The 56035-nt window shown below is 64.1% G+C and carries 52 protein-coding genes, 3 tRNA genes and 1 pseudogene (1 of these 56 cut by a window edge); 33 read left to right on the forward strand and 23 right to left on the reverse strand.

What is annotated here, in order from left to right:
• Positions 1-353 precede the first annotated feature (353 nt).
• The 6 genes from ACP7DD_RS04905 (at position 354) to ACP7DD_RS04930 (ending at position 3858) form a co-directional block, all read left to right on the forward strand.
• A complete protein-coding gene (locus ACP7DD_RS04905) occupies positions 354-512 on the forward strand; it encodes a hypothetical protein (RefSeq protein WP_426173590.1) in 159 nt (52 codons plus the stop codon).
• 111 nt (positions 513-623) lie between these two features.
• Complete coding sequence (locus tag ACP7DD_RS04910; RefSeq protein WP_426173591.1) at positions 624-755, forward strand: hypothetical protein; 132 nt, start codon at positions 624-626, stop codon at positions 753-755.
• A gap of 78 nt (positions 756-833) precedes the next feature.
• Positions 834-1370 (forward strand): LiaI-LiaF-like domain-containing protein, encoded by a 537-nt coding sequence (locus tag ACP7DD_RS04915; protein ID WP_426173592.1) that lies wholly within the window; start codon positions 834-836, stop codon positions 1368-1370.
• Entirely contained in the window at positions 1360-2067 is a 708-nt protein-coding gene (locus tag ACP7DD_RS04920) for a LiaI-LiaF-like domain-containing protein (RefSeq protein ID WP_426173593.1), read from the forward strand. The genes ACP7DD_RS04915 and ACP7DD_RS04920 overlap by 11 nt, the downstream gene beginning before the upstream one ends.
• Positions 2067-3134 (forward strand): sensor histidine kinase, encoded by a 1068-nt coding sequence (locus ACP7DD_RS04925; protein ID WP_426173594.1) that lies wholly within the window; start codon positions 2067-2069, stop codon positions 3132-3134. Before ACP7DD_RS04920 ends, ACP7DD_RS04925 begins: the two co-directional genes overlap by 1 nt.
• A gap of 1 nt (position 3135) precedes the next feature.
• A complete protein-coding gene (locus tag ACP7DD_RS04930; protein WP_426173595.1) occupies positions 3136-3858 on the forward strand; it encodes a LytR/AlgR family response regulator transcription factor in 723 nt (240 codons plus the stop codon).
• Positions 3859-3936: 78 nt separating this feature from the next.
• Here ACP7DD_RS04930 and ACP7DD_RS04935 read toward each other — a convergent pair whose 3' ends face one another.
• The 3 genes from ACP7DD_RS04935 to ACP7DD_RS04945 form a co-directional block, all read right to left on the reverse strand.
• Complete coding sequence (locus ACP7DD_RS04935) at positions 3937-6189, reverse strand: ATP-dependent DNA helicase (RefSeq protein WP_426173596.1); 2253 nt, start codon at positions 6187-6189, stop codon at positions 3937-3939.
• Entirely contained in the window at positions 6186-7832 is a 1647-nt protein-coding gene (locus ACP7DD_RS04940; protein ID WP_426173597.1) for a VRR-NUC domain-containing protein, read from the reverse strand. Before ACP7DD_RS04940 ends, ACP7DD_RS04935 begins: the two co-directional genes overlap by 4 nt.
• 93 nt (positions 7833-7925) lie before the next feature.
• A complete protein-coding gene (locus tag ACP7DD_RS04945) occupies positions 7926-8678 on the reverse strand; it encodes a hypothetical protein (protein WP_426173598.1) in 753 nt (250 codons plus the stop codon).
• A gap of 107 nt (positions 8679-8785) precedes the next feature.
• On the opposite strand from ACP7DD_RS04945, the gene ACP7DD_RS04950 reads away from it, so the two are divergent.
• From ACP7DD_RS04950 to ACP7DD_RS04965, 4 genes are all read left to right on the forward strand, one after another.
• Positions 8786-9625 carry a M15 family metallopeptidase gene (locus ACP7DD_RS04950; RefSeq protein WP_426173599.1) on the forward strand — a complete coding sequence of 280 codons (840 nt, stop codon included), beginning with the start codon at positions 8786-8788 and terminating at the stop codon, positions 9623-9625.
• 105 nt (positions 9626-9730) lie between these two features.
• Complete coding sequence (gene tssM, locus ACP7DD_RS04955) at positions 9731-13465, forward strand: type VI secretion system membrane subunit TssM (protein WP_426173600.1); 3735 nt, start codon at positions 9731-9733, stop codon at positions 13463-13465.
• Positions 13466-13473: 8 nt separating this feature from the next.
• A complete protein-coding gene (gene tagF / locus ACP7DD_RS04960; RefSeq protein ID WP_426173601.1) occupies positions 13474-14430 on the forward strand; it encodes a type VI secretion system-associated protein TagF in 957 nt (318 codons plus the stop codon).
• A gap of 5 nt (positions 14431-14435) precedes the next feature.
• Positions 14436-15212 carry an OmpA family protein gene (locus tag ACP7DD_RS04965; RefSeq protein WP_426173814.1) on the forward strand — a complete coding sequence of 259 codons (777 nt, stop codon included), beginning with the start codon at positions 14436-14438 and terminating at the stop codon, positions 15210-15212.
• A gap of 145 nt (positions 15213-15357) precedes the next feature.
• On the opposite strand, the gene icmH is transcribed toward ACP7DD_RS04965, so the two are convergent.
• A complete protein-coding gene (icmH, locus tag ACP7DD_RS04970) occupies positions 15358-16128 on the reverse strand; it encodes a type IVB secretion system protein IcmH/DotU (protein ID WP_426173602.1) in 771 nt (256 codons plus the stop codon).
• A gap of 222 nt (positions 16129-16350) precedes the next feature.
• Between icmH and ACP7DD_RS04975 the strand changes: the two genes are divergently transcribed.
• Genes ACP7DD_RS04975 through tssA form a run of 8 tightly spaced genes read left to right on the forward strand, consistent with a single transcriptional unit; the run spans position 16351 to position 24052 of the window.
• Positions 16351-16914 (forward strand): tetratricopeptide repeat protein, encoded by a 564-nt coding sequence (locus tag ACP7DD_RS04975; protein WP_426173603.1) that lies wholly within the window; start codon positions 16351-16353, stop codon positions 16912-16914.
• 51 nt (positions 16915-16965) lie between these two features.
• The gene (tssB, locus tag ACP7DD_RS04980) at positions 16966-17475 is read left to right on the forward strand and encodes a type VI secretion system contractile sheath small subunit (RefSeq protein WP_426173604.1); all 510 of its coding nucleotides are present in this window, start codon (positions 16966-16968) and stop codon (positions 17473-17475) included.
• Between the two features lies 1 nt (position 17476).
• Positions 17477-18955: a type VI secretion system contractile sheath large subunit gene (gene tssC, locus ACP7DD_RS04985; protein ID WP_426173605.1), complete on the forward strand. Its 1479-nt coding sequence runs from the start codon at positions 17477-17479 to the stop codon at positions 18953-18955.
• A 31-nt stretch (positions 18956-18986) separates the two neighbouring features.
• Positions 18987-19478 (forward strand): Hcp family type VI secretion system effector, encoded by a 492-nt coding sequence (locus tag ACP7DD_RS04990; protein ID WP_099791350.1) that lies wholly within the window; start codon positions 18987-18989, stop codon positions 19476-19478.
• On the forward strand, positions 19475-19984 hold the full coding sequence (gene tssE, locus ACP7DD_RS04995) for a type VI secretion system baseplate subunit TssE (protein ID WP_426173606.1): 510 nt from the start codon (positions 19475-19477) through the stop codon (positions 19982-19984). The genes ACP7DD_RS04990 and tssE overlap by 4 nt, the downstream gene beginning before the upstream one ends.
• Before the next feature lie 20 nt (positions 19985-20004).
• A complete protein-coding gene (locus ACP7DD_RS05000; RefSeq protein WP_426173607.1) occupies positions 20005-20397 on the forward strand; it encodes an STY0301 family protein in 393 nt (130 codons plus the stop codon).
• Positions 20398-20402: 5 nt separating this feature from the next.
• Positions 20403-23042: a type VI secretion system ATPase TssH gene (tssH, locus tag ACP7DD_RS05005; RefSeq protein ID WP_426173608.1), complete on the forward strand. Its 2640-nt coding sequence runs from the start codon at positions 20403-20405 to the stop codon at positions 23040-23042.
• A complete protein-coding gene (gene tssA, locus ACP7DD_RS05010; protein WP_426173609.1) occupies positions 23036-24052 on the forward strand; it encodes a type VI secretion system protein TssA in 1017 nt (338 codons plus the stop codon). Before tssH ends, tssA begins: the two co-directional genes overlap by 7 nt.
• A gap of 87 nt (positions 24053-24139) precedes the next feature.
• Here the strand turns inward: tssA and ACP7DD_RS05015 are convergent, their stop codons facing one another.
• From ACP7DD_RS05015 to ACP7DD_RS05040, 6 genes are all read right to left on the reverse strand, one after another.
• Positions 24140-24712, reverse strand: a complete 573-nt coding sequence (locus tag ACP7DD_RS05015; protein WP_426173610.1) for a phasin family protein — start codon at positions 24710-24712, stop codon at positions 24140-24142.
• Positions 24713-24780: 68 nt separating this feature from the next.
• Complete coding sequence (locus ACP7DD_RS05020) at positions 24781-24987, reverse strand: hypothetical protein (protein ID WP_426173611.1); 207 nt, start codon at positions 24985-24987, stop codon at positions 24781-24783.
• A gap of 30 nt (positions 24988-25017) precedes the next feature.
• On the reverse strand, positions 25018-26778 hold the full coding sequence (locus tag ACP7DD_RS05025) for an ATP-binding protein (protein WP_426173612.1): 1761 nt from the start codon (positions 26776-26778) through the stop codon (positions 25018-25020).
• A 57-nt stretch (positions 26779-26835) separates the two neighbouring features.
• Complete coding sequence (locus ACP7DD_RS05030; protein WP_426173613.1) at positions 26836-27027, reverse strand: heavy-metal-associated domain-containing protein; 192 nt, start codon at positions 27025-27027, stop codon at positions 26836-26838.
• A gap of 150 nt (positions 27028-27177) precedes the next feature.
• Positions 27178-27262 (reverse strand) — tRNA-Leu (locus ACP7DD_RS05035).
• Positions 27263-27377: 115 nt separating this feature from the next.
• Positions 27378-27462: transfer RNA gene (locus ACP7DD_RS05040), tRNA-Leu, on the reverse strand.
• Between the two features lie 335 nt (positions 27463-27797).
• On the opposite strand from ACP7DD_RS05040, the gene rnr reads away from it, so the two are divergent.
• The 4 genes from rnr to ACP7DD_RS05060 all read left to right on the forward strand — a co-directional run bounded on the left by rnr (position 27798) and on the right by ACP7DD_RS05060 (position 32617).
• Positions 27798-30251, forward strand: coding sequence for a ribonuclease R (gene rnr / locus ACP7DD_RS05045; RefSeq protein WP_426173615.1), 2454 nt, complete (start codon positions 27798-27800; stop codon positions 30249-30251).
• Between the two features lie 2 nt (positions 30252-30253).
• Complete coding sequence (rlmB, locus tag ACP7DD_RS05050) at positions 30254-30997, forward strand: 23S rRNA (guanosine(2251)-2'-O)-methyltransferase RlmB (protein ID WP_426173616.1); 744 nt, start codon at positions 30254-30256, stop codon at positions 30995-30997.
• A 203-nt stretch (positions 30998-31200) separates the two neighbouring features.
• Positions 31201-31938, forward strand: a complete 738-nt coding sequence (gene cysE / locus ACP7DD_RS05055; RefSeq protein WP_426173617.1) for a serine O-acetyltransferase — start codon at positions 31201-31203, stop codon at positions 31936-31938.
• A 10-nt stretch (positions 31939-31948) separates the two neighbouring features.
• Entirely contained in the window at positions 31949-32617 is a 669-nt protein-coding gene (locus tag ACP7DD_RS05060) for a YceH family protein (RefSeq protein WP_426173618.1), read from the forward strand.
• Positions 32618-33222: 605 nt separating this feature from the next.
• On the opposite strand, the gene ACP7DD_RS05065 is transcribed toward ACP7DD_RS05060, so the two are convergent.
• The 8 genes from ACP7DD_RS05065 to ACP7DD_RS05100 form a co-directional block, all read right to left on the reverse strand.
• Complete coding sequence (locus ACP7DD_RS05065) at positions 33223-34095, reverse strand: CPBP family intramembrane glutamic endopeptidase (RefSeq protein WP_426173619.1); 873 nt, start codon at positions 34093-34095, stop codon at positions 33223-33225.
• A gap of 83 nt (positions 34096-34178) precedes the next feature.
• On the reverse strand, positions 34179-34316 hold the full coding sequence (locus ACP7DD_RS05070) for a hypothetical protein (protein WP_426173620.1): 138 nt from the start codon (positions 34314-34316) through the stop codon (positions 34179-34181).
• Between the two features lie 97 nt (positions 34317-34413).
• Positions 34414-34728: a hypothetical protein gene (locus ACP7DD_RS05075; protein WP_426173621.1), complete on the reverse strand. Its 315-nt coding sequence runs from the start codon at positions 34726-34728 to the stop codon at positions 34414-34416.
• A 721-nt stretch (positions 34729-35449) separates the two neighbouring features.
• A complete protein-coding gene (locus ACP7DD_RS05080) occupies positions 35450-36439 on the reverse strand; it encodes a hypothetical protein (protein ID WP_426173622.1) in 990 nt (329 codons plus the stop codon).
• A 23-nt stretch (positions 36440-36462) separates the two neighbouring features.
• Positions 36463-37446: a hypothetical protein gene (locus ACP7DD_RS05085; RefSeq protein WP_426173623.1), complete on the reverse strand. Its 984-nt coding sequence runs from the start codon at positions 37444-37446 to the stop codon at positions 36463-36465.
• Complete coding sequence (locus ACP7DD_RS05090) at positions 37443-38300, reverse strand: ABC transporter ATP-binding protein (RefSeq protein WP_426173624.1); 858 nt, start codon at positions 38298-38300, stop codon at positions 37443-37445. Before ACP7DD_RS05090 ends, ACP7DD_RS05085 begins: the two co-directional genes overlap by 4 nt.
• Complete coding sequence (locus tag ACP7DD_RS05095) at positions 38297-38662, reverse strand: GntR family transcriptional regulator (protein WP_426173625.1); 366 nt, start codon at positions 38660-38662, stop codon at positions 38297-38299. The genes ACP7DD_RS05090 and ACP7DD_RS05095 overlap by 4 nt, the downstream gene beginning before the upstream one ends.
• Positions 38663-38798: 136 nt before the next feature.
• Complete coding sequence (locus tag ACP7DD_RS05100; RefSeq protein ID WP_426173815.1) at positions 38799-39848, reverse strand: ABC transporter ATP-binding protein; 1050 nt, start codon at positions 39846-39848, stop codon at positions 38799-38801.
• Between the two features lie 85 nt (positions 39849-39933).
• Here ACP7DD_RS05100 and ACP7DD_RS05105 point away from each other — a divergent pair, with 85 nt between their 5' ends.
• A complete protein-coding gene (locus tag ACP7DD_RS05105; protein ID WP_426173626.1) occupies positions 39934-41580 on the forward strand; it encodes an ABC transporter permease in 1647 nt (548 codons plus the stop codon).
• A gap of 17 nt (positions 41581-41597) precedes the next feature.
• Here the strand turns inward: ACP7DD_RS05105 and ACP7DD_RS05110 are convergent, their stop codons facing one another.
• The 4 genes from ACP7DD_RS05110 to ACP7DD_RS05125 all read right to left on the reverse strand — a co-directional run bounded on the left by ACP7DD_RS05110 (position 41598) and on the right by ACP7DD_RS05125 (position 44633).
• Positions 41598-42614 (reverse strand): Fe(3+) ABC transporter substrate-binding protein, encoded by a 1017-nt coding sequence (locus tag ACP7DD_RS05110; protein WP_426173627.1) that lies wholly within the window; start codon positions 42612-42614, stop codon positions 41598-41600.
• Positions 42615-42695: 81 nt separating this feature from the next.
• Positions 42696-43490, reverse strand: a complete 795-nt coding sequence (locus tag ACP7DD_RS05115) for a UDP-2,3-diacylglucosamine diphosphatase (protein ID WP_426173628.1) — start codon at positions 43488-43490, stop codon at positions 42696-42698.
• Positions 43487-43981: a peptidylprolyl isomerase gene (locus ACP7DD_RS05120; RefSeq protein WP_426173629.1), complete on the reverse strand. Its 495-nt coding sequence runs from the start codon at positions 43979-43981 to the stop codon at positions 43487-43489. The genes ACP7DD_RS05115 and ACP7DD_RS05120 overlap by 4 nt, the downstream gene beginning before the upstream one ends.
• 58 nt (positions 43982-44039) lie before the next feature.
• Positions 44040-44633, reverse strand: coding sequence for a peptidylprolyl isomerase (locus ACP7DD_RS05125; RefSeq protein WP_426173630.1), 594 nt, complete (start codon positions 44631-44633; stop codon positions 44040-44042).
• A gap of 263 nt (positions 44634-44896) precedes the next feature.
• On the opposite strand from ACP7DD_RS05125, the gene cysS reads away from it, so the two are divergent.
• The 10 genes and pseudogenes from cysS to ACP7DD_RS05175 all read left to right on the forward strand — a co-directional run bounded on the left by cysS (position 44897) and on the right by ACP7DD_RS05175 (position 55465).
• Positions 44897-46282 carry a cysteine--tRNA ligase gene (gene cysS / locus ACP7DD_RS05130; protein ID WP_426173631.1) on the forward strand — a complete coding sequence of 462 codons (1386 nt, stop codon included), beginning with the start codon at positions 44897-44899 and terminating at the stop codon, positions 46280-46282.
• Positions 46282-46941, forward strand: coding sequence for a DNA-3-methyladenine glycosylase family protein (locus ACP7DD_RS05135; RefSeq protein ID WP_426173816.1), 660 nt, complete (start codon positions 46282-46284; stop codon positions 46939-46941). The genes cysS and ACP7DD_RS05135 overlap by 1 nt, the downstream gene beginning before the upstream one ends.
• A gap of 59 nt (positions 46942-47000) precedes the next feature.
• A complete protein-coding gene (locus tag ACP7DD_RS05140) occupies positions 47001-47978 on the forward strand; it encodes an acetyl-CoA carboxylase carboxyltransferase subunit alpha (RefSeq protein ID WP_133113145.1) in 978 nt (325 codons plus the stop codon).
• Positions 47975-49390, forward strand: a complete 1416-nt coding sequence (gene tilS, locus ACP7DD_RS05145; RefSeq protein WP_426173632.1) for a tRNA lysidine(34) synthetase TilS — start codon at positions 47975-47977, stop codon at positions 49388-49390. Before ACP7DD_RS05140 ends, tilS begins: the two co-directional genes overlap by 4 nt.
• Positions 49391-49520: 130 nt before the next feature.
• On the forward strand, positions 49521-50771 hold the full coding sequence (locus tag ACP7DD_RS05150; RefSeq protein WP_426173633.1) for an aspartate kinase: 1251 nt from the start codon (positions 49521-49523) through the stop codon (positions 50769-50771).
• A 97-nt stretch (positions 50772-50868) separates the two neighbouring features.
• A tRNA-Ser gene (locus tag ACP7DD_RS05155) sits at positions 50869-50961 on the forward strand.
• Positions 50962-51163: 202 nt separating this feature from the next.
• Positions 51164-51431, forward strand: a pseudogene (locus ACP7DD_RS05160) (transposase).
• 466 nt (positions 51432-51897) lie between these two features.
• The gene (locus ACP7DD_RS05165) at positions 51898-52596 is read left to right on the forward strand and encodes an ABC transporter substrate-binding protein (RefSeq protein WP_426173634.1); all 699 of its coding nucleotides are present in this window, start codon (positions 51898-51900) and stop codon (positions 52594-52596) included.
• On the forward strand, positions 52557-53015 hold the full coding sequence (locus tag ACP7DD_RS05170) for a hypothetical protein (protein WP_426173635.1): 459 nt from the start codon (positions 52557-52559) through the stop codon (positions 53013-53015). The genes ACP7DD_RS05165 and ACP7DD_RS05170 overlap by 40 nt, the downstream gene beginning before the upstream one ends.
• A gap of 2 nt (positions 53016-53017) precedes the next feature.
• Positions 53018-55465 (forward strand): PAS domain-containing sensor histidine kinase, encoded by a 2448-nt coding sequence (locus ACP7DD_RS05175; protein ID WP_426173636.1) that lies wholly within the window; start codon positions 53018-53020, stop codon positions 55463-55465.
• 42 nt (positions 55466-55507) lie between these two features.
• Here ACP7DD_RS05175 and ACP7DD_RS05180 read toward each other — a convergent pair whose 3' ends face one another.
• A protein-coding gene (locus ACP7DD_RS05180; protein ID WP_426173637.1) for a histidine kinase dimerization/phospho-acceptor domain-containing protein crosses the window boundary here: on the reverse strand, positions 55508-56035 show its 3' portion. The gene runs 375 nt beyond the window's last position; only the last 528 of its 903 coding nucleotides appear in the window; its start codon lies off the right edge, out of view; the stop codon is at positions 55508-55510.

Consider the following 56035-nt stretch of genomic DNA (forward strand, 5'->3'; position numbering starts at 1 on the left):
CGCATGGCGACGATTTTCGGTTGGCGTTTGTCGACCGTATAGGGCGGAGTCCGCCCACTGAGCGCCGAAAGGCATGAAAACGCGCGGAAATCGCCCTGAAAAGCGGCTAGAACTTGGTTCTCAGGAGGCATGCGGGTTTGGATCGATAAATTTCGACTGATCATCGATAAAACCCGAAGGTATTCATGCCTTTTTCAACGCCCTGTTAAGATGCAGTTGTGTGAGTGACGCACCTTCCGGCAGCATCCGAAGAAGACGAACACCTCAGCAGGTTAGCCGGTCGCCTCAAGGATCGGCACCAGAATTTTTCGACCCGCTCAAGCGTTTGCGGCGGACCTAACGCAGGAGATTTCATGCCCACCACTACCCATCCCCCGAAACATGTCGTGCGCGAATACCTGGCGCGCCGTGCGCGCGATTCGAAACCGCCACCGACCCCGGAAGAAATCCGCCGACAGCTTGGATGGGGCATGTTGATGGAAGATTTCAAGGTCGTCGCCACGCGCAGCTGACTTCCTCGATTCCTACACCGTGCGTCGTCCCGTCCTATGTGCGGAACGGCAAGCAAACAGCATGAAGTCAAAATCATTACACAACAAGTCATCAACTCAGGAGAGCTACCCATGACCAAGCGAATCGGAAACAAAGACGAAGCCCAACAACGCGGCAAGCACGAAAAGAAGGACATCAAGCGCACCAACAAGGCACGCGAGCTGATCAAGCAAGCCATCGCCAGGGCCAAGTATCACAACTAGGTGCGCAACCAGCCGATGGAAATGTCGCTGCCACCAGCCTGATAGTTTTTCGCTGTCGATCCGCCCACCCCGGCAACGGTGTGGGTTTTTTTGCGTCTGGACGCATACATAGGGGGCGCCACTGGCCGACGCGCGCGCCATTCGCCGGTGGCCAGCCGCCATTCACCGAAAACCGCTGTCGCCGGCGATGCGGGCGCGCTATCGTGGCGCTGTTCTTATCAGGAGGCGACCGTGAACGACAATAATTCTTACTACTGGCGCAAGCAGCTGATGTGGGGGCTGCTGTTGATTGGCCTCGGCGGCGCGCTGCTGCTGGACCGGCTCGATATCTTGGACATCCATGACTTATGGCATTATTGGCCGCTGATGTTGATCGTGATCGGCATTAACAAGATGATCGGCTATCCCACCGCACAGGACTTCACCAGCGGCTTGTGGATCTGTTTCATCGGCATCTGGCTGTTCGCCAATTTCGAGCACATGTTCGGGATGACGTTTCGCAACAGCTGGCCCTACCTGATCATCGCGTGGGGCATCACGCTGGTGTTGAAGCCATTCATCCGCGAGCGTTTTGCCGTCAATGCACCGAACAAGGAGTCCAGCCATGAAAAGTGAAGTCCATAACAAGAGCATGTCGCGCCAGGTGATTCTCGGCATCCTGGTCATCGGGATGGGGCTGCTGTTCCTCGCCGACAACCTGAACATCTGGGACTTCCGCCGTTCGCTGCAGTTCTGGCCGATGGTGCTGATCATGGTCGGCGTGTTCAAGCTGTTCGATACCAGCAGCTCGGACGGCTACATCCTCGGCTGCGGCCTGATTCTGGTCGGCGTGCTGATGGTGCTGCAACGGCTCGGGATCATCTATTTCTCGTGGCGCGCCATGTGGCCCCTCATTCTAATCGCGCTGGGCGCCTCGGTGCTGTACCGCGCGGTCAGCGGGCGGCGCCTGGTCGCCTCGTCGCTGAAAGGCGAGGCGCTGCAGCTGGACGACTCCATCAACGCCACCGCCATACTCGGCGGCTTCGAGCGGCGCATCCACAGCCAGGATTTCAAGGGCGGCGAAGTGACCGCGATCATGGGCGGCTGCGCGCTCGACATGCGCGGCGCCCACATCCAGACCGAGGCGGTGATCAACGTGTTCGTGATGTGGGGCGGGATCACCATCAAGTGTCCGCCTGACTGGACCGTGATTTTGCACGGCACGCCCATCATGGGCGGCTTTACCGAGAAGACCACGCCGCCGCCGGACAGCAGCAAGCGCCTGATCATCCGGGGCTACGCCATCATGGGTGGCGTCGAAGTGCGCAACTGATGCAGGGACCGTTCTTCGGTGGGCGTGGCGCGCTACTGTACGTATCGGGCTGGCTGCTGCTGGCGCTGATGCTGTCGGCGCTGGTGGCCAGCATGGCCGGCGCCGGCTGGATCAACAGCCTGCTGTTCGCGGTCCCGCTGCTGCTGCTGTATGCGGTCGGCTGCAGTTTCTCGGCGTATTACATGTGCCGCGCCTGGCCGCTTGAAAAGCAAAGCGGGCTGTCGATCCTGGCGGTGTTTTGCGTCAGCGCGCTGATGGCGTCGGCCGGCTGGACCGGCGTTGGCAACGGGTGGAACGCGCTGCTGCAGTCGAGCGGGCAGGAATGGGCCGGGGTCGAGATGAGCACGTCGATGAAGGCGCTGATGTTCGCGCTCGGCGTGGTGCTGTATGGCCTGGCGGCGCTGGGGAACTACCTGGCGATCGAACAGGCCAGGGCGCGAAAGTCGGAGCGGCGTGAACTCGAAGCGCAGGTGGCGGCGCAAGATGCCGAGCTGCGCATGCTGCGCACGCAGATCGATCCGCATTTCCTGTTCAATAGTCTCAATTCGATCAGCGCGCTCACGTCGAGCAATCCGGCCGGCGCCCGTGCGATGACCTTGCAACTGGCCGATTTTTTTCGCCACAGCCTGGGACAGGAAGCGCACCGCAAGGTCACGCTCGCGGCGGAGCTGACGATGGCGCTCGATTTCCTGGCCATCGAACAGGTGCGCTTCGGCGAGCGCCTGGCCGTGCAGCAGCAGGTGTCGGGCGAGGCGCTGGCCTGCCTGCTGCCGCCGATGATCCTGCAGCCGCTGGTGGAGAATGCGGTCAAGCACGGCATCGGCAATCTGACCGAAGGCGGCGTGGTACGGATCATCGCCACGCGTGCCGGCACGATGTTGCGACTGGCACTGGAGAACGACGTCGATGCCGACCTGCCGGCGGCGACGCGGCACGGCATCGGCCTTGCCAACGTGCGCCAGCGCCTGGCGGCCGCATATGGCGAAGAAGCCGCGGTGCACTGGTCGCGGCGCGAGAATGTGTTCCGGGTGGAGCTGACGCTGCCAGCCGAAAGCCAGGGAGTTTGAGATGCGGGTAATTATCGTCGACGACGAACAGCTGGCGCGCGGCGTGCTGCGCGAATACCTGGGCGCGCACGCCGACGTTGAAATTGTAGGCGAGTGCGCCAACGGCTTCGAGGCGGTCAAGGCGATCGCCGAACTGGCGCCGGACCTGGTGTTCCTCGATATCCAGATGCCGAAGCTGAACGGGTTCGAAGTGCTGGAGCTGGCCGGCGCGGCGACGCGCTTTATCTTCGTCACCGCTTACGAGCAGTACGCGATCAAGGCGTTCGAGGTGCACGCGGTCGATTACCTGCTCAAGCCATTCAGCCAGCAGCGCTTCGACGTGGCGCTGGCGCATGCGCGCGGTGCGCCGGCGCCGGCTTTGGACGGTGTGCTGCAGGAGGCGGCCAGGCGCAACGCGCCGCTCGAGCGGGTACTGATCCGCGACGGCGCCAAGGTGCACGTGATCGCGGCGGCGGACATCGACTGCATCGAGGCGCAGGACGACTATGTGCAGATCAGCGCCGGCGGCAAGGCGTGGCTGAAGAACCAGCGGCTGGCGGAACTGGAGGCGCAGCTCGATGGCGCTCGCTTCGTGCGGATCCATCGCTCATACATCGTCAACCTGGAGCGCATGAGCAGGATCGAGCCGGCGGGGAAGGACAGCCACGCGGCGGTGCTGCAGGATGGGCGGCGCATACCGATCAGCCGCAGCGGGTATCAGAAGCTGCGGGCGTTGCTGGGGTAGTGGCTGCGCTTGAAAATGGGGTCCCGGGTTCGCGAGGACGACGTGCCTGAGCCGCGATCTCAAAAAACAATTGCGCGGCTACGCAACCAGCCCCCACCAGCGTGGCAGCAGCGCCTGCACGTCGGCCTGCGCGAAGCGGTCGTCGATCAGGTAGACGACGCCTTTGTCATCGGTGGCGCGAATCACGCGGCCGGCCGCCTGCACCACTTTCTGGATGCCGGGGTACAGGTAGGTGTAGTCGTAGCCGGCGCCGAACGTGGCTTCCATGCGCTGGCGCACCTGCTCGTTGACCGGGTTCATTTGCGGCAGTCCGAGCGTGGCGATGAACGCGCCGATCAGCCGCGCGCCCGGCAGGTCGATGCCTTCGCCGAACGAGCCGCCCAGCACCGCAAAGCCGATGCCGCGGCCGTCGACGGCGAAGCGCGCCAGGAATGCCGCGCGCTCGGCTTCGTCCATCTTGCGCGACTGCTGCCACATCGGGATCGCCGGGTGCTGCTCGCTGAAGGCGCGCGCGACCTGATCGAGATAATCGAAGCTGCTGAAAAACGCCAGGTAGTTACCCGGCGTCTCGGCGTACTGGCGCGCCACCAGCTCGGCGATCGGCGCGACCGAGCGGGCGCGGTGCTGGAAGCGCGTCGAGATGCGATTGATGACGTGGACCTGCAGCTGGTCTTTGGAAAACGGCGACTCGACGTCGATCCACGCGGTGTCCTCCGGCATGCCCAGGGCGTCGCTGTAGTAGTGCCAGGGGCTGAGCGTGGCCGAAAACAGCGCGCTCGAATAGGCGGCCGCAAAGCGCGGCTTGAGAAACGGCGCCGGCACGATATTGCGGATGCACAGCGTGGAGCCGTGGGCGGCGTCGCGCGAGACGTCGAACAGCGAATGGGCGCCGAAGGTTTCGGACAGCCGCGCGAAGTGCATGGCATCGAAGTAGAAGCGCTGCAGCGCCGGATCGAGCGGCGCCGGATTCTCGGCCAAAAATTCGGTGATCTCACTGACGGCGCCCTGCAGGTTGGCGAGCAGCTTGTCGGGCAGCGCCGGCATTACCTGGTAAGGCGCGGCAGACTCCTTATCGAGTTCAGTCCAGTTGCGCGATACGCGGTCGAGCGATTTTTTCAGCAGCGGCGGCGCCACCGCACGGGCGCCGCGCAAGGCGCCGCGCGACAGCCCGGCCGAATACATCGAGCGGCTGCGCGCGACCAGGTTGTGCGCTTCGTCGACCAGAACGCTGACGCGCCACTGATTAGCCAGCGTCAGCGCGTACAGCATCGCGCCGCCGTCGAAGTAGTAGTTGTAGTCGCCGACGATGACGTCGGCCCACTTGGCCATTTCGCTGCCGAGATAATAGGGACAGACGCCGTGCGCCAGCGCCGTGGTGCGCAGCGTGCCGCGGTCGAGCACCGGCAGGTCGGCGGCGGCGCTGCGCGCGGCGGGCAGGCGGTCGTAAAAACCTTTGGCCAGCGGGCAGGAGTCGCCGTGGCAGGCCTTGTCGGGATGTTCGCAGGCCTTGTCGCGGGCGGCCAGTTCGAGCACCCGCAGCGGAATCACGCCGCAACGTATCGTCGCCAGCGCATCGAGCGCAAGCTGCCGGCCGGGCGTTTTGGCGGCGAGGAAGAAGACCTTGTCGAGCTTCTGGCCAGGCGCCGCTTTCAGCACCGGGAACAAGGTGCCGACGGTCTTGCCGATGCCGGTAGGCGCCTGCGCCAGCACGCATCGTGCGCTGCTGTTGGCGCGGAAGATGGTCTCGGCCAGGTGGCGCTGGCCGGGGCGAAATTGCGGATGCGGGAACTGCAGGCCGGCCAGCGCGCTGTTTCTCGCTTCGCGGTGCGCCAGTTCGCGGCCGGCCCAGGCGACGAACCGGTCGCAGTGGGCGGCGAACTGCGCGGCCAGATCGGCAGCGCTGGCCGTTTCGCGCAGCAGCGTTTCGGTCTGGCGTCCGATATCGAAGTAGACCAGCGCCAGGTTGACAGAATCGAGACCGAGTTTCTGGCACAGCAGGTGGCCGTACACGCGCAGCTGGGCCCAGTGCAGGTGGCGGTGGCGCTCCGGCATGCGGTCGAGGCGACCGCGGTAGGTCTTGATTTCTTCGAGCAGGTTCTGGTCCGGATCGTAACCGTCGGCGCGCCCGCGCACCAGCAGCGGCCCGTGTTCGCCGGACAGGCTCACTTCGGCCTGGTACGTCGGGCCGCGCCGGCCGGTGACGATCGCGTGGCCGGCGATGCCTTCCTGGGCGGTGGGCGAGGGCGTGAAGCGCAGGTCGAGGTCACCGGCCTTGGCGGTGAATTCGCACAGCGCGCGCACGGCGACGACGTAGTTCGCGTCTAGCGTCACGCGGCCGGCTCCAGCCACTGCAGGTAGCACACGGAAATTGGCATCTGGTGCGTGGCGCAGTAAGCGATCCAGCGCACCTGGTTGTCCTGCAGCCGGTCGCCTGGGCCCTTCACTTCGATCATGTTGTAGCGCCGCTCGGCGGGCCAGAACTGGATCAGGTCGGGAAAGCCGGTGCGGTTGGCCTGGACGTCGAGCAGGATGCGTTCGAACATTTTCTTCAGGTGGACGGCGGGGATGCAGGCCAGCGCCAGTTCGAGCAGGTCGGCGTCGATGGCGTCCCAGGCAACGAACGGCGACTGGATGCCGCGCTTGGCGGCGAAGTTGGCGCGGATGGTGTCGCGCCAGCGGTCGGCATCGAGTTCGGCCAGGCAAGCGGAAAATTCCGCGGCGCGGCGCTGGTGGAAGTCGGGGCTGTACAGGTCCGCCGGACCGCGGTGGAACGGGTGGAAGAAGGCGCCGGGAATGGCGCTGAAGACGGCGCGCCAGCACAACAGGCCGAACAGGGCGTTGATCAGCGCGTTCTCGACGTAGAACACGGGCGCGTCCGCGCGCGCCAGGTGGTCGCGTACGACGCCCTCGACCCACCATTGGGCGTTTGGCATCGGCAGGCGCAGCTCGAGCGTCGACACGGCCGGGCTGCGCGGCGCGCGCGTGGTGGGACGGCCCAGCTGGCGCGTCAGGCGCGGCGAGATGCGCAGCAGCAGCTGGCGTTCGGCTTCGCTTTCGGGCGCGCGCTGGGCGGCGATGAGCATCTGGTAGGCGAGCGCGTACTGCTTATTTTTTTCGAGCACGCGGATGGCGCGGCCGCGGGCGCCGGGGAAACTGCAGCGCGCATACAGGCTGTAGGCGTGGCTCCAGTCCTTCATTTTTTCGTAGTGCTGGGCGACCTGGAACAGCAGCCGTTCGCGCCGGCTGTTGAGCCAGTCGTTCTCGAACTCGCCGGACGGCAGCGAGCGCAACACGTCTTCGGCGGTGGCGCTGGCCTGGAAGCGTTCCTTGCAGTGGTGCAGTTCTAGGTAGTGGTCGATGTCGCGGCGGCTGCGAAAGCCGCGCGAGGCGGGCGAAAACTCGACCTGCTCGTAGCGGTAGACGCCAAGGTCGGACAGCACGAATTCGGTCCAGTCCTGGCGGAAGTTGCCGAAGAAGATAAGGCGCAGGCGGTCGCACAGCGGCTTGACCAGGATGTGGAACACCTGGTCTGTGCAGTCGCGGTGCCAGGCGGAGAACTTGCGTGCAGCGCCGAAGCCGGCGCGCAAGGCGGCCAGCTGCTCGGATTTGCGCGCGCCTTTTTGATGCAGCGATAACTGGAAGATCGTGCCGATCTCGGGCTTGGACAGCAGCTCGAACAATGAATCGAGCGAGAGCACGGGGTCCGGCTCGATCCAGCCGGCCGGCAGGTGGCGCGCGGCCTCGATAGCGCAGCCGATCTCGGCATAGTTGAGCTTACTGGCGCGAAACAGCGTGCCCTTGCGCATGACCATGCGCACGAACAGCGCGCGCGACGGTTGCGGCAACGATGGGAACAGGCCGAGGAATGCTTTCTCATCGTCGGCCAGCAGGTCGCTGTAACGCTCGCCGATCCAGTCCAGTACGCGCTGGAAATTGTCCAGGTAGTAGAACTGGTTTTCTAGGACTTTGATCATTGTGGCCGGCCGGACTTCCTGGTGCTGTACTGTGCTTATATACAGTATAACCGAGGAAGCTGGCCGACCCCAGCGAAATCCGGTGCGCAGCGCCTAGTCTGTGGCTTTCAGGGATGGAAAGGCATCGGTCGGAGGACACTTCTTGCCGGCGCCGCAGCGCGCCGCTTCGATCTTTTCCCGCTCGGCGGAGTGGCGGCTTGCGTGCATGATAATCGCTGACAATAGTGCAACGTCGCTGTCGACGGCGGTCGGTTCCACCGCCGGCGCCGCCGGCGCCGTTACTTTCCTTGGACGCGCCGGGGCCGCGGCGATGCGCGGCGGTGACGGCGGCGACTGCCGCACTGCAGGCGGGGCCGCGCGCACCGGCGTCGGCTTGGCGGCGACGACGAGCCTCTCGGTTGCGGCTTTGGCGGGCCTGGCGACCGCGGCGCGCAGCGGGGGCGGCGTTGGGTGGGCCCCCTTGGCAGGCATTTTCGCGGCGGCGGGCAAGGACTTGAGCATCACCATCGGTGGCAGCAGCGACGCCTCCGTGGGGAGGTCGTAGGCGTTGGCGCCGAGCCTGCGGCTTGACGAGGGGGCAGGCAGCGGGGCGAAGCCGCCGCGCACGCTGCTGGCCAGGTGATCGGACCTGGCATCCTTGCCTGGCTTGGGCACGGTGATGTTTTCGCGCGCCAGCGAGGCCAGGGTGCCGATCAGCGCAAGTACCAGCACGCCGGCAAAAATGCACCACGCCAGCGTCGCATGCTTCCATGAGCCCGATTTGCCGGACTTTCCACGCTTGGCATCGCGCTCGAGGCGGGCGAGGATGTTGTCGTCGCCGGCATACGCGCGGCGTGTAGCCGACATGAAGTTCGGTCGCGTGGAGCCGTTTTGATTTTCGTCGGGAGGGCGCACGATATTACTCCTAAGATAAAGACTTCTGACTTCCGATTAGAAACAATCCAGGGAATGCCATGCTGATCTTTATCGCACTTGTGTACTTTTGTTTGGCGTGCAGCGGTATCTGGCTTGTGCTATTTCCTTCGGGACGGGAGTTTCTCGGCCAGGTGAAGAGCGAAATGAGCCGGCGCTGGGACCAGCGGGCGGCGCGCTGGTCCCAGCCGCGCAGCGCGCCGCCGGCAACGCCAGTGCGCGACGGCCGGCGCTGGTTCGCGCATCGGCTCAAGTTTGTGCGCCGGCACGCGCTGCTGTTTGGCGCCGGCGCGACGCTGGTAGTAGTGCCGACGATGCTGGCGGTGTTGATGAGCAATCCAGGAATGCTGCCCGGCTATGAGGCGCGCATCGACGCACCGGATCAACAGATCGCCGCGCTGTTGCAGGGGGAACAACTGGCGCCGCCGGTCGCGCTGCCGCCGGTCGCGTTCACCACGCTTGAAGTCGAACTGGTGCGGCCGATGCTGGTAGACGCCTCGCGCAACTGGACGCAGCTGAACCCGGACTTCAGCCAGCGCTTGCTGATGGCATTCAAGATCATGAAGGAAAAGCACGGGTACGAGATGGCCTTGCTGGAGGGATATCGCAGTCCGGCGCGGCAAAATCTGCTGGCGAGCATGGGCAGCAACGTCACCAATGCGGGCGCCTTCCAGAGCTGGCATCAGTACGGCCTGGCGGCCGACTGCGCGTTCTGGCGCGACGGCAAACTGCTCATTTCGGAGAAACATCCGTGGGCGATGCGCGGCTACAGACTGTATGGCGAGGTCGCCGAGTCGCTCGGCCTGACCTGGGGCGGGCGCTGGACGATGATGGACTTCGGACACACCGAATTGCGGGTGCGCGGGGTAATGCGCAAATAGGTCGAGCGCTTGTCAAGGTTTGTTCTGGAACAAATTTCAGCGGGGGCAATGGTGCCAACATTGCCTCCCGGACTTTGTTTCCAACCCTCACGGACGCTCCCGACCATGGCTCGACTTTGGCAGTTCCTCACCGATAGCCGCGTACTCGGCGTGATCGGATTGGCCGCACTCGCGGCATTCTTGCTACTTGGCGCAGATACCCTTGAGGTCGCTGCGATATGGGCGGGGGTGGCGGCGCTGGCGCTGCTGGCCGGCTGGGGCCTGTACTGGGGCGCACGCTATTTCTACCGGCGCCGCTCGGCGACATTGCTCGCTGAAACGGTAGCGCCTGCCAGCGCCGAAGCGGCCGCCCAGGCCAGCGGCAGCGAAGTGGCGGTGCTGCGCAAGAGCATGCTGCAGGCCATCACCACCATCAAGACCTCGAAGCTCGGCTTGAACAGCGGCGCGGCGGCCTTGTACGAACTGCCGTGGTACATGATCATCGGCAATCCGGCGGCCGGCAAGAGCAGCGCGGTGGGCCACTCAGGGCTGCAGTTCCCGATCGCCGGCACCAAGGCCGTGCAGGGCGTGGCAGGAACCCGCAACTGCGACTGGTTCTTCACCACCGACGGCATCCTGCTCGACACGGCCGGGCGCTATTCGACGGTGGACGCCGACCGTGCGGAGTGGTTCAGCTTTCTCGCGCTGCTGCGCAAATACCGGCGGCGTGCGCCGATCAACGGCATCCTGATCTGCGTCAGCGTCGCTGAACTGATGGGCGCGAATCCGAAGAAATCGATCGACCTGGCCAAGAGCCTGCGCACGCGGGTGCAGGAGCTGACCGAAAAACTCGGCGTGTACGCGCCGGTGTATGTGGTGTTTACGAAGGCCGACCTGATCGCCGGCTTCGCCGATTTTTTCCACGACACCGAGCGCACCGAGCGCGATCGTGTGTGGGGCGCGACCATGCGCTTTAACCGGCGCAGCACCAGCCCGGACGTACTGGCGTTCTTCGACCAGCACTTCGACGAGCTGCACGACGGCCTGAAGGAAATGAGCCTGGCCAGCATGGCCGGCAACCGCAGCGCGCGCATGCGGCCTGGCGTGTTCACGTTCCCGCTCGAATTCGCGTCGATCAAGACGCCGCTGCGCGCCTTCCTGGCGACGCTGTTCGAAGAGAATACCTACCAGTTCAAGCCGGTGTTCCGCGGCTTTTACTTCACCAGCGCGCTGCAGGAAGGCTGTGTGGAGAACCAGTCGTCGAAACGCGTGGCGAGCCGCTTCGACCTCGAGCTGCGCGAGCAGAAGGCCGGCGAAGTGGAGCAGCAGAGCGGCTACTTCCTGCTCGACCTGTTCCGCAAGGTGATCTTCGCCGACAAGGAACTGGTGACGCGCTACACCAATCCGAACAGCGCCCGCTTCAAGTATGGCGCGTTTTTTGCGGCGACCATCCTGCTTGGCTGCTCGCTGGGCCTGTGGAGCTGGTCGTACATGGGCAATCGCCAGCTGGTGGCCAACGTGCAGGCGGACCTCGACAAGGTGGTGCGGCTGCAGGAAAAGCGCGCCGACCTGCAATCACGGCTCGAAGCGCTGGAGATCCTGCAGGACCGCATCGAGCAGCTGGAAAAATACCGCGCCAGCAAGCCGTGGATGCTGGGGTTTGGCCTGTACCAGGGCGAGGCGCTCGAGCGCAAGCTGCGCGACGAGTATTTTGGCGGCGTGCGCGAGATCATGCTGCAGCCGGTGGGGGCGGCGCTCGAATCGCTGCTCACGGAGATGAACGCCAACGCCGCGCAGCTCGACCCGTCGGCGCAGGCACCGGCGGCTGCGGCCAAGCCTGGCCAGCCGTACCAGGACGCGTCGCCGACCAACGTCACCGATGCGTACAACGCGCTGAAGACATATCTGATGTTGGCCGACAAGAGCCGCGCCGAGCCAAGTCACCTGAACGACCAGCTGACCCGCTTCTGGCGTGGCTGGCTGGAGGCGAGCCGCGGTGCGATGCCGAAGGAGAAAATGATCCGCAGCGCCGAGCGGCTGATGAGCTTTCACCTGACCCAGATCGCCGATCCGGCCTGGCCGCAGCTGACGCCCAAACTGGGCCTGCTCGACGGCGCGCGCGAAAACCTGCGCCGCGTGGTGCGCGGCACGCCGGCGCGCGAACGCGTGTATGCCGACATCAAGGCGCGTGCTGCGACCCGTTTTTCGGCCGTCACGGTGGCGCGCATCGTCGGCGAGCAGGACCAGGCGCTGATGGCCGGCAGCTACGCGGTTCCTGGCGCATTCACCCGCGACGCGTGGCAGAAGTTCGTGATCGGCGCGATCCGCGAGGCGTCCAACAAGGAACTGCAGAGCACCGACTGGGTGCTGAAGACGGCGGTGAAGGACGACCTGACGCTGGAAGGCAGTCCGGAACAGATCCAGAAATCGCTTACCGAACTGTATCAGGCCGACTACACGCGCGAGTGGCTCAAGTTCGTACAGGGCGTCACGGTGGCCGATCTGGGCACTTTTGAGGGCAGCATCGCGGCGATGAACCGGCTGGGCGATCCGCAAACGTCGCCGCTGGCCAAGCTGCTGGGTGCGATCTACCAGGAGACGTCGTGGGACAACCCGTCGGCCGCCAGCTCGAACATGGCGAAGGTAGAGAAAGGCCTGTTCGTGTGGTTCAAGGAGTCGATCCTGCGGCGCGCCCCTAGCGAAGCGCGCAACATTGCCGACCTGCCGCCGGACGCCGGCCGGCCGCGCAGCGAGGCGCCGGCAATGGGACCGATCGGGCGCGAGTTTGCCGGCGTGGCGCGGCTGGTCGGCCTGCGCGAGAAGCAGGCCTCGCTGATGGGTGGCTACCTGGATAACCTGTCGCGCCTGCGCGGCCGCCTGAACCAGCTGAAGAATCAGGGCGATCCGGGACCTGGCGCCAAGCAGTTCATGCAGCAGACGCTGGAAGGCAACGGCTCGGAGCTGTCGGACGCGCTGAAGTATGTCGACGAGCAGATGCTGACCGGGATGACCGACAGCCAGAAGATGGCGCTGCGGCCGATCCTGGTGCGCCCGCTGATCCAGACCTTCGCGGTAATCGTGATGCCGAGCGAGGCGGAACTGAACACGACGTGGCGGGCGCAGGTCATCGACCCGTTCCAGAAGGCGCTGGCTGCCAAGGCGCCGTTCGCGCCGGGCGCGCCGGAGGCGTCGGCGGCCGAAATCGCCCAGGTGTTCGGGCCGGAGGGCGCGATCGCCAAGTTCGTCAACACGTCGATGGGGCCATTGGTGGTGCGGCGCGGCGACGTGCTGGCCGCGCGCACCTGGGCCGACATCGGCATTTCGCTGGCGCCGCAGGCGGTGGCCAGCTTCCCCGGCTGGATCGCGCCGCTGTCGGCCAACGGCGTCGCCGCGGCGGCGCCGCAGACGGTGTTCCAGCTGCTGCCGCTGCAAGGTCCCGGCATCGCCGAATTCACCGTCGATATCGACGGCCAGCAGATGCGCTACCGGAATACGCCGCCGGCATGGACCAACATGGTCCATCCCGGACCGCAAGGCGTGCATGGCGCCCGCATCAGTGCCGTCACGGTGGACGGGCGCACGGTTGAACTGTTTAGCGATACGACCGACAAGGGCCTCGAGAAGATGCTGGCGGCGGCAGTGCGCAAGAAGAAGGGTGACCGCTGGAATGAGCTGCGCTGGAATAACGGCGCGGTGACGGTGGCAGTCGAGCTGAAGGTCGTCAGCGATCCGAATACCGCCAGCGCCCCCGCCAGCCAGGGCTTCCGCGGGCTGCGGCTGCCACCGGCGATCGTCGGGCGCGACGTCGCCGCGCCGGCCGGCGCCGTCATCGCCGCCGCCGGCAGCGGCGGTGCGCAATGAGAGGCGCGATGCAGGAACGCTTCGGCTACTTCGGCAAGGTGCCGTCGCACAGCGACTTCATCAAGCTGTCGCCGGACACCGAGCTGATGGGCGCGCTTGACGACTGGCTGGCCGAAGTGATGACGCGGCTGCCGGACGACGCGCGCTGGAAGATCCACTACGACGCGCTGGCGCCTGTCAACTTCGCCTTCGTCGGCCCGCGCCGACGCCATGCCATCGCCGGCCACATCGTCGCCAGCCGCGACCAGTCGGGACGCCGTTTTCCGTTCCTGATGATGCGCACGCTGGAGGTGGCCGATCCTGCCGCTTTCGTGTCGCAATGCCCGCTGGCGCTCGATCCGCTGTTCGCCTTCTTTGCCGCGACGGCGCCGAAGGTGGTTGGCGCGGCCGATCCGGCCTCGCCGCTGCAGGAAATCGCCGACACCGTGCTGGCGCCGGACGACAACTGCGGCGCCGCACTGACGGCGTTCCTGGCCACCGGCACGGTCGGCTCGCTGGCCGCGCTGCTGGGACGCGCCGACGTGCGCGAGCTGGTGCTGGCACTTGGCCTGTTGCTGCAGCCGGTGATGCACAGCGGCGCGGCCGACCTGGAAAAGAGCCTTGTGCTGCCGCTGCCCGATGCGCCCGGCGCGCGCGCGGCGGTGGCGTCATTCTGGATGGAGCTGATTGCGCCGTTCCTGCGCCAGGCCGATCTTGACCTGGTGCTGTTTGTCACCGAGCTCGAAACGCGGCCGGTGCTGGTGGTCGGCTTCTGCGACGCCTGCGTCGCCTGCCTGCACGCCATCATCGATCCGCTGGTCGGCCGCGACCAGCAGGTCAGCTTTGCCGACACCGGCTGGGTCGACGAGCAGGTCGGCGTCGACATCGACGTGCGCGCGCTGGCGAGCTACCTCGACCAGCCGCAGCTGCCGCTGAAAATGGCGCGCGAACTATTCCTCGATACTTTCATCGGAGTCGCCCAGTGAAGAAAATAGTCCTGTCCGCGGCCGCCTGGCTGGCCGCCGGTGCCGCATGCGCGCAAACGCCCGCAGTTCCCGCGGCCGCTGCCACGCCGCTGCCGCCGATTGTCGCCAGCGGCATGCTGGCCGACGACGCCAGCAGGGCTGCGCTATTGGCGCGCCTGCGCCAGGTGTTCGGCGCCGAGCGCGTGGTCGACCAGCTGACGATCGGCCCGGTGGCGGCGCCGCCGAACTGGAACGAGTACCTGGCCAAGCTGGTCGGGCCGAACCTGAAGCTGGTCAGCCATGGCCAGCTGAAGGTCGACGGCAGCGCGGTCAGCCTGCGCGGCGACGTCGCCAGCGAGGCGACGCGCCAGCAGATCGCCGCCGACCTGGCGGCCGGTCTCAATCCGAGCTACACCATCAACAACGGGCTGCGGGTGGCGGAGTCGGAACAATCGGTGCTCGACGCCGCGCTGGCCAACCGCATCATCGAATTCGAGTCGGGCAAGGCGACGCTGACCGATTCGGGCCGCGCCATCCTCGACCAGATGAGCGTTGCGCTGCTCAAGCTGAAGGACAAGAAGGTTGAACTGATCGGCCATACCGACAACGCCGGCGCGCGTGCCAGCAACCTGTCGCTAAGCCAGGCGCGCGCCGAAGCGGTGAAGGCGTACGTCACTGCCAAAGGGATCAAGGCGGAATCGATCGCGGTGTCGGGCGAGGGCCCGGACAGGCCGGTGGCCGACAACCGCACCGCCGACGGCCGCGCGCGCAACCGTCGGATCGAGTTCAAGGTGGTGCAGTAGCCTAAAACCTCCGGGGTCAGTGCCAACCTCCGGGGTCAGTGCCGACATTCGGACACGGCCCCTGCTGTAGGTGCATCGCGAAGGATGCGACGGATGAGCTCGTGTCCGAATGTCGGCACGGACCCCGGCTGAGGTGGTGCAGTAGTCAAGGCAGGGTGATGGTCACGCTGGCCGCGCGCGGCGGCAGCTTGACCATGTCGTTGTAGCCGGCCAGCGCGGTGCCGGTGGCGTGACCCAGGCTGGCGCGAAAGCCGATGTAGGCGCCCATGCCGGCCAGCGCGAACACCGCCGTCAGCACCCATAGCGACAGGTCGCTGCGCAGCTTGTTGGAGATCTGGTCGGGCCGCTCGGCATGCGGCGCGAAGCCGCGGCTTTTGCCGCGCATGCGGGCAATCTCGTTGCCGAGCGTGGCGCACATGAAGTTCAGCTTGTCCTCGCCGTCGAGCGCGTAGCGGCCCTGGAATCCCAACAGAAGACACATGTGAAACACCTCGAGCGCCTGCACATGGGCGCTGCCGCGCGCGCGCAGGTCCTCGAGCCGCTGGAAGAAGTGTTCGCCGGCCAGCTGGTCGCCGAACAGGCGCAGTTGCAGCGGCCGCGTCTGCCATTCTTCGCGGATGCCGTACTGCGAGCGCAGGATGATCTCGTCGACCGCCGCGCAGAACGCGTACTTGGCCGAATGGACGTCGTCGGCGTTGACCGCCAGCGTCTTGGCGTGGCGATCGACGTCGGCCAGGAAGCGCGTCATGTGTTCGGCGAAGCCGGCCTGGTCCTGCGGACCACAGCCGTTCTTGAGCAGGTACAGGGCATAAAAGCCTTCGTACATCAGGTCGACGAGGCTTTGCGGATCGTTGCCGCCGGCGCCGCGGTTGGCCAGCAGGGTCGGTGCGGCGCGCCGTTCGACGTGCTGGGTCATGATGCAAACGCCATAGGTTGTGGGTGCATGTACGCCTCGCGAAATGATGGTTGAGGGAAACGCCTAGCTTGCGGTAACCCGACCGCGTTCTTGTGAGCTAGCGCAACTTTTCAAGCGAATTACCTACAAAAAAGATACCGCCGGGAACTTTGAGCAAGCGCAAGAACCGGCGATTTTCCTTGTCCAATAATGTTGTCTGGACCAACGGCAACGGAGAACCACATGATCAAGAAGCGCGTGTTGACTAGTATTCTGAGTATCGCCGTGTTGGCCGGTTGCGCCAGCACCGCGCCGGCGCCGGCATCGAAGCCGGCGCCAATGGCGACGGCGATGGCCGACGCCGACGCCGCCGTCAAGGCCGGCCGCACCGACCAGGCCTACACAATCCTGAAGGCGGCGACGGTAGCGCACCCCACCGACAAGTCGCCGTGGCTGCGCATGTCCCAGCTGCGCTTCGACGACAAACAATACGGCGAAGCGATCGTCGCCGGCCTGCAGGCGATCGAGCGCGACCCCGACGACATGCTCGCTTACAGCCTGGTCGCCGCGAGCGGCCTGCGCGTCTCGAGCAAGGCGCTCAATGACCTGACGCAGAAGAACGGCTTCACCGGCTCGGTGCGCAGCGAGGCGCAGGACCTGGCGACGCTGTTGCACACCAAACTGGGCGGCCCGATTGTGTCGGCCAGACGCAGCGATGACAAGCCGCGCCCTGCCGGCATCAGGGCGGCGGCGCCGGCTGCGGTTCCAGCCATCAAGTGCAGCGGCCCATTCTGCGGCCTCAATTAATTGTCTGGGCCGGCACTCGCCGGCCTCCTCTTCGTAACCCCTGGAGTCCACATGGCCAAGAAGGAAAGCGTGCAGAAACGCCTGCAAAAAATACGCGCGCCGCGCGTGCAGATGACGTACGACGTCGAAATCGGCGACGCCCTGGAAAACAAGGAACTGCCCTTCGTGGTCGGAGTGATCGGCGACTTCGGCTGCGATCCGGCGGTGGCCAAGAAGTCCCTCAAGGACCGCAATTTCGTCAATGTCGACAGCGGCAATTTCGACGAGGTGCTCGGCGGCGTGGCGCCGGTGGCGACGTTTCGCGTCAAGAACCACTTGAGCGAAGAGGGCGGCGAATTCGGCGTCCAGCTGCAGTTCAAGGAGATGGACGACTTCCGGCCCGAATCGGTGGTGCGCCAGGTCGCGCCGCTCAATGGCCTGCTTGAAGCGCGCACCAAGCTGGCCGACCTGCGCAACAAGCTGGCGGGGAACGACAAGCTAGAAGACATCCTGTCCGCAGTGCTGACCAATACCGAAAAACTGAGCAGCCTGCACAAGGCCGCCAAAGTGGGAGGGAAATAACATGGCCGCCATGCTCGAAAAAATCAACGCGCCGATGGAAGTGGAAACGAGCCTGCTCGACCAGATCGTCGAACAAAGCCGCGTCGCCAAGTCGACCAGCGAACATGAGCGCGCGCGCGACATCATCTCCGAACTGGTCAGCCAGGTCATGGACGGCACGGTCGTCATGTCGGACAACCTGTCGGCCACGCTCGACGCCCGCGTGGCCGAACTGGACCGCATGATCTCGATGCAGCTGTCGGCGGTGATGCACGCGCCAGAATTCCAGAAGCTCGAACGCAGCTGGACCGGCCTGCAGTACCTGGTCAAGAACACCTCCGGCACCAACCAGCAGATCCGCATGATGAATGCGACCAAGAAGGAACTGGTCAAGAACTTCCAGTCGGCGCTCGAATTCGACCAGAGCGTGATCTTCAAGAAGGTCTACGAAGAAGAATTCGGCACCTTCGGCGGCGCCCCGTACGGCACCCTGATCGGCGACTTCGAGATCACCCGCCAGCCCGAAGACATCTATTTTCTCGAGCAGATGTCGCATGTGGCCGCGGCCAGCCACGCGCCGTTCATCACGGCCGCCTCGCCGGAGCTGTTCGGCATCGAGACCTACGGCGACCTTGGCAAGCCGCGCGACCTGGCAAAGGTGTTCGACACGGCCGAATATGCCAAGTGGAAGGCGTTCCGCGAATCCGAAGACGCGCGCTATGTCGGCATCACGCTGCCGCGCTTTCTCGGCCGCCTGCCGTTCAACCCGGCCGACGGCATGACGGTGGACGGCTTCAACTTCGTCGAGGACGTCGACGGCACCGACCACCAGAAATACCTGTGGTGTAACGCCGCCTACGCGTTCGCCAGCAAGCTGACGCGCGCCTTCGAGGACTTCGGCTGGTGCGCGGCGATCCGCGGCGTCGAAGGCGGCGGCCTGGTGGAAGACCTGCCGACCCACACCTTCAAGACCGACGAAGGTGAAGTGGCGCTGAAATGCCCGACCGAGCTGGCCATCACCGACCGCCGCGAGAAGGAACTGTCGGACCTGGGCTTCATCTCGCTGGTGCACTGCAAGAACACGTCGTACGCGGCGTTCTTCGGCGCGCAGTCGGCGCAAAAGGCCAAGAAGTATGCCAACGAGGCGGCCAATGCCAATGCGGTGCTGTCGTCGCAGCTGCAGTACATCTTTGCGGTGTCGCGCATCGCGCACTACATGAAGGCCATGATGCGCGACAAAATCGGCAGCTTCTCGGCCGCTTCCAGCGTCGAGGAGTTCCTCAACCGCTGGCTGACGCAGTACGTGCTGCTCGACGATAACGCGAGCCAGGAGCAAAAGGCGCAGTTCCCGCTGCGTGAAGCAAGCGTGCAGGTGATGGAAGTGCCGGGCCGGCCCGGCGTCTATCGCGCGGTGTCGTTTCTGCGTCCGCACTTCCAGCTCGACGAGCTGTCGGTGTCGCTGCGCCTGGTCGCCGAACTGCCGCAGTCGACCAAAAACTAGAAACAGTCCACCCATCCACTAGGAGCGAAAAATGGCAATTGACGTGTACCTGCAAATCGATGGCATTAAAGGCGAATCGACCGACGACAAGCACAAGGACTGGATCGAGTGCAAGTCGGTGACCTGGTCGGTGTCGCAGCCGAAGTCGGCGACCGCGTCGACCGGTGGCGGCCACACCGCCGAGCGCTGCGAGCACAGCGAGATCAGCATCTCCAAGCTGGCCGACCTGTCGACGCCGATCCTGCTGCAGACCTGCTCGTCGGGCAAGACGATCCCGAAGGCGAAGTTCGAGTTCATGCGCGCCGACGGCAAGGGCGAGCGCATCAAGTACTTCGAGATCGAGCTGGAAAATGTGCTGATCGGCGACGTCAGCCCGGCGGTGGCGGAAGGCGACATCCTCACCGAGAGCATGGGCCTGAAGTTCTCCAAGGTGAAATGGAAGTACACCCAGCAGAAGGTCGGCGGCGGCTCGGGCGGCAACACCTCCGGCGGCTGGGACCTGGCCACCAACAAGGTGGTGTGACGGCGGTGTCGGCCAAAGGCTTCGCCCCCGGCCTGCTCGATCGCCTGTTCGGCGATCGCGCGCAGGCCGCCCCCGGCGGCGCGCCGGCGACCGTCACGCGGCTGTCGATGGAGCAGCTCAAGGACAGCGTCGCGCGCGACCTCGAAGCGCTGCTCAACACGCGGCTCGGCATCGCGCCGGATCTGCTGGACGGCTATCCGGAAAGCCGCAAGTCGATCATCAGCTACGGCCTGATCGACTTCGCCGGCTTCTGCCTGTCCAGTACCGACGACCGCGCCGCCATCTGCGCCAGCCTGAAGTCGGCAATCGAGCAGCACGAGCCGCGCCTGAAGGAAGTGAGCGCAACGCTCGAGATGGAGCAGGGCAGCGTGAACCGCCTCAACTTCGTCATCAACGCGACGCTGCAAGTCGATAAGTCGGCCGAGCCGGTCAACTTCAACGCAGTGCTGCAACCGTCGTCGCTGCACTACTCGATCAGCAAGGCGGCGCGCACCGTGCGCGCCTGAACTGCCACCAGGAGGCCGTCATGGCTTACGTTTCATCGCGCCTGGCGCTCGCCTTGGCGCTGCTGGCCCCCGCATGCGCGGCCCTGTCGGCGCCGCTGGCCGCTTGCCCGCCGCAGCAGCGCCAGGGCAGCCAGTCTGCCCTCCTCGACAGCGCCGGCGTGTTCGACGGCACGCCCGACAACAAGGTGGAGCTGCTGCCCGATTTCGCCAGCCTTCAGTGGGACCTGGCCACCGATCAGCAGGAAGCGCGCGCCCGCGGCGAAGCGATCCACCTGGTCTGCAAATACAAAGGCATCAAATCGACCGTCACCCTCAAGCTCGCGTACGAGGCCACGCTGTGCAAGGCGGAAGGCGTCAACAACCGCACAGTCGTGTCCTGCAGCGCAGCGCCCAAGACAACAGACAAGGATTAATCGCGATGGACATCAATCTCAAAACGCTGATCGGAAAACTCAATGGCTGCAGCCGCGCCGCCGCCAGCCGCGCCGCCGCCATCTGCGTCAGCCAGGGTCATTACGAGGTGGACATTGAACACCTGTTCCTGGCGTTGCTGGAGCAGCCCGACTGCGACTTCGCCTGCATCGCCCGGCAATGCGGCATCAGCGCGACCGGGCTGGAGACCGATCTGCGCAACGAGATCAGCCGCTTTGCCAAAGGCAGCACGCGCACGCCGGTATTTTCGCGCCACTTGCCGACGCTGTTCGAACACGCCTGGCTGATCGCCTCGCTGGGCGGCGGCGGACCGCACCAGATCCGCAGCGGCCACCTGCTGCTGGCCCTGTTGACCGCGCCCGACCTGGCGCAACTGGCGCAGCGCGGCTCGAAGCTCTTCGCACAAGTTCCGATCGACCGCCTGAAGCACGATTTCGACAAGCTCACGCGCGGCTCCGACGAAGCCGTTTCTAGCGCGCCGAGCGAATCTGGCGGCGGCGACCCGGTGTCCGAGCTGGAGCAGGGTAGCGCCCACCAGACGCCGGCGCTCGACCAGTTCACCACCTGCCTGACGCAGCGTGCCCGTGACGGCAAGCTCGATCCGGTGATCGGGCGCGACCCCGAGATCCGCCAGGCGATCGACATCCTGATGCGGCGCCGCCAGAACAACCCGATCCTGACGGGCGAAGCGGGCGTCGGCAAGACGGCGGTGGTGGAAGGCCTGGCGCTGCGCATCGCCAGCGGCGACGTGCCTGAGGTGCTGTGCGGTGTCGAGATCCATACGCTCGACATGGGCCTGCTGCAGGCCGGCGCCAGCGTCAAGGGCGAGTTCGAGAGCCGCCTGAAGAACGTCATCGACGAAGTCAAGAAGAGCGCGCACGCGATCATCCTGTTCATCGACGAGGCGCACACGATGATCGGCGCCGGCGGCGCGGCCGGCCAGAACGATGCGGCCAACCTGCTCAAACCTGCGCTGGCGCGCGGCGAACTGCGCACCATCGCCGCCACTACCTGGGGCGAGTACAAGAAGTATTTCGAAAAGGACGCCGCACTGGCGCGGCGCTTCCAGGTCGTCAAGGTCGAGGAGCCGGACGAAGCTACCGCCTGCGCAATGCTGCGCGCGATGGCGCCGCTGATGGAAAAGCATTTCGGCGTGCGCGTGTACGACGACGCGATCGAAGAGGCGGTGCGGCTGTCGCACCGCTATATCAGCGGCCGCCAGCTGCCGGACAAGGCGATCAGCGTGCTCGATACCGCCTGCGCCAAGGTGGCGCTTGGCCAGAGCGCGACGCCGGCGCTGGTGGAAGCGGGTGGGCGCCTGCTCGAACGGATCGATGCCCAGGTGGCAGCCCTCACGCGCGAAGAGAGCGCTGGCGCTGACCACGCCGCCAAGCTGGCCGCGCTGCGCGCCGAGCGCCGCGCAGCCGTCGAAGCGCAGCGCGACGTGCAGAAGCGCTGGGAGCAGGAGCAGGTGATCAACAGCGAGATCCAGGCGCTGCGCAGCAGCATGGAACAAGGCGGCGGCGACGGCGCCGGCGCCCGCCTGCGCGGCCTGATCGACCAACTGCGCACGGTGCAGGGCGAAGCGCCGCTGGTGCCGGTGCAGGTGGACGGCCACGTGGTGGCCGAAATTGTCGCCGGCTGGACCGGTATTCCGCTCGGGCGCATGGTCAAGGACGAGATCAGGACGGTGATGAACTTGCAGGGCCTGCTGGAAGAGCGCATCCTCGGCCAGTCGCATGCCGGCGCCGTCGTGGCGCAGCGCGTGCGCACCGCGCGCGCCAACCTGGACGACCCGAACAAGCCGAAAGGCGTATTCTTGTTTGTCGGCACGTCGGGCGTCGGCAAGACCGAGACCGCGCTGGCGCTGGCCGACCTGCTGTACGGCGGCGAGCGCAAACTGATCACCATCAACATGAGCGAATACCAGGAAGCGCACAGCGTATCGGGCCTGAAGGGTTCGCCGCCGGGCTACGTCGGCTACGGCGAAGGCGGCGTGCTGACCGAGGCGGTGCGCCGCAACCCGTACAGCGTGGTGCTGCTCGACGAAGTCGAGAAGGCCCATCCCGACGTGCTCGAACTGTTCTTCCAGGTGTTCGACAAGGGCGTGCTCGATGACGCGGAAGGGCGCCAGATCGACTTTCGCAACACCATCATCATCCTGACGTCGAACGCGGCGTCGTCGCAGATGATGCAGGCCTGCCTGAACAAGTCGGCGGCCGAGATGCCCGATCCGACCCAACTGGCCGAGATCATTCGCCCGCAACTGATGAAGCACTTCAAGCCGGCCTTCCTCGGCAGGCTGACGGTGGTGCCGTTCTATCCGATCGGCGACGAGGTGTTGGGCCGCATCATTCGCCTCAAGCTCGAGCGCATCCGCCGCCGCATCGACCAGAACCACCAGGCGCAGTTCGACTACGACGACGCGCTGGTGAACGCGGTGCTGGCGCGCTGCACCGAGGTCGATTCGGGCGCGCGCAACGTCGACACGATCCTGAACGGCACGCTGCTGCCGGAGATCGCCGATTCGGTGCTGGCCCGCATGGCCGAAGGCGGCGCAATCGCCCGCATCAAGGTCAGCGCCACCAAGGCCGGCAAATTCAAGTACGCGGTCGAGCCATGCTGAACATCGACGAACTGCTCGAACCGGTCAGCGCCGCCAATCCGTGCGGCGAGGACCTGGCGTTTTCCAGCGAGCTCGATGCGATCGCCAAGGCGCGCCAGGCCGACGATCCGTCGATCGAGCAGGGCGCGTGGGTGACCGCGCTGAAGGAGGCGGACTGGAAGTTCGTCGGCAGCGGCTGCGCCAGGCTGCTCAAGACGCGCAGCAAGGATCTGCGGCTGGCGGTCTGGCTGGCCGAGGCAAGCGCCAAGACGGTCGGCTTTCGGGGCCTTGGCGACGGCCTGCTGGTGGCCGCGGCGCTGTGCGAGCGCTATTGGGACACGCTCTATCCGCAGCCCGATGAAGGCAGCTTCGAGCAGCGTGTCGGCAACCTGTGCTGGATTGCCGCGCGCGCGCCGCAACTGGCGCGTGAAGTCGCGCTCACCGAAGGCGCCGGCACCGCGTTTTCGCTGATCGACTTCGAGAGCGCCCGCACGCGCGGCGCCGACGAAGACGGGCCCGATGTCGACGCGGCGCGGCGCCGCACGTCGCGCGCGTTTTATCAGGCGCTGCTCGACGACACCGCGCACTGCGTCGCGGCGTTGGCGGAGCTGGAACGGGTGACCGACGAGAAGCTCGGCGCCGATGGACCGGGCTTCACGGCGGCGCGCGAGGCGCTGCACAACGTGATCCATTTCATTTCGCCATTCGCGCGCGAGGCCGGCGCCGGCGCGCAGGCAGGGACCGCGGAATTGCCGGGTGCGCCGGTTGCAGCGGCAGCGGCGCCGGCGCAAGCCGTCGCCGTCGGCGCCAGCGGGCCGCTGCAGTCGCGCGCGCAAGCACTGGCGCAGCTGCGCGCGGTGGCAGAATTTTTTCGCCGCACCGAGCCGCACAGCCCCGTCGCCTACCTGGCCGACAAGGCCGCCAACTGGGGCGAGCAGCCTTTGCACGTGTGGCTGCGCAGCGTGGTGAAGGACCAGGCGGTGTTCGAACAGTTGGAGGAAATGCTGGGAGCGCAGGCAGCGCCTGGCTAATTGACGTCGTACACCGGACGCGGCGAACTTTGTCGCCGCGTTCGGGTCTGACACTATGTGTCAGACTTCTTCTTCACACTCGATGCTTCAGTCGTCGTTCTTCTTCGCTGCCTTGCCAGCGGTCGCTACGCCATCACCTACCTTCGCCGTCGCCTTGGCAATCTGCTCCTCCACCGTCTGCACGGCCTGGCGCGTCGCCTTCGTCACCTGCTCGTAACCGTGGAAGGCGTTGTCGATGGCGGTCTTGATGATCTCCACGGCATTCGGCTGGCCCGGCTTGACGTTTTGCGTGACGTCGTAGATCAGCGCGGTGAGCGCGCTTTTTGCTTCGGCGACGTGGGCGTCGGCCGCCTGCGTGAACTCGGTGCGGATTTCGTCGATGATGACCTTCATCTGGTCGCGGTACTCCACCACGCCTTCCATGCCGGGCTTGGCCATCGATGCGGCGGCGGCCATGGCTTGCTTCGGATCCTTGGCCTGGCTGATCTCCTTGCCGGCCGCCATCGAGCCTTCGACCGAATTTTTCGCGGTCGCCAGATTGAGAGCGACGACCTGCTCGACGCCTTGCACCGCCTTGCTGGTCAGGGCGTTGAAGGTCATCATCTGCAGTTCAAACAGGGTCTTGGTGGCGGATGCAAATTGTTCGGGATTCGTAAACATTAACTTCTCCTCGGATTGGATGGATGCAACGGACTACCTTCCTAAATCTCCCCACTTTTGTCGATCTATTATTTAGCAGCTGATAACTTTTCGCAATGACTATCTTGATAGGGCCCGCTGGCCTTTTCCCAGCCGTGGCCGAGCGAGGTCTGGGCGCAGAATTGCTTGCCGTCGATCTTGCTGCGCCACATGAACCAGGGTGCGGGCGCCGCCGCCAGCGCGGAACAGACTCCGGCTATCAGCAAACCGATTCCTATTGTTTTTCCTTTTCGCATTGGCTGAGCATAACTTGTTGACGCTGCAAGTCAAGCGTGCGCGGGTTCGGGCCGCGTTGGCGCGGCCAGCGGCAGCAGCAACGTGACGCTGGCGCCGGCGCCCGGGTCGCTGCGCAGTGCGATGCTTCCGCCGAGAACGCCGCTGACGATGTTGTGCGCCACGTGCAGCCCCAGCCCGGAGCGGCCGGCGCCGCGGCGGGTGGTAAAGAAGGGGTCGAAGGCGTGGGCCAGCACGTCCGGCGTCATGCCGCCGCCGCTGTCGGCCACGGTCACCGCGACGAGGTTGTCGGCGCGCATCTCGGCGGCGATGCGCACAGTGCCGCCGTTGCCGTCGGGGAAAGCATGGGCGACGCAGTTTTCGAACAGCTCGGTGACCACCTGCGACAGCGGTCCGGGGTAGCTATCCATCTGCAGGCCAGGTTCAAGCGCCAGGTCGATCCTGACGCGGGCAAGCTTGGCGGCTACGCGCAGCGGCGCGGCGAGGTCTGACAGCAGTCCGGTGACGTCGAACTGGCGGCGCTCCGAGCTGGCATGGTCGACCGCGATCTGCTTGAAGCCGGCGACCAGCGTGGCGGCGCGCTTGAGATTGCGCACCAGCAGCTCGCCGGCCTCGCCGGCGGTGGCCAGGTAGCGCGTCAGATCGGAGCGGCGCAGGCCGTCGGCCATGCTGGTCTCGAGCGCACGGGTGCGTTCGGCCAGCGCACTGGCGACCACCAGGCTGTTGCCGATCGGCGTATTGAGTTCGTGGGCGACGCCGGCCACCAGCGCGCCGAGCGCGGCCAGCTTGTCGCGCCGCACCAGTTCATCCTGCGCCAGCGACAGCGTCTCGACGGCGTGGGTCAGTTCGGCGGTGCGCGCGGCGACCAGGTCCTCGAGGTGCTCGCGATGCTGGGCCAGTTCGCTTTCGCGGCGCGTGCGTTCGATGGCGATGCCGGCCAGGTGGCTGGCGACGTCGATCAGGTGGAGTTCGTCGTTAGTGGGAGTGCGCACTTCGCGGTAGTACATGGCGAACGAGCCGAGCACATGCTGCAGGTCCGGCGCGATCGGAGTCGACCAGCAAGCGCGCAGGCCATGCGACACAGCCAGCGCGCGATAGGGCGCCCAGCGCTCGTCGGCGAGGATGTCGGGCACGATGACGTTCTCGTTGCTGAACATCGCCGCGCCACAGGAGCCCGCGCCGGGCCCGATCGACAGGCCGTCGAGCGCGGCCATGTAGACTGCCGGCAGGTTCGGGCCGGAGGCCGGATGCACGGTGTGGCCATCGGCGTCGAGCAGCAGCACCGAGCAGAGCACGCCGTCGGACTGGCTCTCGACGAGCAGCACCAGGTGATCGAGAATCTGGGTCAGCGGCGCGCCGCGCGCGACCAGTTCGAGCACGCGGGCCTGGCCTTCGCGCAGCTGGGCGGCGCGCAGCTGGCGCGAGATGTCGAGCACGCGCACGTGCAGCAGGCGGCGGCCGGCGAGCGGCAACGCAATCATCAGCACTTCGCAGGCGATGGCGGCGCCGGCGGCGGTGCGAAACGTCATGGCGAACAGGCCATGACGGCCCTCGATGGCGCGGCCCGCCTCGGCCTGCAACAGCGACGCCGATGAACGCCCGCCCGGCTGCAGGGCCGGATACAGGTCGGCCAGCGGCGTGCGTAGCAGCTCATCGCGTGAAAGGCCCCACAAGGCCTCGGCTTTCGGATTGGCATCGGCGACGTTGCCGGCGTCGACGTCGAACAGGGCGCTCGGATCCGGCGACTGCATCAGCATCGCGTGGTAGTTCACCTGCAGCGAATTGTGGTCCATCGGCAGCCTCGCGAAGCGGCAATACTGGCAGTGTAGTACAAAGCTGGCGGAAGCGGCCTACAGCACGGGATAGCCTTCGTGGGCCAGGCGGGCGCGCACGATGGCGGGGTCGGCGATGGTGTCGACGGTGGCGGTGCGGGCGGCGATGTCGACCTGTACCTTGGCGGCGGGGTCGAGTTCGAGGACAGTATCGGTGATGGCGCGGGCGCAATGGGCGCAGCTAATGGCGGGAATGCTGAAGGTGAGCACGTTATTCTCCTGTGTTTGAATGAAGACACCTAAGCATAGCAAAACGCCGCGATTTCAAACGGCTGCCGTGCAATCGATCGGCCATAGCAAAACGCCGCATCCCTTTTGCAAAGGATGCGGCGTTTTCAGGCTGCTGTTTATCCGGTAGTTTGGTGCCCACGGAGGGACTCGAACCCCCACACCCGAAGGCACATGGACCTGAACCATGCGCGTCTACCAATTCCGCCACGTGGGCACTGCTGTTGCTTCTACTGGACCAACCAAAACACTTTAACGACAAACTAAAACGCCGCAATCTTTACAACGATCACGGCGCAGTAGGTGATGCTTGCGGAAATCAATCCGGTAGTTGGTGCCCACGGAGGGACTCGAACCCCCACACCCGAAGGCACATGGACCTGAACCATGCGCGTCTACCAATTCCGCCACGTGGGCAATGTTGCTGATCAGCGTTGCCGCCGACTTCTGCTATCATACTAGCCTTTGGAGTTTTGCGCCAGACTAACTTTCGTTACCCTCGGTGCTTTACGCCGGTGCCAGTACTCTGCTTTCTCTCGCTGTGGCTTGGTGCCGCCGCGAAAGACCGAAATTATAGCGGATCAATTTGAAATGTCAAAGCTCCCCACCAAGTATTTTCGGAGCACGGCACGTTAGGCGAAATGTGGTGTCCTCCGTTACACTACGCGTACCGACGTGTCAATCAAACCAACGTGTCAGTCATGCGGAACGGCATCCCGCAAGCGCTGTCAAAAACAATTATTGAAGACGATTTGAACCAACCTACACATACCATCCCTAGCCGCGAGGAAATTCTCGGCATCTTCCGCGACGCACAGTCCCCGCTCGATGCAGCAGCCCTGGCGCGCGCCCTCAAGGTCGATCCCGACGCGGTAGAAGTGCTGTCGCGCCGCCTGAACGCAATGGCGCGCGACGGCCAGATCCTTTCCGACAAGACCGGCATGTTCGAGCTGGCCGACCATACCGGCTTCGTTGCCGGCAAAGTCAGCGCGCACCGCGACGGCTTCGGCTTCGTCATTCCGGACGAGCCGGGCGAAGACCTGTTCCTGTCCGACAAAGAAATGCAGAAAGTGCTGCATGGCGACCGCGTGCTGGCGAAAGTGACCGGCACCGACCGCCGCGGGCGCCAGGAAGGCACCATCGTCGAAGTCGTCTCGCGCGCCAACAGCCACGTCATCGGCCGCCTGCTCAACGAAAACGGCGTCTGGCTGATCGCGCCGGAAGACAAGCGCATCGGCCAGGACATCCTGGTCGCCGGTTCGCCAGGCAAGGCGAAAGCCGGCCAGATCGTCAGCGTCGAGCTGGTCGAGCAGCCGTCGCGCTTCAAGCAGCCGACCGGCACCATCGTCGAAGTACTCGGCGACCTGGACGACCCCGGCATGGAGATTGAAATTGCCGTGCGCAAGTTCGGCGTACCGCACATCTTCTCGGCCGCGGCCCTCAAATCGGCCGCCAGGCTGCCCGCCGAAGTGCGCGATGCCGACCTGGAAGACCGGGTCGACCTGCGCGACGTGCCGCTGGTGACGATCGACGGCGAAGACGCGCGCGACTTCGACGACGCGGTCTACTGCGAGCCGGTCAATATCGACGGCGACAATTCGTTCCGCCTGCTCGTCGCCATTGCCGACGTCAGCCACTACGTCAAGCCGAACGACGCGCTCGATGTCGATGCGCTCGAGCGCAGCACCTCGGTGTATTTCCCGCGCCGCGTGATTCCGATGCTGCCGGAAAAGCTGTCGAACGGCCTGTGCTCGCTGAACCCGGCGGTCGACCGCCTGACGCTGGTGTGCGACATGGTGGTCTCGTCGATCGGTGAAGTCACCGCCTACCAGTTCTATCCGGCAGTGATCCATTCGGCCGCGCGCCTGACGTACAACGAAGTGGCCGACATTTTGGCCAACACGGCCGGTCCCGAAGCGCAGCGCCGGCCGGCCATCGTGCCGCACCTGCTGAACCTGAACGACGTGTATCACGCGTTGAACAAGGCGCGCCACGTGCGCGGCGCGATCGATTTCGACACGACCGAAACGTACATCGTCTGCAATGCGCTCGGCAAGATCGAGAAGATCATCCCGCGCACCCGCAACGACGCGCACAAGCTGATCGAAGAGTGCATGTTGTCGGCCAACGTGTGCGCGGCGGACCTGCTGATCCGCCACAAGCATCCGGGCACCTACCGCATCCACGCGTCGCCAACCGAAGAGAAGCTGGCGCAGGTGCGCACGTTCCTGCAGCAAGTCGGCCTGAACCTTGGCGGCGGCGACAAGCCGAGCGCGAACGACTACGCCGTGCTGATGAAGCAGGTGAAAGAGCGTCCCGACGCGCAACTGCTGCAAACCATGCTGCTGCGCTCGATGCAGCAGGCGGTCTACAGCCCCGACAACATCGGCCACTTCGGCCTGGCGTACGAGGCGTATGCCCACTTCACCAGCCCGATCCGCCGCTATCCGGACTTGCTGACGCACCGCGCCATCAAGGCCATCTTGCTGGGCAAGAAGTACGAGCCGAAAGGCATCGAACTGGCCGGCCTGAACACGACGGTGTCGAACGCGACGCGCAAGAAGCAGGCGAAGGACAAGGCCAAGGGCACGCAAAAGCAAGAGAAGGATATGACGATCTGGGACGCGCTCGGCGTTCACTGTTCGGCCAACGAGCGGCGCGCCGATGAAGCCTCGCGCGACGTCGAAGCATGGCTCAAGTGTTACTTCATCAAGGACAAGCTTGGCGAAGAGTTCACCGGCGTCGTGTCGGGCGTGACCACCTTCGGCATCTTCGTGCAGCTCGACGCGCTGTACGTCGAAGGCCTGGTCCACATCACCGAACTGGGCACCGATTTCTTCCAGTACGACGATGCGCGCCACGAACTGCGCGGCGAGCGCACCGGCAAGCGCTACCAGCTGACCGACCGCGTCACCGTCAAGGTTGCCAGGGTCGACCTGGAAGCGCGCAAGATCGACCTGGTGCTCGCCGGCGGCGCCGACGAGGTATCCGGCGTCGGCATGCCCAAGAGCAGTGCGGCAAAGGCGCAGGACGCCAAGCCGGCCAAGTCGCGCAAAACCGGCGGTGGCGACAATTCGTCGCGCTACGATCTCGACGAAAGCGTCGGCAGTGCGCCGGCGAAGCGATCGAAAAGTGGGACGTCCGCCGGCAAGGCGCCGTCCCGTCCAGCAAAGACAGCAAGCAAGACCAGCAAGAAGAAGCGATAACAATGAAGAATAAAATGATTTTCGGGTTCCACGCGGTGACGTCGCGCTTGCGTCATGAGGCGTCGTCCGTGGAAGAGATCTTTGTCGATGCAACGCGGCAAGATGGCCGCATGCACGACCTGATCGCCGCCGCCAAGGCAGTCGGCGTACGCGTGATGCCGGTCGATTCGGCGCGCCTCGACAAGATTGTCGGCACCCGCCGCCACCAGGGCGTGATCGCGTTCGCCAGCCAGTTGTCGCTGGCGCGCAACCTGGATGAATTGCTCGATGCAGTCGACGGCCCGCCGTTGCTGCTCATTCTCGATGGCATCACCGATCCGCACAACCTTGGCGCCTGCCTGCGGGTGGCCGACGGTGTCGGTGCGCACGCCGTCATCGTGCCGAAGGACCGTGCAGTGGGGCTGAACGCCACCGCGGCCAAGGTCGCCAGCGGCGCCGCCGAAACGGTGCCGTACATCACTGTCACGAATCTTGCGCGCACGATGCGCGAGCTGAAGGAACGCGACATCTTGCTGATCGGCACAACTGACGATGCCGACAAGGGCTTGTATGAAGCCGACTTCACCGGGCCTGCCGCGCTGGTGATGGGGTCGGAAGGCGAGGGCATGCGCCGGCTGACGCGCGAGACGTGCGACGTGCTGGTCGGCATTCCGATGTTCGGTTCGGTCGAAAGTCTGAACGTGTCGGTCGCCTCCGGCGTGTGCCTGTACGAGGCGCGCCGCCAGCGCCTGGCGCGCGAAGGTTAAGCCCAGGGGGCAGACCGGTTTGTTCAGCTAAGGGTCTGACCCAGGTTTGTAGCCGCCAACACAACCGGGGACTCGGCGTCCCCGTCATCCCCCTGCAAGCAAATCCGGGGTCTGCCCCCTAGCCTGCCGGAATTGACCCCTCGTAAGCGGCCATGGATCGAATGCGCTACCATGGCCACATCGCAACTGTCTGTTCCCTCCCAATGTTTCCCAATCTTAGCGACGACATCAAAAGCATCATTGCCCGCGATCCCGCGGCGCGCAACGGCTTCGAAGTGTTCACCTGCTACCCCGGGTTCCAGGCGATCATGATGCACCGCTGGGCGCACGCGTGCTGGATCAACCAGCTCAAGTGGATCGGCCGGTTCATCTCCTACGTGGCACGCATCATCACCGGCATCGAGATCCATCCGGGCGCGACCATCGGCCACCGCGTGTTCATCGATCACGGCTTCGGCGTGGTGATCGGCGAGACGGCGGTCGTCGGCGACGACTGCACCATCTACCAGGGCGTCACGCTGGGGGGCACGTCGCTCACCAGCGGCGCCAAGCGCCACCCCACGCTCGAGCGCGGCGTCATCATCGGCGCCGGCGCCCAGGTGCTCGGTTCGTTCACGGTTGGCGAGTACGCCAAGATCGGCTCGAACGCGGTGGTGGTCAAGCCAGTGCCGGCGGGCGCGACAGCGGTCGGCAATCCGGCCCACATCGTGCGCAAGGATGAAAACGGCCGCAGCGCCCACTTGTTCGCCGCGTACGGCGTGACGCCGAACGGCGACGACCCGCTGACGAAAGCGCTGCACCGCCTGATCGACCATGCCGCCCGCCAGGACGAGCAAATCGAACGTATGATGGCAGCCATGAAGGATGCCGGACTGTGCTGCCCCGAGATGGCCGAAGGCGACAAGCTCGACACGATACAACTGAACCGGATGGTGGAATAAGGAATGATGGATGACCATTGAACCTGGCGGCGACGCCTTGCTCGACCCGTTTGAAGTACGCGTGCTGGCGGTGCTGGCCGAAAAAGAAGCGCTGACGCCGGATAACTATCCGCTGTCGCTGAACACGCTGACCAACGGCTGCAACCAGCTGTCGAGCCGCGACCCGGTGATGCAGCTGTCGGAGGAAACGGTGCAGGATGTGCTGCAGCGGCTGATGCAGCGCAAGTTCGTCAACGGCATCACCCAGGCCGGCGCGCGCGTGACCAAGTACGAGCACCGCATGCGCATCAAGTGGACGCTCGAGCAGGACAAGATGGCGGTGCTGACGATCCTGATGCTGCGCGGCCTGCAGACCGCCGGCGAGATCCGCACCCGCAGCGGCCGGCTGCAGGAGTTCAAGTCGGTGGCGGAAGTGGAATCGTGCCTGCAGTTCCTGATCGACAAATACCCGCCGCTGGTGGCGCGCCTGGCGCTGGCGCCGGGCACCAAGGAGCCGCGCTACGGCCAGTTGCTCAGCGGCGACGCCGCGCTGGCGCAGCAGGAGTCGGCGTTCGGTTCCGTGTCGGCGCCGGCCCAGGGCAGCAGGGTGGCGCAGCTGGAGCAGGAAGTGGCGGCGCTGCGCGGCGAGGTCGACGACCTGAAGGCGCAGTTTGATTCGTTCAAAAAACAGTTCGAATAGCGTTCAGCAATGTCAGGGCGGATTTTTATACATGAAGCCCATCGGTACAGTGCCTACTCTCTCTTGCACCCTCACTCTTTCGGCCAACGAAGCCCAGTTGCACGATGAGCCTTACGACTTCATCTACGGTGGAGAGTTGGCGCACCTTTTTTTGGCCAGCAGATGGCCGCCGATTAGTTCGTCGGGATCAGAGAACAACCGAGGCAAGTCAAAAAAGTTCGGCCCTGCGCATCAAATAGGTGACACACCTGGAACGACCATGAATAGGGCAAAGCCCGTTCGATCTTTTTAAACTGCGGAAAGTTGTAACATTACCTGCTCGAGCGTCTGCGCCCAGTCGGTTTGTGAGCAGGCGCCACTCGACCGCCGTGCCTCCCTTGTACGCGCCTATTCCACACGACACGGCGCCTGCGACGTTGACAATCTCCGGTTTTTCCATCGGATATCTCGACCGGCGGGTCCACAATTACTGGCGTACCGTGCACGTCTCTTCTTTGTCGCGTGCCGCCATTTCGAGGCTGACTACCCCGAGGCCGATGTGCGTCGCTTCAGAAAGAACGGTGCGCCAGTTGCTTTTCTCACGTCCTTATCACTTGGTAAAGCTTTTATTGGGAATGCACGACCCTGTGGAATGCAGATTTAGAACGGATGCCAATACACTGGCTGAAGGCGCGAAAACTCAGTGCTAGAAGTCCAAGCAGGCAGATACTGCTCGCGACACGGACTGCGCCAGAGTTCAATGAATCAATGACGAAATCCAGATTTTTTTGCACCGAGGGTATGGCTGCGAGGGATAGAAAGTTGGCCAGCCCGTGGAGGATTATGCAGTACGAAAGTTTGCCATGAAAAACATACACCAGCCCTAAGAAGATGCCTGCTAAAAAAGTTCCGAAATAGTTCCCATGAAGCGCTGCAAAGATTAACGCTGCAATGAGGATTGCGGGAACAGTTTTAACTCTGGAGAAAAGAAAATTCAATAATAGCCCACGAAAGATCAATTCTTCAGCTATAGGGGCTAAAAGGATATACGGTAATAGTCTATCGAGATTGGAAAGCAAGCTTTCGCTGTCGAATATGGGGATCATTGAGAAAGACTCTATAATGTCCGTCCTAAATTTCGATGGTGATAGCGTCGCCGAAAACACCGCGTCAGCGAACTGAATTAAACTTATGATTAGAAGAGCAAGCAGCAATTTTCGTCCTAAATACCCATTGGTTAATTTAGATTTTTTTGATTCCTGTGTATGCCATATTTCTCTAAAAGGAAAGGATGATGGTGCGATCGCGATCGCTACGAAACCGTAAATTATGCAAACTTGGAGTCCTCGCAAAATAGAATACGTCACTGATTTACTTTGAAAAAAATCGTCCAATATCCCAGCTATTGCAACCGGTGCGAACGAAAAAACAAGCGCTACAATTAGAGTAAGCCAGCCAACTTGCCCATTTCCACGACTAAGTTTGAAGATCTTATGCATATGGACCTCAAATCGGTTCCAAAACAGCAGAAATTAGTTAGCCGGAAGTCACTAGATATAGGTGGCTTCCGGCTTTAATTTACTTATGGCCAGGTTTTTGCTGCCCACCAGGACAGACGATCCACCAGGTCTTCGTGGATCTTCATCGCGTCACTATAGTTCTCCCACATCCACCCACCACCGCTGACTTCTTCAACTTCCTTCATATTCAGTTCCGTCATGCTAGCTCTCCGGGTTATCGACCAAAATCGGTCAACATCAATATAGCATTGCACTATGGAAACCAATAATCTTATAATGCAACTTTTTTGACGGCTATCAACAGTTTCCCGGGGCGTGATCATTGGCTTTGCGGCGGCTGAGCTTCAACTCCTTCGGTTTTCTCCAAAGTCCGATTGCAATAGCTTTGCTGTAAGGTGCTGCCATGGCGCAGCTCCATAAGCCTTTGACGATCCAAGGGCGCGCCGTCGTCATGACCTTGCTCGCCGACATGTGCATCACCCGATCCATTGATAAACGCCCTTGCCGTTCAGCCCGCACGATCAGTTGCGAACTTAAATGCACCGGCGGCAGCGGGCGTCGCTGATGCCAACCTGGCCCATGCGGAATTCCAAGCTCGCTACTTGATTCCAAAGCGCTTCCCACGCTTTACCCGGATGGAGCCTTGTTCTAGCTAGTACGACATTAGTGAACACTATCTTCGGACATACGGGGATCCCTATCCGTCCTCAGAGGTCAAAGATCGCCTCATCCCTGGACCTTGGACTGGCAACTTGAATAAGGGCGCGAGCAACCGCTTCTCGGTCGGCAGGCTGGGGTTGGACGCACGATCGGCTTTGTGGTGCTTGAAAAGGCCGCGCTGTCATCCGATTCAATGGCACCCACTCGAAAACCACTGCTATAGTCGAATGCCACAGCACTGTACAGTGCTGTCGGAATGCCGCTTATGTCAATGGTGAGGCAGCACAAGTCCGCCTGTCGAGCAGCTAGGTCCGATGCACGGTCCAAAACGCCCAGCCGCAGTACCTACGACTGCGCTGTCCGAAAGCGCGGCGCGGCGACACAGGGGGGCACTGAGAATCACCCGAATAATTATTGCGCACCGGCCCGAGACCATTGCGAGCGCCAGTCGCGTCATCGTGCTTATGGGCGGCAAGATCGCGCACGAAAATCATCAGCGAGGGCCGGGGCCGGCCGAACGAGCGGCGGATGCAACGTCGTTTGTTTGATTTAAGCGCTGACATCCTCCGATCGCCGAGCCAACCAGATTGTTTAAGTGTATTAATAATCATCAAACACAGTTCTCGAGCGCGGGAGCTTCTCCAGCAATTGCGATTGGCATCATCGGCTCGGCTCAGCCTTCGTCGCGATAGCGCCGCAGCCGCATTGCCGCGTAGATCATTGCGGCGCCGACGCCCACGCCGGCCCACATGCCCGGCTGCGACAAGCTCATCCAAGATTGCTCGAAGAAGACGCCGGCGTTGATCGTGGGCTTGCCGCTGGCCGACATCGCGATGGCGGTGACGTCGCCATACGTGGCCCAGATGCCCGGCACCAGGCCGGCCAGTCCGCGCGCCGCGACGTCCACCACGACCGGGTAGAGCGCCGTGTCGGCGTTGGCGAACTGCGCCAGCATGTAGTCGGCCCACTTGGCCAGCACGACCAGCAGCACCGGCACGGCGACCGCCCACACCAGCACCTTCGAACGCGCCCAGCTCGACACCAGCAGCAGCCAGCCGACGGTCGGGATCGCCCACAGGATGTACACCGGCAGCAGCCCGACCAGGCGCAGCGGCGCCAGGTACAGCGCCGGCTGGCTCAGCACCGGTCCGAACAGGTTCAGGCCGGATGGGGCGACGGCGGCCAGGCCGACCAACAGCATCAGCAGCGATACCGCGGTGCCGATGGCGATGGCGATCAGCGGCGCGACGAGCAGCGCGGTGAGCGCCTTCGACAGCACCGTCATCTGGTCCGACACCGGCAGCGACTTCCAGAACAGGATACTGCGGTCGCGCCGCTCGTCGTACAGCGCGGCCAGGCAGTAGAAAAACACCACCAGCGGCATCAGTCCGAACAGCGGCAAGGCGGCCGCCACGTAGGTATTGGCGATGACGCCGGCAATTTCGGTCTGGGCCGCCAGCGGCAGGGCGGCGAGCTGACCGGCCTTGCTGACGGCGTGGCCGTTGACAACGATGGTGCCGCCGATGCCGTTGGTGGCCAGGGCGTACACCACCGAACCGGTGACGAAGACAAACATTACCAGCGCCACGATTGCCGGCGCCCAAAAAAACGAACCCTTGTTTTCCCAGAATTCGCGCCGCAGCAGCCATTTCATATTGTTCATTGGGTCAGCTCCCTTGTTCATTGTTAGCCCTCGTCGCGGAAGCGGCGCAGGCGCATTGCCGCGTAGATCATTGCGGCGCCGGCGATGACGCCGATCCACAGGCCCGGCTGCAGCACGGTCAGCCACGACTGGGCGAAGACGCCGCCTGCGTCGATGCCACGGGTCTGGGTCAGCATGCCATCGGGCGAGACGTTGCCGAACTTCATCCAGATGCCCGGAATCAGTCCGCCCAGCCCGCGTGCGACGATGTGCTCGAACAGCTTGACGTTCAGGCCTGCGCCGAGGAAGTTGGTCGCCATGAAATTGAACCACTGGACCAGCAACAGCCCGAGCAGCGGTACGCCGACCGCCCACAGGAACACTTTCGAGCGCGCCCAGCTCGACACCATCAGCAGCCAGCCCACCGTCGGCAGGGCCCACAGAATGTACACCGGCAGCAGGCCGATCAGGCGCAACGGCGCCAGGTAGAACTCCGGGCTGCTCAGCACCAGGCCGGCGATGTGCAGCCCGCTGAAGCTGGCCATCACAACGCCGATCACCAGCATCGTCAGCGCCGCGGCGGTGCCGACCGCCATCGTGATCAAAGGCGCCACGCACAGCGCGGTGAGCGCTTTCGACAGGACCGTCGACCGATCCGAAATCGGCAGCGACTTCCAGAACAGGATGCTGCGGTCGCGGCGGTCGTCGTACAGCGCGGCCAGGCAGTAGAAGAATGACACCAGCGGCAGCACCAGGAACAGCGGCGCGGCAAACGCGATGTAGGCGCCGGCCAAGCCTTGCGCGATTTCGGCGCGGCGCTCGAGCGGCATGGCGTTCCACATCGTTACCTTGCTGAGCGCCTGGCCGTTAACCGTCACCGAGTCGCCGAAGCCGGTGTGAAACATGCCGTATCCCACCATGCAGATCAGAAACGCCAGCATCGTCAGCGCGATGATCACCGGCACCCTGACCATCGAGCCCTTGTTCTCCCACAGCTCGCGGCGCAGCAGCCATTTCATGGTGTTCATGCGTAGCTTCCTTTCATGGTCGCCACGAACAGGTCGGCCACGCTGATGTTGCGCGTCTCGCCCAGGCCGGCCAGCTGCGAGCGCGGCACGCCGTCGAACAGCATCACCGACTTGCCGAACACGGTGCGGCGGTCGATCGGCAGCAGCGCGTTGGCGGCGTTGACCTTGTCGTGCGGCACCATCACCTCGGTGTAGCGCTCGCCCACTTCATCCATCGACGCGGCCAGGATGATCTTGCCGTCGCGGATGAACATCAGGTCGGTGAGGATGTGTTCGACTTCTTCGACCTGGTGGGTGGTGATGATGATCGTCTTTTGCTCGTCGAAATAGTCTTCCAGCAGGTTCTGGTAGAACTGCTTGCGGTAGATGATGTCGAGGCCCAGGGTCGGCTCGTCGAGCACCAGCAGCTTGGCGTCGATCGCCATCACCAGTGCCAGGTGCAGCTGCACCACCATGCCTTTCGACATCGACTTGACCTTCATCGACGGCTTCAGCTTCGTGATCGCCAGGTAGCGCTCGGCCTTTTCGCGATCAAAACGCGGATGCACGCCGGCGACGAAATCGATCGCTTCGGACACGCGCAGCCAGCGCGGCAGGATGGCGACGTCGGCGATGAAGCAGACCTCCTGCATCAGCTCGTCGCGCTGGGTGCGCGGATCGAGGCCCAGCACTTTCAGCGCACCCTCGAACGGCACCAGGCCCAGCGCCGCCTTCAGGGTGGTGGTCTTGCCGGAGCCGTTGGGACCGATCAGGCCGACGATGCGGCCGGCCGGGATGTCGAAGCTGATGTTGTCGACCGCGGCCTGTTTGCCGTAATGTTTCGACAGGCCCTTGGCGGAGATGACGGCGTTCATGCCGGCGCCCCTGGAACGGCGCGCAACAGTTGCTCGATGTCGAGGCCGAGGCGGCGGATCCGCTCGATCATCGCCGGCCATTCTTCGCGCACGAAGCGCTGACGTTCACTTGCCAAGAGTTTTTCGCTGGCGCCTTCGGTTACATACATGCCGATTCCCCTTCTTTTTTCTACGAGATTGTCATCGACCAATTCCTGGTAAGCCTTGGAAACGGTAATGGGATTGAGCTGGTATTCGGCGGCGACGTTGCGCACCGAGGGCAGGGCGTCGCCTGCCTTCAGGGCGCCGTCGAGCATCATGCCGATGACCTTGTCCTTCAGTTGCCGGTAAATTGGCGTGTTGTCGTTCCAGCCGATACTCATGTCGGAGTCTCCTGGGATAAGGGTGCAGCGCGTGGTTGCATGTTGCCTCCCGGCGGGTGAGTTAATGAAGTGGTGTTGTAGTTAAGTATAACAGTGACTTAATGAATGTCAACTAGTTATTGAACCGGTGTACGAATCAGTCGAGCGGCGGTGCGGGGAACGCCACCACGTGGTCGACCGCCATGCGGATGCCGATCGGTTCGCCGATGGCGTGGTTGTGGTGGCTCGGCACCAGCGACAGCAGCTGGGCGCCGCTGGCCAGCGTCAGCGTGTAAAGGAAATCGGCGCCGCGGAACGCCTTGGCGGCGACTTCGGCCTTCAGGTCGCTGGCGTCGTCGTGCAAGATGTCGTCGGGACGCAGCAGCACGCGCACCATCGTGCCCGGTTCGGCGCTGCCGGTGTTCGACGTCAGCGTGCCCAGTTCGATCCGGATGCGGCCCTTTTCGACGATGGTCCCCGCCAGCAACACGCCTTGGCCAACGAAGTCGGCTACGAATCGGTTCGCCGGCTGGTGGTAGACGTTGTAGGGGGTGTCCCACTGCTGGATACGGCCCTGGTGCATCACGCCGATCTGGTCGGCCAGCGCGAACGCTTCGTGCTGGTCGTGGGTGACGAGGATGGCGGTGGTGCCTTCGGCCTTGAGAATGTTGCGCACCTCGAGCGCCAGCCGTTCGCGCAGGTCGACATCCAGATTGGAGAACGGTTCGTCGAGCAACAGCAGGCGCGGGCGTGGCGCCAGCGCGCGCGCCAGCGCCACCCGCTGCTGCTGGCCGCCGGACAATTCGTGCGGATACTTGCGTTCCTGCCCGGCCAGGCCGACCGTCTCGAGCAGTTCGGCCACGCGCGCGCGCCGTTGCTGGCCGCTGGCGTTGCGCAGGCCGAAAGCGATATTCGCCGCCACCGTCAGGTGCGGAAACAGCGCGTAATCCTGGAACACCATGCCGATGCGGCGCTGCTCGGCGGGCAGATGCGCGCGTGCGCTGCCGATCACGCGCCCGGCCAGGATCACTTCGCCGGCATCGACATGCTCGAAGCCGGCGATGCAGCGCAGCACGGTCGTCTTGCCGCAGCCGGAAGGGCCGAGCAGGCAACCGATCTCGCCGGCCTCGAGCTGCATCGACAAGCGGTCGACCACGGTCTGCTTGCCATGCGCGAAGGAGATAACGTTCAGTTCGAGGATGGGCATTGGCAGCAAGAAATTGTTGAGTAATCCATTATAATTCTCATTCTCACTGACGGGACGCGCGTTGCAGACATCAGGACTTTCCTTCATGAAGCTAAGCGGCCGCGGCAGCTTTTCCGCGCTCGTCGCCGGCTCCCTGCTGGTGGCGCTGATGCTTGCCGTGCCGATCTTCAGCATCGCCGCCAATCTGCTGCTTGGCGGCGCCGGCGACACCTGGCGCCACCTGGCATCGACCGTGCTTCCCGACTACATCCTCAACACGTTGATTCTGTGCGCCGGCGTTGGCGCCGGCGTCATCGTGGTGGGCGTGTCGACGGCATGGCTGGTCAGCATCCACGATTTTCCCGGACGCCGCATGTTCGAATGGGCGCTGGTGCTGCCGCTGGCGGTGCCGGCCTACGTCATGGCGTACGCCTACACCGACCTGCTGCAGTTCGTCGGGCCGGTGCAGACGTGGCTGCGCGAAACGTTCAACCTGGCGCCGGGCGCCTACTGGTTTCCCGATATTCGCACCGTGGGTGGCGCCTGCGCCGTGTTCGTGTTCGTGTTGTACCCATATGTGTACCTGCTGGCGCGCGCGGCCTTCGTCGAGCGCGCCGGCGGCATGCTCGAAGCGGGGCGCTCGCTCGGGCTTGGACCCTGGGAAAACTTCTGGCGCGTCTCGCTGCCGCTGGCACGGCCGGCCATCGCCGCCGGCGCCTCGCTGGCGCTGATGGAGACGCTGGCCGATTATGGCGCCGTCACCTATTTTGGCGTGCCGACCTTTACTAGCGGAATTTATCGCGCCTGGTTTTCGCTGGGCGACCGCGTCGCCGCCGCGCAACTGGCGGCGTTGCTGCTCGGCTTCGTCGCGCTGGTGCTGTTCGTCGAACGCGTCACGCGCGGGCGGGCGCGCTTTCACAACACGACCGGGCGCAGCCGGCCGCATCCGGGACGCCGGTTGCATGGCGTGAAGGCTGCCGGTGCGGTCGCGGTTTGCCTGCTGCCGCTCGCGCTCGGCTTCCTGGTGCCGGCCGGCGCGCTGCTGCAGATGGCGCTGTCGGAAGGCGACGCGCAGTTCGGCGCGCGCTTCGTCGACCTGGCGCGCAACAGTTTCGTGCTGGCGGCGGCGACCGCGGTGGCAGCGGTCATCGTCGCCGTGCTGCTGGCGTACGCCGCGCGGCTGTCGGGACAGTGGTTGCCGCGGACGGTCAACCGTCTTGTCGGCCTCGGCTACGCCGTGCCCGGTTCGGTCATCGCGGTCGGCATCCTGATCCCGGTGACGCGGCTCGATGTGTGGCTGGCCGTGCAGGTACAGGCGATCACCGGCCACGCGCCCGGGCTGCTGCTGACCGGCGGCATCGCCACGATGGTATATGCCTACCTGGTGCGTTTCCTGACGGTGTCGCTGCAGACGGTGGAGGCGAGCCTGGGCAAGATCACGCCGACCATGGACGACGCCGCCCGTTCGCTCGGCTTCGGCCATGCCGCCACGTTGCGGCGCGTGCACCTGCCGCTGCTGCGCGCCGGCCTGCTGACGGCGGGCCTGCTGGTGTTCGTCGATGTGATGAAGGAGTTGCCGGCCACGCTGGTGATGCGGCCGTTCAATTTCGATACGCTGGCGACGCAGGCACACGCGCTGGCATCGGACGAGCGGCTGGCCGAGGCGTCCACCGCGGCGCTGGCGATCGTGGTGGTGGGCGTGCTGCCGCTGATCCTGCTGTCGTGGCAGATCGCGCGCAGCCGTCCCAAATAACAGACGCTAGCGCGAGCTTACTTCCAGCCGGCGCGGTCGTAGATCTTTTGCACCGTCGCCTGGTTCTTCGACAGCTTGCCGACGTGGATGGTATCGGCCTTGAAGCTGCCCAACGCCGCCAGGCCAGGATTGGTGATCTTCACGGTGGCGACCACCGGCCACTCGTTGTTGCCGTCGGCAAAGTAGAGCTGCGCCTGGTCGGACGCGAGGTATTCCAGGAACTTGATCGCCGCCGCCTTGTGCGGCGCGTTTTTCAGGATGCCGCCGCCTGACACGTTGATGTGCGTGCCGGTACTTTTCTGGTTCGGCCAGACGACGCCGAAGCCGGCAACCGCCTTCTTGTCCTCGGGTTTGTCGGAGCGCATCATGCGCGCCACGTAGTAGCTGTTGGCCAGCGCGACGCCGCATTCGCCGGCCGCGACCGACTTGATCTGGTCGGTGTCGCCGCCTTTTGGAGCGCGCGCGAAATTTGCCACCATGCCCTTGGCCCAGGCTTCCGTCTGCGCTTCGCCGAGATGTTCCACCAGCGCCGCGCCCAGCGACAGGTTGTATGGGTGCGAGCCGGAGCGCACGCAGACCTTGCCTTTCAGCCTGGGACTGGCAAGGTCCTGATAATTCTGCACATCGGCCGGGTTGACCGTCGCCTTGTTGTAGACGATCACGCGCGCGCGGGTCGAAAAGGCAATCCAGTCCTCGGTGCGCAAGTGCGCCGGTACACGCGATTCGAGCAGCTTCGACTTCCACGGCGCGAACAGTTGCAGTTCGTCGGCCTTGGCCAGGCGCGCGGCGTCGACGGTGATGAAGATGTCCGCAGGGCTGTTGGCGCCTTCGTTCCTGATGCGTTCAAGCAGCTCGTTCTCGCCTGCTTCGATGCGGTTGATCTTGATGCCTGTCTGCTTGGTGAAATCGGCATACAGCGCCTCGTCCGTCTGGTAGTGACGCGACGAGTACAGGTTCAGTTCGTTTTGAGCGAGGGCCGTTCCCGCGCTGCCGGCCAGCAGGGCGGCGATAACGCCTAGTTTCAGACTGTTCATGGCGATGGATTCTTTTCAGGGAAGGAGGTAGCGTTAATCATAAATGATTCTCATTTAGCGCGCCAAGCTATTTGAACGGTGTCAGGCCAGAATCATGCCGTCGACGTCATGGCGCGTGATGGCGCCGTCGCTGTCCACCGCGATCCACCCGCCCCGGGCTGGACTGGCGTCGAGCTCCCAGTCCGGCAGCACGTAACGGCGCTTGCCGCCGGCCTCGTGCAGGGCAGGGCGGTGGGTGTGGCCGTGGATGATGGTGTCGGCGCCGCTGGCGGCGTACAGTGCGTCAATCGCGCCGGCGGTGACATCCATGATCTCGATGGTCTTGTTGCCGTGCGCCTCGCGGCTGCCTTCGCGCAGGCCGGCGATGATCGTCTTGCGCTGCGCCAGCGGCAGCGCCAGGAATTGCCGCTGCCAGGTCGGCTCGCGCACCTGGGCGCGGAACGCCATGTAGTTGGTGTCGGCGGTGCATTGGGCGTCGCCATGGACCAGCGCGATGCGGCGCCCGCCGATCGTGGCCACGTGCGGTTCGGCAAGCAACGTCAGGCCGGCAGCGTCCGCAAAGCCCTGGCCGACGAGGAAGTCGCGGTTGCCGGCGATCCAGAACACGGCGACGCCGGCGTCGACGACCGCGCGGATTGCATCGATGATCGACTGGGGAAACGGCGAACCGAGGTCGTCGTCGCCTGCCCAGTATTCGAACAGGTCGCCGAGAAGATAGAGTGCGCGCGCCGCCTTGGCGTGTTCCGTCAGAAAGCGGAAGAAGGCGTCGGCGGTGCGCGGGTGCGACTCCTGCAGGTGCAGGTCAGATATCAGTAGCGCCACAGGGTGCGCGGGCAGGCTGTGCGGTGTTGCCGGATTCGCCTGCCCGGCTATCATGCAAGCACTTCGACTTTTTCGATGATCACCGGCTCGGCAGGCACGTCGGCGAACATGCCGCTGCGGCCGGTCTTGACCTTGTTGATCTGGTCGACGATGTCGGCGCCTTCGGTCACTTTGCCGAACACGGCGTAGCCCCAGCCGTCCTGGCCAGGATAGTCGAGGAAGCTGTTGTTCTTGGTGTTGATGAAGAACTGCGCCGAGGCCGAATGCGGATCCGAGGTGCGCGCCATTGCCAGCGTGTACTTGTCGTTCTTCAAGCCGTTCTTGCCTTCGTTTTCGACCGTCTGGTCGGCCGGCTTCTGCTTCATGCCTGGCTCGAAACCGCCGCCCTGGACCATGAAGTCGGCGATGACGCGGTGGAAAATGGTGTTGTTGTAGTGTCCCTTGTTGGCGTAGTCGATGAAGTTGGCGACCGTCTTCGGCGCTTTGGCATCGTCCAGCTCGGCGGTGATGTTGCCCATGTTGGTGGTGATGAGTACTTTGGTCATGATGTGTCCTTTGTAGTTGGTGTTGTATGTGTTCGTTGATGCGCGTGCATCCGCTATGTTAACGTTTGACGACGCTGGCCGACTGGATCACGATCGGCACGATGGGCACATTGGCCTGGCCGCGAACGTCGTCGACGACGACGGCCTTGATCTTGTCGACCACTTCCTGGCCCTGCACGACCTTGCCGAACACGGTGTAGCCGAAACCGTCGCGGCCCGGATAATCGAGCGGGGTATTGTCGGCCACGTTGATGAAGAACTGCGACGTCGCCGAATCGGGATCGGCGGTACGCGCCATCGCCACCGAATAGGAAACGTTGCGCAAGCCGTTACTGGCCTCGTTCTTGACCGGCTTGCCGGTTTTTTTGGTCACCAGCTTGGCGTCCATGCCGCCGCCCTGGATCATGAAACCGTCGATCACGCGGTGGAAAATGGTGCCCTTGTAATGGCCCGTCTTGACGTACTGGAGGAAGTTGGCGACCGTCTTCGGCGCCTTTTCCTGGTCCAGTTCGAGGACGATGTCGCCCATCGTCGTCTTCAGCGTGACCTGCGGCGCGTCGGCGGCCAGCACCGCGGCGCTGAACGTGACGCCGAAAAAGACGGTCAGAAAGCGGGCAAGCAGTGGCTTGAAGGGCGATTTCGAGAAGTGCATTTGGGGCTTCCTTTTGATGGATATGGCGCAAAGAGCTGTCAAGCCTTTTGCTGAAAAATAAACCTCAACCATATGCGGCCAGTGGGGTTTTTATCAATGCTATACTTTGCGCAGAACGTCCATTCTATCAAAGAAGAACAATACAGCGGGTTCCGACGATATCGAATTTATACCGGTTGCAATGGCGCATGCCCGTTGGGTAGATCGCGCCGGCTAGCGGTATTGTCCTATCGTCGTGCCCGCTATTATCAAGCATGAGTCCGATGAGCCAACTTAAGATCTACAACACGCTGGCGCGTGACAAGCAGGAATTCGTCCCTATCGTCGCCGGCAAGGTCGGCATGTATGTCTGCGGCATGACGATCTACGATTACTGCCACATCGGCCATGCGCGCATGATGATGGCGTTCGACGTCATCTACCGCTGGCTCAAGGCATCGGGCTATGACGTCACGTACGTGCGCAACATCACCGACATCGACGACAAGATCATCAAGCGCGCGGTCGAGAACGGCGAAACGATTTCGCAGCTGACCTCGCGGTTCGAGAAGCTGATGGACGAAGACAGCACCGCGCTCGGCATCCTGGCGCCGACGGTGGTGCCGCACGCCACCGAATACGTGCCGCAGATGCTGGCCATCATCGAGCTGCTGGAAAAGAACGGCCTGGCGTACGCGTCGGACGACGGCGACGTCAACTACGCTGTGCGCAACTTCACCGGCTACGGCAAGCTGTCGGGCAAGTCGCTCGACGACCTGCGCGCCGGCGAGCGCGTCGACGTCAACACCGGCAAGCGCGACCCGCTCGACTTCGTGTTGTGGAAGGCGTCGAAAGCATCCGAGCCGGACGAAGTGAAGTGGCCGTCGAAATGGGGCAGCGGCCGGCCGGGCTGGCACATCGAGTGCTCGGCGATGTCGTGCGCCACGCTCGGCAAGCACTTCGACATCCACGGCGGCGGCGCCGACCTGCAGTTCCCGCACCACGAAAACGAGATCGCCCAGTCGGAAGGCGCGTTCGGCGAGCCGATGGCCAACTTCTGGGTGCACAACGGTTTCGTGCGCGTCGATAACGAAAAGATGTCCAAGTCGCTGGGCAACTTCTTCACGATCCGCGACGTGCTGAAAAAATACGATGCCGAAGTGATCCGCTTCTTTATCCTGCGCGCCCACTACCGCAGTGCGCTGAACTATTCGGATGCGCACCTCGACGACGCCAAGCTCGCGCTGACGCGCCTGTACACCGCGCTCGACGGCATCGACCCGGGCGCCGGCAACAGCGCCGTCGACTGGGACGAAGCGCACGCAATCCGTTTCCGCGAGGCGATGGACGACGACTTCAACACGCCGATCGCGATGGCCGCGCTGTTCGACCTCGCCACCGAAGTGAACAAGAGTCGGTCGCCGCAGCAGGCGCGCCAGTTCAAGGCGCTCGCTGCGGTGATCGGCCTGCTCGAACGCAGCCCGCACGAATTCTTGCAAGGCTCCGGCGAGCAGTCGCCGGAGGCGATCCAGCAGATGATCGACGCGCGCATCGTGGCCAAGAAGGCGCGCAATTTTGCCGAGTCCGACAAGATCCGCGCCGACCTGCTGGCTGCCGGCATCATCCTCGAAGACAAGCCGGATGGCACCACCAATTGGCGCCGCGCATGATGGCGCTGAACAGGGACGCCGTGGGCACGGGCTCGCTGATTCTCGAAGTGCCGTCTTACTGGGAAGATGCCAAGGCCGAGCTGATGAAGCGCGACCGCATCATGAAAAAGCTGATCCCGCAATTCGGCGACCTGCACCTGGTCGGCCATCCGGATCCGTTTACCACGCTGGCGCGCTCGGTGGTCGGGCAGCAGGTGACGAACAAGGCGGCCGACATTGCGTGGAACAAGTTGCTGATCGTCTGTCCGAAGATCACGCCGGCGCAGGTGATCAAGGCCGGCGCCGAGCAGTTGTCCGGCTGCGGCCTGTCCAAGCGCAAGACCGAATACATCCTCGACCTGGCCGACCATTTCAAGGCCAAGCGCGTGCATGCAAACCAGTGGGCGGAGATGGCCGACGAAGCCGTCATCGCCGAGCTGGTGCAGATCCGCGGCATCACGCGCTGGACGGCGGAAATGTTCCTCATCTTTAACCTGCTGCGGCCGAACGTGCTGCCGCTCGACGACCCCGGCCTGATCCTCGGCATCAGCCACAACTATTTCTCCGGCGAACCTGTCTCGCGCAGCGATGCGCGCGAGGTGTCCGCCAACTGGGAGCCGTGGCGCACCGTCGCCACGTGGTATTTGTGGCGTAGCCTCGATCCGGTTCCGGTAGAATAGCGCCTGCATCAGCCGCGCTGAGGGTGAGCTGCGGATGAGAAATAACACTCGGAGCAAAAATGATTAAAACAACTTTCCTCAATTTTGAGCAGCCCATTGCCGAGCTCGATTCCAAGATTGAAGAGCTGCGATTCGTGCAGGACGATTCGGCCGTCGACATCTCCGAAGAGATCGACCGGCTGGCCAAGAAGAGCCAGCAACTGACCAAGGACATCTACGCCAAGCTGACGCCTTGGCAGGTGTCGCAGATTTCGCGCCATCCGCAGCGCCCGTACACGCTGGACTACATCAGCGAAATCTTCACCGATTTCCATGAACTGCATGGCGATCGCTCGTTTGCGGACGACCTGGCCATCGTCGGCGGGCTGGCCCGTTTCAACGGCCAGTCATGCATGGTGATTGGCCACCAGAAAGGGCGCGACACCAAAGAGCGCGCGCTGCGCAACTTCGGCATGCCCAAGCCGGAAGGCTACCGCAAGGCGATGCGCCTGATGAAGCTGGCCGAAAAATTCGGCATCCCCGTCTTCACGTTTGTCGACACCACCGGTGCCTGGCCCGGCATCGACGCCGAGGAGCGCGGCCAGTCCGAGGCGATCGGCCACAACCTGTACGTGATGGCCGAATTGAAAGTGCCGCTGATTGCCACCATCATCGGCGAAGGCGGCTCCGGCGGCGCCCTGGCGCTGGCGGTCGGCGACGCCGTGCTGATGCTGCAATACGCTACGTACTCGGTCATTTCGCCGGAAGGCTGCGCCTCGATCCTGTGGAAGACCGCCGAGCGCGCGTCCGACGCCGCCGACGCGCTCGGCCTGACCGCGCACCGCCTGAAGGCAATGGGCCTGATCGACAAGATCATCAACGAGCCGCTCGGCGGCGCCCATCGCGATCCGAAAGCGATGGCCGTGATGCTCAAGCGCGCACTGGCCGACACGCTGCGCCAGTTCCACGGCATGAAGACCAAGGACTTGCTGGAAGCCCGTCACGAAAAACTGATGAGCTACGGTAAATTCAAGGAAACCACGCCCGCAGAAGAGTGAGCCGGCAGCACACCGGGGCCCTGCCGGACACGTTCGCGCGGGCGCTCGATGCGTTGGCGCTGCGCGAACCAGCAATACCCTCGATGGCGATCGCCTTGTCCGGCGGCCTCGATTCGTCCGCGCTGCTGCACCTGGCGCATGGCTACGCGCGCCAGCATGGCCTGGCGCTGTTCGCCTTCCACGTCCACCACGGCATCAGTCCCAACGCCGATGCGTGGTTTGAGCATTGCAAGACCAGCTGCGACGCCGTCGGCATCACCTTCGACGCCCGCCGCGTCACGCTAGCCAAGGGCAAGTCCGGCGTTGAGGCGGCAGCCCGAAAGCTGCGCTACGCCGCGCTCGGCGACATGTGCCAGGCCCACGGCGTACGGCTGATGCTCACTGCCCATCATCTCGACGACCAGGCCGAAACGGTGCTGCTGCAGTTGCTACGCGGTTCCGGCACCGCCGGCCTGTCCGGCATGGACGCGGCCAACAGCGCGCCTGAACTGCTCGGCAACCCCGACCTGGTGATGGCGCGTCCCTTGCTGCCGGTCGCCCGCGAGGCGCTCGAGGTCTACGTCAGCGAGCAGGCCATCGCCTACATCGACGACGAATCGAACACCGACCCGCGCTACGCGCGCAATGCACTGCGCCTGCAGGTGATGCCGGCGCTGGCGCAGGCGTTTCCCGGCTTTCAGGAACGCTTCGCGCGCAGCGCCGCGCACGCCCAGTCGGCGCAGCGCATGCTCACCGAGCTGGCCTCGCAGGACCTGGCCGGCTGCCTGGTCGACGACACCATCGACGTCGCCAAGCTGCGCGCGATGAGCACCGACCGCGTGCAAAACCTGCTGCGCCACTGGTTCGCCACGCGCGCGCTGCGCATGCCGTCGACCGCCTGGCTGGGCGAAATGGTGACCCAGCTGGTGGAGGCGCGCCCTGACGCGCAGTTGCTGGTGACCCATCCCGACTGCCACATCCGGCGCCATCGCGACCGCCTGTACATCACGCCCAAGCTGGGCGACCTGGCCGGCCTGCGCGACCCCGACGATGAGGGCATCTTCGTCAAGAATGGACAAGCGTTCCGCTGGCAAGGCGAAGCCGAGATCGCGTTTCCGGATTATGGCGGCACGCTGTATTTCGACGAGGCCGAGGAGGGCGTCGACCCGGCCTGGCTGCGCGAGCAGCCGCTGCAGATCGACTTTCGCAAGGGCGGCGAAAAGTTGAAACCTTCCGTAAACCGTCCGACGCGCAGTCTGAAGTACCACTATCAGGCGTCCAACGTGCCGGCATGGGAGCGCACGCGCCTGCCGATCGTCACCGCCGGCAAGGCGTTGCTGTTCGCCGCCGGCATCGGCATGGATTGCCATCACCTTGCAACGGGCCCGGCGCCGCTGATCCGCTTCCGCTGGAAAAGCGACGCTGCCGGCTGACAATTCGAAAAGTGCATTACCATATATCCATTCGGTATAGCTTTCCGAATTTTTTCGGCTTGTGATTTTGCACTGCAGCATGTAGAGTTAAGCCCTCTTTTTCATTACTTAGAGCGGAAATAGCACCCATATGGCTTTAATTGTCCACAAATACGGCGGCACGTCGATGGGATCGACGGACCGTATCAAGAATGTCGCAGCGCGCGTGGCCAAATGGCACGATGCCGGCCACCAGATCGTCGTGGTGCCGTCGGCCATGTCGGGCGAAACGAACCGCCTGATCGGCATGGCGCGCGAAATCATGGGCGACCAGCCCGATCCGCGCGAGCTGGACATGATCTGCTCGACCGGCGAGCAAGTCTCGGTCGGCCTGCTGGCCATGGCGCTGCTGGCGATTGGCAAGGATGCCGTGTCGTACGCCGGCTGGCAGGTTGCCATCAAGACCGATTCATCATTCACCAAGGCGCGCATCCAGTCGATCGACGACACCAAGGTGCGCGCAGACCTCGACTCGGGCAAGATCGTCATCATCACCGGCTTCCAGGGCGTCGACGACGACGGCAACATTTCGACCCTCGGCCGCGGCGGTTCCGACACCTCGGCGGTGGCAATTGCCGCCGCGATGAAGGCAGACGAGTGCCTGATCTACACCGATGTCGACGGCGTCTACACGACCGACCCGCGGGTGGTGTCCGAAGCGCGCCGCCTGAAGACGGTGACGTTCGAAGAAATGCTCGAGATGGCCTCGCTCGGCTCGAAGGTACTGCAGAGCCGCTCGGTGGAATTTGCCGGCAACTACCGCGTGCCGACCCGCGTGCTGTCGTCGCTGACCGACCCGCTGATGCCGCTGGAACAAGAAGCCAATTCGGGCACCCTGATTTCGTTTGAGGAAGATACAAATATGGAACAAGCCGTCATTTCCGGGATCGCCTTCAACCGCGATGAAGCCAAGATCACGATCCTGGGCGTGCCCGACAAACCGGGCGTGGCCTACCACATCCTGGGACCTGTGTCGGACGCCAACATCGAAGTCGACATGATCATCCAGAACCAGTCGGTGGCCGGCAAGACCGATTTCACGTTTACCGTCTCGCGCGGCGAGTACGCCAAGGCGATGGGCGTGCTGGAAGGCGTCAAGGGCGAAATCGGCGCCGCCAGCGTGCTCGGCGACGCCAAGGTGTCGAAAGTGTCGGTGGTGGGCGTGGGCATGCGCAGCCACGTCGGCGTGGCCTCGCAGATGTTTCGCACGCTGTCGGAAGAGGGCATCAACATCCTGATGATCTCTACGTCCGAGATCAAGATTTCGGTGCTGATTGACGAAAAATACATGGAACTGGCTGTACGGGCGCTGCACAAGGCGTTCGATTTGGAAAAAGCATAACTTTATCGAAAAAAGTTGGGCTGTTCCATTGACCGAACAGGTCTGCAACAAGTACCATTGCGGTCTTCTGATCTGGTGATGTTTGCTCGATGGGAAAGGAGACGTGGCCGAGTGGCCGAAGGCACATCCCTGCTAAGGATGCATACGGCTTATACCTGTATCGTGGGTTCGAATCCCACCGTCTCCGCCATATACTTGTCCTAGGTCATCCTAGGATGTTTAAAAACCCGCTGTTCTCCTAGAGGCAGCGGGTTTTTTTTGTCCTGTACTGTACCGAAGCGTTCTCGTATGTCTAGGTTCTTTGGGGGGGCGTTTGGGGGCTCGCCGAAAAACTCCGCCACTGGAGGCCTCGTTTTGAAGTGCTCGAACGGCTCGGCTACACCCATAAAGTGGTGTTTTCTCCGCGCGGCAAGGCGGGAACGGAGATTGAGCCCTTCAAGTGGCTCAGCGTCTTGCTGGAGAATCTGAACACCGCTTTGTCCGGAACTCATCACGCGTTCAAATTTGCGAAGTACGCCCGGCGATACCTCGCCGAGGTCCAATACCGCTTCAACCGGCGCTGACATGGCCGCCATGGTGCCGCGGTTAGCGGTCGCCGTGGCACAGACGAGGCCGTGTCCAAAACGGGTGGTATTCGGCAAGGCTGAGGTACGAACATAATCAGGTCCATTCAAGTGGCCTCGATCCGACTAAAGAGCAAATTGCAGATTTGCGTACCGAGGCCGCCTCGTTCGCAAACGACAAGCCGTCGTTCGTAATAATGATCGAGCAGGGCAAGGCGGTGCCTGCGCCGATCTGGTCCACCAGGTGCACGGCGCTGTGGCGCTGCCTGCGACAGCCGGGGGCGCTGGCGCGAGGATCGCAAGCTGATCTGATCGCGGCCGGTTGGTCCCGCTTGCCGCTGAACGTCGGCGCTTCGCAAGCACCGGTGCTGTCTGTACAGCGGGCGCGGCGCGCGAAAGCGCAGCCATTTGCCTATCGGGCAGGTGGGCACCCCAATCGTCGGCCGCGCCGGTGAAACAACCGGTAAAATATTGCTTTCTATAAAGCGCACTAGAAGATGAAGAAATTTCCATACCCGTTCAGCGGCGCACGGCGCGGCGCAATTCGCGGCTGCTGGCTGGGCATGATGGCGCTCGCCGGTGCCGTCCACGCGGCCGAGCCGGCACCGGTCCGGGTCGGTATCGATGCCGAATTCGGCCTGCAGCACAGTACGTCCGCCCAAGCTGCCGAGCTAGGCGTGCGCAGCGCGATCGACGAGATCAATGCGAGCTGCGGCGTGTTGCAAGGGCGCAAGCTCGAACTCGTTGTCAGGGATCACCGGTCGATTCCGGCGCGCGGTATCAGCAATATTGCACAGTTCGCGGCAATGCCCGACCTGGTCGCCGTCTTCGGCGGACGCTTCAGCCCGGTCATCATCGAGGAATTGCCAATATTTAAGGCAACCAAGACCCTGTTCCTGGCGCCCTGGTCATCGGCGGACGCCATTGTCGACAACGGCATGCACCCCAACTACGTCTTCCGCCTTTCCCTGCGCGACAGTCTGGCGATGCCGAGCTTGCTCGGCGCTGCGCGCAAACGCGGACTGAAGAAGGTCGGCCTGTTGTTGACCAACACATCCTGGGGCCGCAGCAACCTTGCCGCGGCCGACAGTTTCATGGCGAACGCACGCGACATGAAGGTGGTGCGCACTGCCTGGTACAACTGGCGCGACACCTCCCTGGTCGAGCATTACAAGGCGCTGCTGGCAGCGAACGACGACGAAGCGGCAATCCTCGTTCGCGAGTGGCCGCGCTGGCGCCGTCCCAGCGTTTTCCCATCCTGAGCCACTGGGGCGTTACCGGCGGCGAGTTCGCCAGGCAGGCCGGACCGGCACTGCAACAGGTCGATTTCTCGGTGATCCAGACCTTCAGTTTCTTCAATGCGCAGCCGGCCATGGTGGAGCGCTTCCTTCAACACGCATCGAACGTCTCGTCGGTGCGCCGCATCGAGGACATCAAGGCGCCGGTCGGCGTTGCCCACGCCTATGACCTGATGCATCTGTTGGCCAAGGCGATCAACCTGGCTGGCAGTACGCAGCGCAGCGCCGTGCGTGATGCCCTGGAACGACTGCCCGCGCACCGCGGCCTGGTCAAGCTGTATCAACCGGCCTTTACCGCCGCGCGCCACGAAGCGCTCGGCGCGCGCGAACTGCTGATGGCGCGCTATCGCGCCGACGGCGTGCTAGTGCCGGCGAAGGACTAGCAATGATTGGACGCTTTTTCGGCACGGCGAGCCTGGCGCGGCGCTTCGCGCTGGCCGCTGCGGTTTTGACGGCGAGCGCGATCATCCTCGTCGCGCTCGCTTCCGCCGCGCTGATCCGGCACCAGAGCGCCAGCGCCGATGCATTGCTGAGGCAGCGCGAGATGGCCTTCAATGCTATCCTCGTGGGCAACAACCTGGCGGCGCTGTCGTCGCGCGTCGCTGAGTTGGCGAACAGCCCGATGCTGGCCAATGCGCTGGTCGACAGCGCCGGCAAGGAGACCTATCTGACGCCGTTCCTGCGCGAAATGGGACAAATCAACGGCATGCCGATTCAGCTGATCCTGACCGATTTTGAAGGCAAGGAGATCGCCACCAACGGCGCGGCCGCGTTCGGCAGTGAAGAGATCGCCTGGTTGCCGGATCAGCTTGCCGCCAATTCGGAGCGTCCGCTAATCGTCGATACTGCCCGGGGCGCCCGGCTGGTCGGCATCAGGCTGCTGCGGTATGTCCGCACGAATGGCGCGGAAGGGGCGGTCATGTACAGCGTCGGGCTGGCCGACCTGGCGCCGGTGGACTGGGCCCATGTAATCCGGCCCACGCAGACGCGCCGCGATGGCCGGCGCGCGGCGCTGTCGGTCGCGCTCGACCAGCCGGTCGAATTTGCCACGCTGGGATTGCGCCTGGAAGCGAAGCCCAGCCATTTTTCCGACGCGCTGATCGATCCGGCGCCGAACTATGCCATCATCGCCACCATCGCGCTGGCGATGGCTGGCTGTGTATTTCTGCTGGCATCGCGCCTGGCGTTCGGGCTGACGCGCGACCTGCGTCACCTCGACCATTTTGCCAGCAACCTCGGTGAAGAAGGCATCGGCAGCCAGCGCGCTGAACTGGTGGGCAGCATCGAGGTGACCAGCCTGGCGCGCTCGATCAAACGCATGCTCGACCGGCTTTACCAGCAACAGCTCCGCATACTGCATGAACGCAACCGGTTCGTCGAACTGGCCAACACGATACCCCAGCTTGCCTGGATTGCCGAGCCGGACGGCACGATCAGCTGGTTTAACGACCGCTGGTATGCCTACACCGGGGCGGCGCCGGCGCAGATGCAGGACGGCGGCTGGATGGCGTGGCACCAGAGCGATGCGTTGCCGGCGGTGCTGGCCGAATGGCAGGCGGCAATGGCGAGCGGCAATCCGGCGCAGATGACGTTTTCGCTGCGCGGGGCCGACGGTCGGTACCGGCGCTTTTTCACCTCCGTGGCGCCGTTGCGCGACAGCCAGGGCCGCATCGTGCAGTGGTTCGGCACGAATACCGACCTGTCGCAACTGGAGCAGCCCGAACTGGTGGCCCGCCGCAGCGAAGCGCGGCTCCATCAGGGGATGGTGGCGGCACGGATGGCGGTCTGGGACTGGGACCTGGGCACGGGCAAGGTCGGTTTCTCGGCCAACCTGAGCAGCGTTTTTGGCGCCGAATGGAATCGGATCGACCGCGCCTGGGAGCTGGTACACCCTGACGATGTGGCCGAACTGCGCGCGGCGGTGGCGGCGGCGGTGGCCACCGGCAGCCAGTACCATGCCATCGTGCGCGTCATGCGCGGCGCCGACGCGCCGCTGCTGTGGGCCGACATGCGCGGCCAGGTCGGCATCGGCGTCGACGGCGGCCACGGCGTGGTGCACGCGGTGGCGATCGACGTCACCGAACGCATGCGGGCCGAGGAAGCTCTGCGCCAGGCCGACCGCAGCAAGGACGAGTTCCTGGCGATGCTCGCGCACGAGCTGCGCAACCCGCTGGCGCCCATCAGTAGCGGCGCCGAACTGCTCAAGCTCGGCGTGCTTTCCGGCGAGCGTGCGGCGGGTACCGGCGAAGTCATCGCGCGCCAGGTGGCGCACATGACGCACCTGGTCAATGATTTGCTCGATGTCTCGCGCGTCACCCGCGGCTTGGTCTCGATCACCGCCGCGCCGCTCGACCTGCGGCAGGTCGTGCAGGAGTCGGTCGAGCAAACCCGGCCCCTGATCGACACGCGCGGCCACCGTTTGACGGTGGCGCTGCCGGCCGAGCCGGTGTGGGTCGACGGCGACCATACCCGGCTGGTCCAGGTGATGTCGAACTTGCTCAACAATTCTGCCAAATTTACCGCCGCCGACGGCGACATCGGTGTCGCGCTGTTCGTCGACTACGCCGGCGCGGTGCTGACGGTGCGCGACAATGGCAGCGGCATCAGTGCGCAATTGCTGCCTAACGTCTTCGATCTATTTACCCAAGGCAAAAGAGCGCTCGATCGTTCGCAGGGCGGCCTTGGCCTCGGATTGGCGCTGGTGAAAAAACTGATCGAGCTGCATGGCGGCAGCGTCGTGGCGGCCAGCGCCGGCGTCGGCCATGGCAGCGTCATGACGATTACACTACCGCTGCACGGCGAGCGCCCGCCCGGCCTGGCCGGCGCCGCGTAAGGCGTTCGCCCGCCGGCCGCGCGGCACGCCGGTGCCGTCGCCTCATGCCTGGCCCAGCAACGCGGCCAGCTTGTCCGGGTCGACCGGCTTGACCAGATACTCGTCGAAGCCGGCCGCCAGGGCGCGCTCGCGGTCGCCGCTGCCGGCATACCCGGTCACCGCGATCAGGCGGCACGCCGCCGTTGCCGGCGAGTCGCGCAAGGCCCGCCGCTGCGGTGGCGATGATGTCGCCACCGTCGGGCGTGACTTTGGCGGCATTGACCAGCAGGCTGGCAAATACCTGGACCAGGCGGTCGGCGTCGCCGGTGATGCCAGCGAAGGCGCCGTGAAGCGGTGCTTTTTTCGATCGAACAGCGGTTGCGCCTGTTCGGCGGCGTGTGCAAATACGGTCCTGAAGTCGAGCGACTCGCTCGACAGCGCCACCATGGCGCGGGTGACGCGCGAGACATCGAGCAGCCCCTCGTTCAGGCCGGTCATGTGCCTGATTTGGCGCTCGATGATCTGGCCCGTCTGCGTCAGGCGCGGCTGATCGAGGTGGCGGCCAGACTGCAGCACTGACGCGGCCAACGC

The organism is Massilia sp. TWR1-2-2 (assembly GCF_049897565.1).
Lineage (GTDB): Bacteria > Pseudomonadota > Gammaproteobacteria > Burkholderiales > Burkholderiaceae_D > JAFCUW01.

What these genes read in the sequence shown, in the direction of transcription:
- ACP7DD_RS05135 (WP_426173816.1), top strand. Translation starts at nt 46,282, where the DNA reads ATGGCGCTGAACAGGGACGCCGTGGGCACGGGCTCGCTGATTCTCGAA.
- ACP7DD_RS05095 (WP_426173625.1), bottom strand. Translation starts at nt 38,662, where the DNA reads ATGAGTATCGGCTGGAACGACAACACGCCAATTTACCGGCAACTGAAG.
- ACP7DD_RS05120 (WP_426173629.1), bottom strand. Translation starts at nt 43,981, where the DNA reads ATGACCAAAGTACTCATCACCACCAACATGGGCAACATCACCGCCGAG.
- ACP7DD_RS05025 (WP_426173612.1), bottom strand. Translation starts at nt 26,778, where the DNA reads ATGGACCACAATTCGCTGCAGGTGAACTACCACGCGATGCTGATGCAG.
- ACP7DD_RS04975 (WP_426173603.1), top strand. Translation starts at nt 16,351, where the DNA reads ATGATCAAGAAGCGCGTGTTGACTAGTATTCTGAGTATCGCCGTGTTG.
- ACP7DD_RS04950 (WP_426173599.1), top strand. Translation starts at nt 8,786, where the DNA reads ATGCTGATCTTTATCGCACTTGTGTACTTTTGTTTGGCGTGCAGCGGT.
- ACP7DD_RS05085 (WP_426173623.1), bottom strand. Translation starts at nt 37,446, where the DNA reads ATGAACACCATGAAATGGCTGCTGCGCCGCGAGCTGTGGGAGAACAAG.
- ACP7DD_RS04930 (WP_426173595.1), top strand. Translation starts at nt 3,136, where the DNA reads ATGCGGGTAATTATCGTCGACGACGAACAGCTGGCGCGCGGCGTGCTG.
- ACP7DD_RS04945 (WP_426173598.1), bottom strand. Translation starts at nt 8,678, where the DNA reads ATGTCGGCTACACGCCGCGCGTATGCCGGCGACGACAACATCCTCGCC.
- ACP7DD_RS05090 (WP_426173624.1), bottom strand. Translation starts at nt 38,300, where the DNA reads ATGAACGCCGTCATCTCCGCCAAGGGCCTGTCGAAACATTACGGCAAA.
- tssB (WP_426173604.1), top strand. Translation starts at nt 16,966, where the DNA reads ATGGCCAAGAAGGAAAGCGTGCAGAAACGCCTGCAAAAAATACGCGCG.
- ACP7DD_RS05020 (WP_426173611.1), bottom strand. Translation starts at nt 24,987, where the DNA reads ATGCGAAAAGGAAAAACAATAGGAATCGGTTTGCTGATAGCCGGAGTC.
- cysE (WP_426173617.1), top strand. Translation starts at nt 31,201, where the DNA reads ATGTTTCCCAATCTTAGCGACGACATCAAAAGCATCATTGCCCGCGAT.
- ACP7DD_RS05175 (WP_426173636.1), top strand. Translation starts at nt 53,018, where the DNA reads ATGATTGGACGCTTTTTCGGCACGGCGAGCCTGGCGCGGCGCTTCGCG.
- ACP7DD_RS05110 (WP_426173627.1), bottom strand. Translation starts at nt 42,614, where the DNA reads ATGAACAGTCTGAAACTAGGCGTTATCGCCGCCCTGCTGGCCGGCAGC.
- ACP7DD_RS05125 (WP_426173630.1), bottom strand. Translation starts at nt 44,633, where the DNA reads ATGCACTTCTCGAAATCGCCCTTCAAGCCACTGCTTGCCCGCTTTCTG.
- ACP7DD_RS04920 (WP_426173593.1), top strand. Translation starts at nt 1,360, where the DNA reads ATGAAAAGTGAAGTCCATAACAAGAGCATGTCGCGCCAGGTGATTCTC.
- ACP7DD_RS05100 (WP_426173815.1), bottom strand. Translation starts at nt 39,848, where the DNA reads ATGCCCATCCTCGAACTGAACGTTATCTCCTTCGCGCATGGCAAGCAG.
- ACP7DD_RS05140 (WP_133113145.1), top strand. Translation starts at nt 47,001, where the DNA reads ATGATTAAAACAACTTTCCTCAATTTTGAGCAGCCCATTGCCGAGCTC.
- ACP7DD_RS04990 (WP_099791350.1), top strand. Translation starts at nt 18,987, where the DNA reads ATGGCAATTGACGTGTACCTGCAAATCGATGGCATTAAAGGCGAATCG.
- tssC (WP_426173605.1), top strand. Translation starts at nt 17,477, where the DNA reads ATGGCCGCCATGCTCGAAAAAATCAACGCGCCGATGGAAGTGGAAACG.
- tssA (WP_426173609.1), top strand. Translation starts at nt 23,036, where the DNA reads ATGCTGAACATCGACGAACTGCTCGAACCGGTCAGCGCCGCCAATCCG.
- tssM (WP_426173600.1), top strand. Translation starts at nt 9,731, where the DNA reads ATGGCTCGACTTTGGCAGTTCCTCACCGATAGCCGCGTACTCGGCGTG.
- ACP7DD_RS05060 (WP_426173618.1), top strand. Translation starts at nt 31,949, where the DNA reads ATGACCATTGAACCTGGCGGCGACGCCTTGCTCGACCCGTTTGAAGTA.
- ACP7DD_RS04940 (WP_426173597.1), bottom strand. Translation starts at nt 7,832, where the DNA reads ATGATCAAAGTCCTAGAAAACCAGTTCTACTACCTGGACAATTTCCAG.
- ACP7DD_RS05070 (WP_426173620.1), bottom strand. Translation starts at nt 34,316, where the DNA reads ATGACGGAACTGAATATGAAGGAAGTTGAAGAAGTCAGCGGTGGTGGG.
- ACP7DD_RS04925 (WP_426173594.1), top strand. Translation starts at nt 2,067, where the DNA reads ATGCAGGGACCGTTCTTCGGTGGGCGTGGCGCGCTACTGTACGTATCG.
- ACP7DD_RS05165 (WP_426173634.1), top strand. Translation starts at nt 51,898, where the DNA reads ATGATGGCGCTCGCCGGTGCCGTCCACGCGGCCGAGCCGGCACCGGTC.
- icmH (WP_426173602.1), bottom strand. Translation starts at nt 16,128, where the DNA reads ATGACCCAGCACGTCGAACGGCGCGCCGCACCGACCCTGCTGGCCAAC.
- ACP7DD_RS05000 (WP_426173607.1), top strand. Translation starts at nt 20,005, where the DNA reads ATGGCTTACGTTTCATCGCGCCTGGCGCTCGCCTTGGCGCTGCTGGCC.
- tagF (WP_426173601.1), top strand. Translation starts at nt 13,474, where the DNA reads ATGCAGGAACGCTTCGGCTACTTCGGCAAGGTGCCGTCGCACAGCGAC.
- rlmB (WP_426173616.1), top strand. Translation starts at nt 30,254, where the DNA reads ATGAAGAATAAAATGATTTTCGGGTTCCACGCGGTGACGTCGCGCTTG.
- tssH (WP_426173608.1), top strand. Translation starts at nt 20,403, where the DNA reads ATGGACATCAATCTCAAAACGCTGATCGGAAAACTCAATGGCTGCAGC.
- cysS (WP_426173631.1), top strand. Translation starts at nt 44,897, where the DNA reads ATGAGCCAACTTAAGATCTACAACACGCTGGCGCGTGACAAGCAGGAA.
- ACP7DD_RS04910 (WP_426173591.1), top strand. Translation starts at nt 624, where the DNA reads ATGACCAAGCGAATCGGAAACAAAGACGAAGCCCAACAACGCGGCAAG.
- ACP7DD_RS05080 (WP_426173622.1), bottom strand. Translation starts at nt 36,439, where the DNA reads ATGAACAATATGAAATGGCTGCTGCGGCGCGAATTCTGGGAAAACAAG.
- ACP7DD_RS05150 (WP_426173633.1), top strand. Translation starts at nt 49,521, where the DNA reads ATGGCTTTAATTGTCCACAAATACGGCGGCACGTCGATGGGATCGACG.
- ACP7DD_RS04905 (WP_426173590.1), top strand. Translation starts at nt 354, where the DNA reads ATGCCCACCACTACCCATCCCCCGAAACATGTCGTGCGCGAATACCTG.
- ACP7DD_RS05115 (WP_426173628.1), bottom strand. Translation starts at nt 43,490, where the DNA reads ATGATAGCCGGGCAGGCGAATCCGGCAACACCGCACAGCCTGCCCGCG.
- ACP7DD_RS05105 (WP_426173626.1), top strand. Translation starts at nt 39,934, where the DNA reads ATGAAGCTAAGCGGCCGCGGCAGCTTTTCCGCGCTCGTCGCCGGCTCC.
- ACP7DD_RS05015 (WP_426173610.1), bottom strand. Translation starts at nt 24,712, where the DNA reads ATGTTTACGAATCCCGAACAATTTGCATCCGCCACCAAGACCCTGTTT.
- ACP7DD_RS05065 (WP_426173619.1), bottom strand. Translation starts at nt 34,095, where the DNA reads ATGCATAAGATCTTCAAACTTAGTCGTGGAAATGGGCAAGTTGGCTGG.